Source organism: Bradyrhizobium sp. 186 (assembly GCF_023101685.1).
GTDB lineage: Bacteria > Pseudomonadota > Alphaproteobacteria > Rhizobiales > Xanthobacteraceae > Bradyrhizobium.
The window spans coordinates 2227360-2285030 of record NZ_CP082164.1 but is presented as its reverse complement, the minus strand read 5'-3'; the positions used below and the strand labels follow the sequence as shown (position 1 = coordinate 2285030).

At 64.5% G+C, this 57671-nt stretch carries 49 protein-coding genes, 1 other RNA gene and 4 pseudogenes (1 of these 54 running past the window's edge); 13 read left to right on the top strand and 41 right to left on the bottom strand.

Annotated features, from left to right (window positions below):
• Nucleotides 1–120: 120 nt before the first annotated feature.
• From IVB18_RS10660 to IVB18_RS10615, 10 genes are all read right to left on the bottom strand, one after another.
• The gene (locus IVB18_RS10660) at nucleotides 121–1116 is read right to left on the bottom strand and encodes a tripartite tricarboxylate transporter substrate-binding protein (RefSeq protein WP_247989123.1); all 996 of its coding nucleotides are present in this window, start codon (nucleotides 1114–1116) and stop codon (nucleotides 121–123) included.
• Between the two features lie 156 nt (nucleotides 1117–1272).
• On the bottom strand, nucleotides 1273–3612 hold the full coding sequence (locus tag IVB18_RS10655) for a mechanosensitive ion channel domain-containing protein (RefSeq protein WP_247989122.1): 2340 nt from the start codon (nucleotides 3610–3612) through the stop codon (nucleotides 1273–1275).
• Between the two features lie 714 nt (nucleotides 3613–4326).
• Entirely contained in the window at nucleotides 4327–5250 is a 924-nt protein-coding gene (locus IVB18_RS10650) for a polyphosphate kinase 2 family protein (RefSeq protein WP_247989121.1), read from the bottom strand.
• Complete coding sequence (locus IVB18_RS10645; protein WP_247989120.1) at nucleotides 5210–6229, bottom strand: branched-chain amino acid ABC transporter permease; 1020 nt, start codon at nucleotides 6227–6229, stop codon at nucleotides 5210–5212. Before IVB18_RS10645 ends, IVB18_RS10650 begins: the two co-directional genes overlap by 41 nt.
• Nucleotides 6226–7107: a branched-chain amino acid ABC transporter permease gene (locus tag IVB18_RS10640; protein ID WP_247989119.1), complete on the bottom strand. Its 882-nt coding sequence runs from the start codon at nucleotides 7105–7107 to the stop codon at nucleotides 6226–6228. Before IVB18_RS10640 ends, IVB18_RS10645 begins: the two co-directional genes overlap by 4 nt.
• Before the next feature lie 16 nt (nucleotides 7108–7123).
• Nucleotides 7124–7828 carry an ABC transporter ATP-binding protein gene (locus IVB18_RS10635; RefSeq protein WP_247989118.1) on the bottom strand — a complete coding sequence of 235 codons (705 nt, stop codon included), beginning with the start codon at nucleotides 7826–7828 and terminating at the stop codon, nucleotides 7124–7126.
• 3 nt (nucleotides 7829–7831) lie between these two features.
• A complete protein-coding gene (locus IVB18_RS10630) occupies nucleotides 7832–8599 on the bottom strand; it encodes an ABC transporter ATP-binding protein (protein ID WP_247989117.1) in 768 nt (255 codons plus the stop codon).
• A 15-nt stretch (nucleotides 8600–8614) separates the two neighbouring features.
• Nucleotides 8615–9925 (bottom strand): ABC transporter substrate-binding protein, encoded by a 1311-nt coding sequence (locus IVB18_RS10625; RefSeq protein ID WP_247989116.1) that lies wholly within the window; start codon nucleotides 9923–9925, stop codon nucleotides 8615–8617.
• 95 nt (nucleotides 9926–10020) lie between these two features.
• A complete protein-coding gene (locus tag IVB18_RS10620) occupies nucleotides 10021–10725 on the bottom strand; it encodes an NUDIX hydrolase (protein ID WP_247989115.1) in 705 nt (234 codons plus the stop codon).
• 28 nt (nucleotides 10726–10753) lie between these two features.
• Nucleotides 10754–11782 carry an ABC transporter substrate-binding protein gene (locus IVB18_RS10615; RefSeq protein ID WP_247989114.1) on the bottom strand — a complete coding sequence of 343 codons (1029 nt, stop codon included), beginning with the start codon at nucleotides 11780–11782 and terminating at the stop codon, nucleotides 10754–10756.
• Nucleotides 11783–11920: 138 nt separating this feature from the next.
• Between IVB18_RS10615 and IVB18_RS10610 the strand changes: the two genes are divergently transcribed.
• On the top strand, nucleotides 11921–12370 hold the full coding sequence (locus IVB18_RS10610) for a cupin domain-containing protein (protein WP_247989113.1): 450 nt from the start codon (nucleotides 11921–11923) through the stop codon (nucleotides 12368–12370).
• Nucleotides 12371–12410: 40 nt separating this feature from the next.
• Here IVB18_RS10610 and IVB18_RS10605 read toward each other — a convergent pair whose 3' ends face one another.
• The gene (locus IVB18_RS10605; RefSeq protein WP_247989112.1) at nucleotides 12411–13196 is read right to left on the bottom strand and encodes an ABC transporter permease; all 786 of its coding nucleotides are present in this window, start codon (nucleotides 13194–13196) and stop codon (nucleotides 12411–12413) included.
• Nucleotides 13196–14014 carry an ABC transporter ATP-binding protein gene (locus IVB18_RS10600; RefSeq protein ID WP_247989111.1) on the bottom strand — a complete coding sequence of 273 codons (819 nt, stop codon included), beginning with the start codon at nucleotides 14012–14014 and terminating at the stop codon, nucleotides 13196–13198. Before IVB18_RS10600 ends, IVB18_RS10605 begins: the two co-directional genes overlap by 1 nt.
• Nucleotides 14015–14148: 134 nt before the next feature.
• Between IVB18_RS10600 and IVB18_RS10595 the strand changes: the two genes are divergently transcribed.
• On the top strand, nucleotides 14149–14931 hold the full coding sequence (locus tag IVB18_RS10595) for an ABC transporter ATP-binding protein (RefSeq protein ID WP_247989110.1): 783 nt from the start codon (nucleotides 14149–14151) through the stop codon (nucleotides 14929–14931).
• Complete coding sequence (locus IVB18_RS10590) at nucleotides 14928–16487, top strand: ABC transporter permease/substrate-binding protein (protein WP_247989109.1); 1560 nt, start codon at nucleotides 14928–14930, stop codon at nucleotides 16485–16487. Before IVB18_RS10595 ends, IVB18_RS10590 begins: the two co-directional genes overlap by 4 nt.
• Nucleotides 16488–16515: 28 nt before the next feature.
• Here the strand turns inward: IVB18_RS10590 and IVB18_RS10585 are convergent, their stop codons facing one another.
• Together IVB18_RS10585 and IVB18_RS10580 are read right to left on the bottom strand one after the other, a co-directional pair.
• Nucleotides 16516–18228: a sulfatase-like hydrolase/transferase gene (locus IVB18_RS10585; protein ID WP_247989108.1), complete on the bottom strand. Its 1713-nt coding sequence runs from the start codon at nucleotides 18226–18228 to the stop codon at nucleotides 16516–16518.
• Nucleotides 18229–18503: 275 nt separating this feature from the next.
• The gene (locus IVB18_RS10580) at nucleotides 18504–19022 is read right to left on the bottom strand and encodes a TetR-like C-terminal domain-containing protein (protein WP_247989107.1); all 519 of its coding nucleotides are present in this window, start codon (nucleotides 19020–19022) and stop codon (nucleotides 18504–18506) included.
• Nucleotides 19023–19276: 254 nt separating this feature from the next.
• On the opposite strand from IVB18_RS10580, the gene IVB18_RS10575 reads away from it, so the two are divergent.
• Nucleotides 19277–19897, top strand: a complete 621-nt coding sequence (locus IVB18_RS10575) for a hypothetical protein (protein ID WP_247989106.1) — start codon at nucleotides 19277–19279, stop codon at nucleotides 19895–19897.
• 9 nt (nucleotides 19898–19906) lie between these two features.
• On the opposite strand, the gene IVB18_RS10570 is transcribed toward IVB18_RS10575, so the two are convergent.
• The 11 genes and pseudogenes from IVB18_RS10570 to miaA all read right to left on the bottom strand — a co-directional run bounded on the left by IVB18_RS10570 (nucleotide 19907) and on the right by miaA (nucleotide 34189).
• Entirely contained in the window at nucleotides 19907–20758 is an 852-nt protein-coding gene (locus IVB18_RS10570; protein WP_247989105.1) for an SDR family oxidoreductase, read from the bottom strand.
• Between the two features lie 446 nt (nucleotides 20759–21204).
• Complete coding sequence (locus IVB18_RS10565; protein WP_247989104.1) at nucleotides 21205–22305, bottom strand: DUF2336 domain-containing protein; 1101 nt, start codon at nucleotides 22303–22305, stop codon at nucleotides 21205–21207.
• Between the two features lie 51 nt (nucleotides 22306–22356).
• Entirely contained in the window at nucleotides 22357–25698 is a 3342-nt protein-coding gene (locus tag IVB18_RS10560) for a PAS-domain containing protein (RefSeq protein ID WP_247989103.1), read from the bottom strand.
• A 314-nt stretch (nucleotides 25699–26012) separates the two neighbouring features.
• Nucleotides 26013–27032 carry a ketol-acid reductoisomerase gene (ilvC, locus tag IVB18_RS10555; protein ID WP_247989102.1) on the bottom strand — a complete coding sequence of 340 codons (1020 nt, stop codon included), beginning with the start codon at nucleotides 27030–27032 and terminating at the stop codon, nucleotides 26013–26015.
• Nucleotides 27033–27165: 133 nt separating this feature from the next.
• Entirely contained in the window at nucleotides 27166–27765 is a 600-nt protein-coding gene (locus tag IVB18_RS10550; RefSeq protein WP_247989101.1) for a LysE family translocator, read from the bottom strand.
• A gap of 7 nt (nucleotides 27766–27772) precedes the next feature.
• Nucleotides 27773–28649, bottom strand: a pseudogene (locus tag IVB18_RS10545) (EamA family transporter).
• 49 nt (nucleotides 28650–28698) lie between these two features.
• Entirely contained in the window at nucleotides 28699–29394 is a 696-nt protein-coding gene (locus tag IVB18_RS10540; RefSeq protein ID WP_247989100.1) for a class I SAM-dependent methyltransferase, read from the bottom strand.
• Between the two features lie 3 nt (nucleotides 29395–29397).
• Complete coding sequence (ilvN, locus tag IVB18_RS10535; RefSeq protein WP_014493064.1) at nucleotides 29398–29940, bottom strand: acetolactate synthase small subunit; 543 nt, start codon at nucleotides 29938–29940, stop codon at nucleotides 29398–29400.
• Nucleotides 29941–29962: 22 nt separating this feature from the next.
• Nucleotides 29963–30946: a threonine dehydratase gene (locus IVB18_RS10530; protein ID WP_247989099.1), complete on the bottom strand. Its 984-nt coding sequence runs from the start codon at nucleotides 30944–30946 to the stop codon at nucleotides 29963–29965.
• Nucleotides 30947–31145: 199 nt separating this feature from the next.
• On the bottom strand, nucleotides 31146–32921 hold the full coding sequence (locus IVB18_RS10525) for an acetolactate synthase 3 large subunit (RefSeq protein WP_247989098.1): 1776 nt from the start codon (nucleotides 32919–32921) through the stop codon (nucleotides 31146–31148).
• Nucleotides 32922–33247: 326 nt separating this feature from the next.
• Nucleotides 33248–34189 carry a tRNA (adenosine(37)-N6)-dimethylallyltransferase MiaA gene (miaA, locus tag IVB18_RS10520; RefSeq protein WP_247989097.1) on the bottom strand — a complete coding sequence of 314 codons (942 nt, stop codon included), beginning with the start codon at nucleotides 34187–34189 and terminating at the stop codon, nucleotides 33248–33250.
• An 11-nt stretch (nucleotides 34190–34200) separates the two neighbouring features.
• Here miaA and serB point away from each other — a divergent pair, with 11 nt between their 5' ends.
• Entirely contained in the window at nucleotides 34201–35106 is a 906-nt protein-coding gene (serB, locus tag IVB18_RS10515) for a phosphoserine phosphatase SerB (RefSeq protein ID WP_247989096.1), read from the top strand.
• Between the two features lie 100 nt (nucleotides 35107–35206).
• On the opposite strand, the gene IVB18_RS10510 is transcribed toward serB, so the two are convergent.
• From IVB18_RS10510 to IVB18_RS10455, 12 genes and pseudogenes are all read right to left on the bottom strand, one after another.
• On the bottom strand, nucleotides 35207–36718 hold the full coding sequence (locus tag IVB18_RS10510) for a Do family serine endopeptidase (protein WP_247989095.1): 1512 nt from the start codon (nucleotides 36716–36718) through the stop codon (nucleotides 35207–35209).
• A 145-nt stretch (nucleotides 36719–36863) separates the two neighbouring features.
• Entirely contained in the window at nucleotides 36864–37070 is a 207-nt protein-coding gene (locus IVB18_RS10505) for a DUF2065 domain-containing protein (protein ID WP_247989094.1), read from the bottom strand.
• Nucleotides 37071–37141: 71 nt separating this feature from the next.
• On the bottom strand, nucleotides 37142–38038 hold the full coding sequence (locus IVB18_RS10500) for a protease modulator HflC (RefSeq protein ID WP_247989093.1): 897 nt from the start codon (nucleotides 38036–38038) through the stop codon (nucleotides 37142–37144).
• Nucleotides 38035–39174 (bottom strand): FtsH protease activity modulator HflK, encoded by a 1140-nt coding sequence (hflK, locus tag IVB18_RS10495; RefSeq protein WP_247989092.1) that lies wholly within the window; start codon nucleotides 39172–39174, stop codon nucleotides 38035–38037. The genes IVB18_RS10500 and hflK overlap by 4 nt, the downstream gene beginning before the upstream one ends.
• Before the next feature lie 159 nt (nucleotides 39175–39333).
• Entirely contained in the window at nucleotides 39334–39843 is a 510-nt protein-coding gene (locus tag IVB18_RS10490; protein ID WP_247989091.1) for a dihydrofolate reductase, read from the bottom strand.
• Nucleotides 39843–40328, bottom strand: coding sequence for a GNAT family N-acetyltransferase (locus IVB18_RS10485; RefSeq protein WP_247989090.1), 486 nt, complete (start codon nucleotides 40326–40328; stop codon nucleotides 39843–39845). Before IVB18_RS10485 ends, IVB18_RS10490 begins: the two co-directional genes overlap by 1 nt.
• Before the next feature lie 5 nt (nucleotides 40329–40333).
• Nucleotides 40334–41128 (bottom strand): thymidylate synthase, encoded by a 795-nt coding sequence (locus IVB18_RS10480; protein ID WP_247989089.1) that lies wholly within the window; start codon nucleotides 41126–41128, stop codon nucleotides 40334–40336.
• Nucleotides 41129–41317: 189 nt separating this feature from the next.
• Nucleotides 41318–41679 (bottom strand): annotated as a pseudogene (locus IVB18_RS10475) (tripartite tricarboxylate transporter substrate-binding protein); the annotation flags it as partial.
• Between the two features lie 150 nt (nucleotides 41680–41829).
• A complete protein-coding gene (locus IVB18_RS10470; protein ID WP_247989088.1) occupies nucleotides 41830–43395 on the bottom strand; it encodes a tripartite tricarboxylate transporter permease in 1566 nt (521 codons plus the stop codon).
• Between the two features lie 7 nt (nucleotides 43396–43402).
• Nucleotides 43403–44164 carry a tripartite tricarboxylate transporter TctB family protein gene (locus IVB18_RS10465; RefSeq protein WP_247989087.1) on the bottom strand — a complete coding sequence of 254 codons (762 nt, stop codon included), beginning with the start codon at nucleotides 44162–44164 and terminating at the stop codon, nucleotides 43403–43405.
• A gap of 94 nt (nucleotides 44165–44258) precedes the next feature.
• A pseudogene (locus IVB18_RS10460) lies at nucleotides 44259–44789 on the bottom strand (chromate transporter).
• Complete coding sequence (locus tag IVB18_RS10455) at nucleotides 44786–45403, bottom strand: chromate transporter (protein WP_247989086.1); 618 nt, start codon at nucleotides 45401–45403, stop codon at nucleotides 44786–44788. The pseudogene IVB18_RS10460 and the gene IVB18_RS10455 overlap by 4 nt, the downstream one beginning before the upstream one ends.
• Nucleotides 45404–45485: 82 nt before the next feature.
• On the opposite strand from IVB18_RS10455, the gene ssrA reads away from it, so the two are divergent.
• The 8 genes and pseudogenes from ssrA to IVB18_RS10415 form a co-directional block, all read left to right on the top strand.
• Nucleotides 45486–45861, top strand: a transfer-messenger RNA (tmRNA) gene (gene ssrA / locus IVB18_RS10450).
• A 114-nt stretch (nucleotides 45862–45975) separates the two neighbouring features.
• Nucleotides 45976–46494, top strand: a complete 519-nt coding sequence (locus tag IVB18_RS10445) for a ClpXP protease specificity-enhancing factor SspB (RefSeq protein ID WP_247989085.1) — start codon at nucleotides 45976–45978, stop codon at nucleotides 46492–46494.
• A gap of 89 nt (nucleotides 46495–46583) precedes the next feature.
• Nucleotides 46584–48014, top strand: a complete 1431-nt coding sequence (fumC, locus tag IVB18_RS10440; RefSeq protein ID WP_247989084.1) for a class II fumarate hydratase — start codon at nucleotides 46584–46586, stop codon at nucleotides 48012–48014.
• A 274-nt stretch (nucleotides 48015–48288) separates the two neighbouring features.
• On the top strand, nucleotides 48289–48477 hold the full coding sequence (locus tag IVB18_RS10435; protein WP_247989083.1) for a DUF4169 family protein: 189 nt from the start codon (nucleotides 48289–48291) through the stop codon (nucleotides 48475–48477).
• Nucleotides 48474–48728, top strand: coding sequence for a ribbon-helix-helix domain-containing protein (locus IVB18_RS10430; protein ID WP_247989082.1), 255 nt, complete (start codon nucleotides 48474–48476; stop codon nucleotides 48726–48728). The genes IVB18_RS10435 and IVB18_RS10430 overlap by 4 nt, the downstream gene beginning before the upstream one ends.
• A 117-nt stretch (nucleotides 48729–48845) precedes the next feature.
• Entirely contained in the window at nucleotides 48846–49121 is a 276-nt protein-coding gene (locus tag IVB18_RS10425) for a FeoA family protein (protein ID WP_247989081.1), read from the top strand.
• A 34-nt stretch (nucleotides 49122–49155) separates the two neighbouring features.
• A complete protein-coding gene (locus IVB18_RS10420) occupies nucleotides 49156–51027 on the top strand; it encodes a ferrous iron transporter B (protein WP_247989080.1) in 1872 nt (623 codons plus the stop codon).
• A gap of 330 nt (nucleotides 51028–51357) precedes the next feature.
• Nucleotides 51358–51546: pseudogene (locus tag IVB18_RS10415) on the top strand (GNAT family N-acetyltransferase); the annotation flags it as partial.
• A gap of 56 nt (nucleotides 51547–51602) precedes the next feature.
• Here the strand turns inward: IVB18_RS10415 and IVB18_RS10410 are convergent.
• The 4 genes from IVB18_RS10410 to IVB18_RS10395 all read right to left on the bottom strand — a co-directional run.
• A complete protein-coding gene (locus IVB18_RS10410) occupies nucleotides 51603–51842 on the bottom strand; it encodes a hypothetical protein (RefSeq protein WP_247989079.1) in 240 nt (79 codons plus the stop codon).
• A 34-nt stretch (nucleotides 51843–51876) separates the two neighbouring features.
• On the bottom strand, nucleotides 51877–53001 hold the full coding sequence (locus IVB18_RS10405) for a DUF2336 domain-containing protein (protein ID WP_247989078.1): 1125 nt from the start codon (nucleotides 52999–53001) through the stop codon (nucleotides 51877–51879).
• 333 nt (nucleotides 53002–53334) lie between these two features.
• Nucleotides 53335–56958, bottom strand: coding sequence for an AsmA-like C-terminal region-containing protein (locus IVB18_RS10400; protein WP_247989077.1), 3624 nt, complete (start codon nucleotides 56956–56958; stop codon nucleotides 53335–53337).
• Between the two features lie 151 nt (nucleotides 56959–57109).
• Nucleotides 57110–57671: the 3' portion of a cytochrome P450 gene (locus IVB18_RS10395; protein ID WP_247989076.1), read on the bottom strand. It continues 671 nt past the right edge of the window; only the last 562 of its 1233 coding nucleotides appear in the window; its start codon lies beyond the right edge, outside the window; it ends in the stop codon at nucleotides 57110–57112.

Here is a 57671-nt window from a genome sequence, read left to right as displayed (position 1 = left end):
AAACATTGTCGGACAGCGCTCCCTGGAGATCAAGGACGTAGAAACGCATGCATCGATTGTGATATCGCACCGCAGCGAAATTTTCGAGGAATACGCGCGGCAAAAGTTAACGCCGCAAGGCTACTCCGACTTGATGTCGGCGGCCTTCACGATCGGCCACCATTTCTCGGTCTCGGCCTTCTGAAAGGCTCCGAGTGCTGCGGGCGATTGCTGCACCAGTGGCGGTATCTCCTGGCCCAACTCGCTAAAGCGCTGCCTGACGGCCGGATCGGCAAGCGCCGCGACGATGGCAGTGTTGAGCTTTGTGACGATATCGTTGGGCGTGTTCTTCGGTGCCCAGATGCCGTGCCAATAGGAGATGTAGAGACCGGACAGGCCCGCCTCGTCGACGGTCGGGATGTCGGGCGCGGATGCGAGCCGCGTCGGCGACGTCACCGCGAACGCCTTGATCGCACCGTTCTTGTATTGCGGCAGCGAGTTCGATGCCTGGTCGAACATGATGTCGATTTGGCCTGCCACGAGATCGATCATGGCCGGCCCCGCGCCGCGATAGGGCACGAACTGGAAGTCGGTACCGGTCCGGGCCTTGAAGAAGACGCCGGCGACATGCGCGCCCGTGCCGGCACCGGCGGTCCCGGCGGTGGCCTTGCCGGGGTTTTCCTTGAGCCAGGCGATCAGCTCCTTGAGATTGTCGGGTTTGAGCGTCTTCCGGCCGACGATGAGCTGCGTACCCATCGCGATCGTCGCCACCGGCGCGAAATCGGCGATCACGTCGTAGGGCAGCTTGAAGATCGCGCCGTTCAGCACATGCGTGCCCCAATGGCCGATCGTGATCGTCGTGCCGTCCGCGGCCGCGCGCGCGACGCGGGCACCGGCGATACTGCCGGAGGCCCCCGCGACGTTCTCGACCACGATCGTCGTGTGCAATTCGGCGGCGATGCGTTCGGACAGGATCCGCGCCAGTGTGTCGGTCGGGCCGCCCGCCGCGAAGGGCACCACGAGGGTGATGGGACGCGACGGGAACGGCTGGGCGCTGCTTGGTGCGGTCCACGCCGCACATCCGATCAACACGCAAACGATCACATGGCCGCGCAATCCGGCCCACAGCCCCCGCATCATTCTCTCCACCCTTTTTGTCGCCTGCTTGTCGTTAGCGGACTGGAGCCGGAGTGAACGCTGCCGGGCAAGCGGAGGCAAGTTGGAATTTTGCGAAGGTTATTGTTTGAGCATGACCTTTTCGGAAAACCGCTCCACACTTTTCCGGATCATGCTCTATCCGGCCGCCCGCCGTGGCGTCAGGTTCGTGGCCGGATCGGCCGGCGGCGCGATCTGCATCAGGATCGTCTGGACCGGAGATGCGACCTCGATGCCGTTCTGCTGGAAGCGCAGCTTCATGCGGCGGTTGAATTCGCGCTGGACCGGCCAGCGGCCCGCCTCCGTGCAACGGATCTGGCCGACAATCGACACCATCGCGCCGTCGACCTTGTCGATGCCCCAGAGCTCGAGGTCACCGCGGATCACACCGCGGAACTCCGGCTCGCGGCGCATCTCGTCGACGATGTCCTTGAGGATCTGGCCGGCGCGGTCGGTATCCTCCTTGTAGGCGACGTTGACGCTGACGGATGCGTTGCCGGCGCCGCGGCTGGCATTAGTGATGGTCGTGACCGCGCTGAACGGCACGATGTGCACGGCGCCGTCGCCCGCGCGCAGGCGGATGGTACGGATCGAGACGTTCTCTACGACCCCCGACAGCCCGGACACGCTGACGGTGTCGCCGACCTGGACCGTGTTCTCCAACAGCAGGAACAGGCCGGTGATGAGATCCTGCACCAGCTTCTGCGAGCCGAAGCCGATGGCGATGCCGACGATGCCGGCACCCGCGAGCAGCGGCGCGACGTTGACGCCGATCTCGCTCAGGGCCGTGAGGCCGACGACGGTGGCAATCAGGCACAACAGCGCCGTCCGCAGCATCGGCTGGAACGTGCGCAGCCGCGCGGCGCGGGCGTAGTGCCCGTCCCGCGACAGCACATTGACCTGGCGGTCCATCAGCGCGTTGCTGGCTTCCCAGATCGCAGCCGCGATGCCTGCGGCGAGAGCGATCGTCACCACGGCCGAGAGCAGGCGGCTGCCGATCTGGCCGCCGTAGAACCAGACGATGGCGTCGACGCCCCAGACTTCGAGCACGGCCACGAATCCGATGAAGGCAATGACGCCCGAGACGATCTTGCGCAGCAACGGCAGATAGCGGTTGGCGCGGATTTCCAGGCCCGGAAAACGCTGGAGGATTTCCGGCTTGATGCGGAAGCCGCGGTCGATCAGGCTCAGCGTCACCATGATGGCGACGCGCGTAATCAGCACCACCACGATGGTGCCGACGAAATATTGCAGCAGCAGCGAATAGCCGTTGCGGATGTTCAGCGCCCAGACCGCCCACAGAGCGATGTCGAGCACGATCGCAAGATAGTGCCAGCCGCCGGCGATGCGATTGCGCAGGCGGGCCGCAATCCCCTGCCGATCAGCCGGCGCGCGGATGGCGTCCGCGACCTGGCGGCGGCATTGCAGGATGATGACGACGATGAAGAGATGCACGACCAGCATCACCATGCGCAGCAGCGCGGCATAGCCGGCGCGATGCAGGCCGAGCAGCAGCGCCACATTGGCAAAGGCAATGCCGGATACTCCGACGCCGACGATACGACGCGCCCAGATTTCGATATAAGCCGCCGTCTCTGCGCGAACCGGAAACAGGCCGTACGGTCCCGCCAGCGCACGGACGACACAGATGAGCCCGCGCGAGAACGCATAGGCATTGACGACCGCGAGGATCACGAGGCGAACGGTGGCGGGATCACCGATCTCAGTACCCAGGAGCCCGGTGGCGATACCGACAAAGGCGAGCACGGGGAGCAGTTCCAGCACCAAGCGCCCGAGCACGAGAGGCAACCGCAACAACAACTGCCATACCCGTGCCAGGCTATGGTAGCGCTTGTGCAAATCAGGCTGGGCGGCAGCATCGGCCACCGATGAGGGTGGATCGGCGATCGGCAGCACCTGCGCCGGCAGGCGCGCCGTCTGCGGCACGCGCGCTTCAAGGAACGCGACCGGGCGCTTGATCAAGCGGAAGATCACCCACTCGGCACTGAAGGCGCAGCCGAACACCAGCGCGAGCTTCCAGGCAATCTCGATCAAGAGATTGTAGGCGGAGGGATCATTGGCGGTCCGCACGATCCAGTAATAGAAGGCGGGGAAATGGGTCAGCGTCCGCGCCATCTCGGCGACCTCGCGCGAAATCTCGCCGATCTGCTCTGACACCGTGAGCAGGAGCTGCGCGCCGAGGCCGTCGGCCGACAGCGGGATCGGCGATTTCTGCTCGGGCGCCCGGGCCGGAGGCTGCTGCTGACCTGACGCATTCGCAATCGCGCGTAGCGTGTCGATCATCTGCGCGCGCTTCTGGTCGTCTTGCAACGTTTCCAGCGCGCGCCTGGCCTCGTCCGGCGACAACGCAGCAGCGCCGCTGGTGGCCGGCGCAGGCGGCTCGGCACGGGCGCCGGACGGAGATAGGATTGCGAGGAAGATGAGACCGAGAAGCGCCGGGGCAAGCTTATGCGACACGAGGATTCCCTGGAAAAAACGGAATGGTTACCGCCGAAGCGCATGCGTCATGTCGGATGGTGCTATTCGCCCGGATCCTGTGTCGGAAGTTTGCCGATGCGGCGACATTCTCTTGGCATTTGCCGCGATGCAGAATCGGGAATTGCAGAAGTTTGCAGTCGAAAGCGTCACGGAGAGAGGAGCGCAAATTGGAATGCGCGCGCAAACACCTCTCCCGTCATTCCGGGAGTCCGCCCGGAATGACGGCGACGAGGAGAAGAGAGAAAGCGGGTGTCACAACATTCGCGTCGGTAGCCACGTCAGGGCATCCGGGACGATGCGCATATTACAAAGAACAGCGCCGGGCAGGTAGGGGCTTTGCCACACTGATGCAGCCCTCTAAACCTTGACCCGGCGTGCCGTTCGCGGTTTCTGCCGCTATGCGATAGTCCGAACGAGCTCCATCGCACTTAACGCGGCTGGATCTGCGGAGGTGGTGTCATAGACCTCCCCTTGCTCATGAGGTGGACGTTGTGCGTCGCTTTTTGCGACCGAACGAATGGTCCTCCTGTGACATAAAACTGTCAAGCGGGATCAATGGCATTGAAATCACATTTGAGAATTCCAATCCGCCTCTCGCGACAGATCGGCATTATGGTTTGGGCGGAATAAATTCCCGTTGGCAGCGTTTGTGTCGGAGAGCACATCCGGCGGGAATCACGAGCATCGTTAAACTCACCGCTTTCCGCTCCCCTTCCCCTCGCGCTCCAGCGCCTTGCGCACCTCGTCGAACTCACCCAGCGAGGCCTTGTCGGCGCGGGGAAAGCGCAGGTCGAGCCGTTCGAGCGCCGCGACAATCACCGAACCGATCACGACGCGTGCAAACCATTTGTGGTCGGCCGGCACGACATACCACGGCGCATGGGACGTGGCCGTGTGCCGGACGATATCCTGATACACCGCCTGATAGCGCGGCCACAACGCCCGCTCCTTGATATCATCCAAGGAGAACTTCCACTGCTTGGACGGATCCTCCAGCCGGTCGAGGAAGCGCTGGCGCTGCTCCCCCTTGGAGAGATTGAGGAAAAATTTCAGCACCACCGTGCCGTTGCGCGAGAGGTAGCGCTCGAAGGCGGAGATGTCCTCGAACCGCTCCGCCCAGATGTTCCTGGTCACGAGCTTCGGCGGCAGCTTCTCCTTGGCGAGGATCTCGGGATGCACGCGCGCCACCAGGCATTCCTCGTAATGGGAGCGGTTGAAGATGCCGATATGGCCGCGTTCCGGCAGCGCGATCACGTGGCGCCAGAGGAAATCATGATCGAGCTCCCTGCTGCTCGGCTGCTTGAAGGGGTGGACCTCGCAGCCCTGCGGGTTGATGCCCTCGAAGATTGCCTTGATCGCGGAGTCCTTGCCGCCCGCATCCATGCCCTGAAGCACAATCAAGACTGACCAGCGGTCCTGGGCATAGAGCTTCTCCTGGAATTCGACGAGGCGCTTCTTGTTGGCCTCGAGAATCTCCTGCGCCTTCTCCTTGTCGAGACCGCCCTTCTCGTCGGTCTTGTGCGCCTTCAGGTGAAACTTGCCGGACCCGTCATGGCGGAATGGTGTGATGTAGCGGTCAAGTTCCTGGGCGAGCGATTTCGACGGCTTCTTGCTCATGAGCGCGGGACACCTTGCGTTTCGGCTTCAATCGGTCGAGCACGCTACCAAGGATGCCCTTCGGAAGGAATATGATGAAAAGGACGAGCAGCACGCCATAGACGAGGTTGTCCCAGCCGACCGCCTTGGTGCCGAAGCCGATGCGCAGGGTCTCCGCGAGCAGGATGGTGATGACGGCGCCGACGGTCGGACCAAGCGAGACGAAGAGGCCGCCGACGATGGCCGCGAACACCATCTGAAGCGACACCGCGATGCCGCTGACCGTGTCGGGCGTGATGAACATCTGGTACTGGCAGTAGATCGCACCCGCCAGCGCCGTCATCAAAGCGCTGATCAGCGTGATCTTCAGCTTTTCTGCGGTGACGTCGACGCCGGCGGCGGCCGCGGCGTCCTCATCCTCGGAGATCGCCTCCAGCGCGTAGCGGCTCATGCTGCGGTCGATCAAGTGCCAGACAATAATGCCCGCGAGCCATACCCCAAGCGCGATCAGATACCAGGTCGTCTTGTCGTCGAATTGCAGCGCCAGCAGCTTGTTCCCCGACGCGCGGTTCGGCGTGTAGCCGAGCGAGCCGCCGGTGTAATCGCGCGTCGCCGTGATGACCTGGAGCACGATGCCGGAGAGCGCCAGCGTCACCAGCACGAAATAGTGCCCGGTGATGCGGAAGCGGAAGCAGGGATAGCCGACGATCAGCGCCAGCACACCGGCCGCGACCATGCCTATAGGGATGCCGATCCAGGGCGATACGTCCAGATGATTCCAGAGCAGCGCCGTGACATAGGCGCCAATTCCCATGAAGCCGCCATGGCCGAGCGAAACCAGGCCGAACCGTCCCATCATCGACCAGGACGTGTAGGCGAACGACCAGATCAGGATCAGCACCAGGATGTGCAGATGATAGGGATCGCGATAGACGAAGGGCAACGCGATCAACGCTGCAAGCCCGATTGCCCACGCCACAAGCCGGCCCTGCCCCATCATCGGCGCCTCGCAAGCAGGCCCGCAGGCCGGATGAACATCATGACGATGAAGAAGGCGAAGGCGAGCACATAACCCCATTCGAGGTCGGAGAACAGGCCGCCGAGCGATATGATCTCGGCGAACACGAAGGCGGCGATGAAGCCGCCGATGAAATTGCCGAGACCGCCGAGCACGCAGATCAGGAAGGTGATCGGCCCGAACGACAGACCGACGAAGGGATGCACGTCATATTGCAGAACCAGCAGGCAAGCGGCGAGCCCGGCCAGCGCGCCGCCGAGCGCGGAGGTGATGAGGTAGATGCGTCGAGTATCGACACCCATCAGCGCCATGATCTGCCGATCCTGCGAGATGGCGCGGATCGCGGTGCCAGTGAAGGTGCGCGTCATGAAGAGGTAAACTGCGACCATGCCGACCAGCGCGGCCAGAAAGGACAGCAGCCGTGCGTAGCTGAAATGCATGTCGCCGAAGGCGAGCACCGGCAGGCGGATGCCGAGATTGCGAAAGTCGATGCCGAAGGCGACGGTGGCAAAGCTCTGGAGCACGAACAGCACCCCACCCGTCGCGAGCAGCTGATTGATCGGCGGCGCGGTCAGCAGCGGCGCGATCACGAGGTAGTGCAGCGCTGCGCCGAGGATCGCGACGAGTAGAATGGTGAACGGCGCGGCGATGAAATAGCTGAGGCCGTAATACTGCACCATGAAATACATGGCGTACATGCCGATCATCACGAGCTCGGCGTAGCAGATCCAGGTCACGTCGATGACGCCGAAGATCAGGTTGAGCCCGAGCGCGAGCAGCGCCAGCACGCCGCCGAGCAGGATGCCGTTGATCACGGCCTCCAGCAGGTAGATGTCGAAAATGTCCAGGAATGCCTGCATGCCTCTCGCCCGCCCTTCACACCCCGAGATACGCTTCCTTAACCGTGTCGCTCGCCAGCATCTCCGCCGAGGTGCCCGAGGCGCGGATCGTGCCGGCCTCGATCAGATAGGCGCGGTCGACCACGCGGAGCACCTGCTGCACGTTCTGCTCGACGATCAGCACCGTCAGCCCGCTGGCGCGAATGCGCTTCACCAGTTCGAACACCTGCTGCACCACCACCGGTGCAAGCCCTGCGGATGGCTCGTCGAGCAGCAAGAGCTTTGGATTCGACATCAGCGCCCGGCCGATCGCGCACATCTGCTGCTCGCCGCCGGACATGGTGCCGGCCATCTGGTGGCGGCGCTCCTTCAGGCGCGGAAACAGCTCGAACACGACGTCCAGCCGCTCGGCGTAGTGGCCGCGCGCCTCCTTCATGAAGGCGCCCATCTTCAGATTGTCGTCGATCGAGAGCTGCGGAAACAGTCGCCGGTTCTCCGGCACATGCGCAATCCCGAGGCTGACGATCTTGTGCGGCGGCGTCGCCACGACATCGACGCCCTCCATCGTGATCGAACCGCGCGAGGGGCGGATCAGGCCGGAGATGACGCGCATCAGGGTGGTCTTGCCGGCGCCGTTCGGACCGATGACGCCGACGGCCTCGCTGGCCTTCACGTCGAGATTGACGTCGAACAAAGCCTGGAACGTGGCATAGCCAGCGTTGACGGATCGAAGCTCCAGCATCGCCTAGCCTCCGGCGCGGCGGCGCGCTTCCGCCGCCGCGGCCTGGGTGGTCTCGGCATCCGTGCCGAGATAGACCTCGATCACGCGCGGGTCGCCAGCAACCGCGCTCGGCAATCCCTCCGAGATCTTCTCGCCGTGGTCGAGCACCATGACGCGGTCGACCACGCGCATCAAGACGCCCATGATGTGCTCGACCCATATGATGGTGATGCCGAGCTCGTCGCGGATGTTGCGCAGCATGTCGGCCGCCTGATCCATCTCGGTCTCGTCGAGGCCGCCGAGGCTCTCGTCGGCGAGCAGCAGCTTTGGCGCGGTGGCGAGCGCCTTGGCGAGTTCGAGCTTCTTCAAGCTGGCCGCGCCTAGGCCATCGACGCTGGCGTGGCGATCCGTGGGCAAGCCGACCATCGCGAGCGACCGCTCGGCCGCCTCCTCGGCCTTGGCGCGGCTGTGCCGGCCCTGACCGTAGAAGCCGGCGAGCGCGACGTTCTCGAAAATCGTCAGACGGCGGAACGGCCGCGGAATCTGGAAGGTGCGGCCGATGCCGCGGTTGATGATCCGGTGCGGCGCGAGGCCCGCGATCTCGTGCCCGGCGAACAGGATCGATCCGGAAGTCGGCGCCAGCGTACCGGAGAGCATGTTGAAGATCGTGCTCTTGCCCGAGCCGTTGGGGCCGATCAGGCCGAGGATCTCGCCCTGATCGACCCGGAACGACACGTTGTTGACGGCGGTGAAGCCACCGAAGCGCTTCACCAGCCCGCTGACTTCCAGCACCGCCGCTCTCCGCCGCTACTGGTTGCTGTAGGTGGTGCCCTTCGGCAGCGGCAGCACGGCCTCGCGCTGCGCCTGGCTCTTGGGCCACACCACATGGGATTTGTCGTCGAGATACTGAATCACGACCGGGAACGAACGCTCGTTCTGGCCTGCCATCGGCGTGCCCTCGCCATAGAACTTGACGCCGAAGCCGAGCATGGTGCCGCCTTCGGGGATGTCGGTGTCAAGCGCGGCCTTGCGCAGTGCGTCGGGATCGACCCCGCCGTACTTCTTGATCGCGCGCGGCAGCACATCGGCCATGAACACGTAGGTGTTGGACGCACCGATACCGACATGGGCCGAGCGGATGGCGACGCCGGGCCTGATCTTGTCGAACTCCTCGCCGACCATCTTGATCACAGGCGGGAGTTTCGGATCCATGGTCTTCTGGTTGGCGAGCCAGATCGAGATCGGGTCGGTGTTGAAGATATAGGTGGCGTCCGCGCCCATGCCCTCCCTCAGCTTCTCATAGACGCCGTAGCCGGCGCCATGCCCCATCAGCGCGCCGAACTTCAACCCCTGCTCGCGGGCCTGCCGCAACAACAGCGTGATGTCGGGATTGTAGCCGGTATGGAAAATGACGTCGGGCTTGGCGCGCTTCAGCTTGGTCACCAGCGCCGACAGATCCGGCGCGGTTGCGGAGTAGCCCTCCTTCATGACGAGGTTGAAGCCCGCCTTTTTGGCGCCGGCCTCATTGCCCTTGGAGACGTCGACGCCATAAGCGCCGTCCTCGTGGATAATCGCGACGCGCAGGTCCTTCGGCTCCTTGTCGAACTTCTGCTTGGCATTCTGCGCGATGAAATCCATCGTCATCATGCCGAACTGGTCGCCGCTCGCCTGCGGGCGGAACACGTATTTGTAGCCCTTGTCGTTGAACACGGCCGACGAGATGCAGGTCGTCATCCACATGAACTTCTTGAGCTGCTCGACGCGGGCCGCGACCGGCACGCATTGGGCCGAGGAGAAGAAGCCGAGCACCATGTCGACCTTTTCCTGCTCGAGCAGGCGAACGGATTCGTTGATGGCGATGTCGGGCTTGCTCTGCGCATCGGCATAGACCGCCTCGATCTTGTAACCCTCGACGCCGGTCTTGGCGAAATGGTCGAGGATGATTTTCGCACCGATATAGCCGAGCTCAGACCCGCCGCCCGCGAGAGGCCCGGTCAGGTCGAACACGACGCCGATTTTGATCTTCTTCTCTTGAGCCTGGGCCGAAGCCATCAAGCCTGTCGCGGCAATCGCGATCAACATCCCACGTACCGAGCGGGCAGCCATGCGCAGGCGCATCAAAAACCTCCCTGGACGATTGTGCATTGCATTCTTTTTGCTTTTGTTTTTTGCCCATCACATGGGCTGGGCGAAGCGATGTCAAGCCTCGCGCGTCAGCGCGAAGCGAACTGCTGCTCGACGAAGGCCGTGACAAATCGCGGCATGGACGGCGTGAGATCACTCATCCCGCGCACGAGATGAATCGCCGACAATTCGGGCTCGGCCTCGCGCGCGAGATTCGCTTCGATCCGGGTGCGAACCGCCTCGCCCGGCATATCAAGGTTGAGAACCTGAATCATTGCAATCGCGTGGCCGGTGACCACGCAGTGCCAGTCCGCCTCGGCTCGGTAGTCGACCGCGGTCAGGCCGGTCTCCTCCGCGGTCTCGCGGACGACACTGCCGGGAATGTCGAGCGTCCCGTGCCTGACATCGTCGAGATCGGGCGTGCCCGACGGGAAATAGATGCGTCCCGCATTGGCGGTGTGCTGCGCCATCTCGCCCATAACGAAGACGCCGTCGGAGGCGCATAGCGCGCCCATGCCAAAGCCGTTGAACACGGCAGGATCAGGAAAGCCCCAGTCGCGCCAGGCGAGGAAGCTCGCGAAGTCGGTCTCGAAATAGGTCGCGGCGAGATGACCGTCCGTGAACACGGCATCGCGCCCGAGCAGAACGCGGCCGTTCCAGATTTTCGGCCGCTCGCGCTGCTTCTCGGCAAAATGCGCCGCGATCTCGGCGCGCCGCTCTTCTGCGAACGGCCACGCGATCGGGCGCACGGCAAGATCGAGCGTCGCGACGCGATGAATGACCGGTGACGTCATGACGCCGATTACCACGCCTTCGCGTCAGCTATTTGGCATTCACTCCTGTGGTCTTCTTGGACTGTTCGACATACCTATTGGTAAAGGTCTTGCTGACGTCGATCTTCGCGTTGGCCACGTCAGGCGAGCCGACGCTGAACACCGCGAGCACGGCGTCCGCCCCCTTCGGGTCCATCTTGCCGGTTTCGGAGAACATCGGAATCGTGTTCTTCAGCGCGGCGAGATAGAGATCCTTGTTCTTGCCGACCATCTCCTCCGGCATCTTCGCCATGATCTCCTCGGGCGAATGCGAATGGATCCAGGCGAGCGTGCCCAGGATCGCATTGGTGAGCGCCTGCACCTCCTTCTCGTGGCCGTTGACCCAGGCCGCAGTCGAGTACAGCGCGCCACCCGGATATTCGCCGCCGAACGTCTCGAGCGTATCCTTCTGGGTGCGGGTGTCGCTGAGGATGCGCAGGTCCTTGTGGCTGCCCTGGAGCACGGTAACGGAGGGATCGAGCATCACGGCCGCGTCGATCTGTCCCTGCTCCATGGCGGCGACCGCGGTGGCGCCGAGACCGACGCCGATCACGGCGGTGCCGGCCGGATCGAGGCCGTTCTTCTTCAGCATATACTTCAGGAAGAAGTCGGTAGAGGAACCCGGTGCGCTGACGCCGACCTTCTTGCCGGCGAGATCCTTGACCGACTTGATTTCGTTCGTGTGCGACGGCGAGACCACCAGCACGAGGCCGGGATAGCGGTCATAGACCACGAAGGCCTGAAGCTCCTGCTTCTTGGCGGCGAGATTGACGCAATGGTCGAAATAGCCGGAGACGACGTCGGCGCTGCCGCCGAGCACGGCCTTGAGCGCATCCGAGCCACCCTTGAGGTCGACGAGCTCGACGCTGAGGCCGGCCTTGTCGTACTCGCCAAGTTGTTTAGCCAGCACCGTCGGCAGATAGCACAGGCAGGCGCCGCCGCCGATCGCGACGGTGACCTTGCTTTGCGCCGCGGCAAGACCGGTGGTGAGCGTCAGCGCCAGCAGCGCGCCGGCGAGCCTGGCAATCGTGTTCTTCATTGGTTTCCTCCATTCGGCCGGCGGCACCATAGAGCAGCGGGACTGGCTTGAGAAGCATGGCCTAAGGCGCTGGCCATCGGCCTTTCGGCGCAATAGCATGGGCGCACAACAACAAACTTGTGATGGGGAGGATCATCCATGAATCGCCTTGCAATCGGGCTGTCGATCGCCACCGCTTTTGCCGCCGGATGCGGCGCGACCCACCTGCTGCGGCCGGCGGTGGCCGCGGAGAATATCACCCCGCAGATCATCCACACCGGCGAGATGGAAGGCGACCCACTCGGGAACGCCAACAATGTCGGCTACCGTTCCAAGATGTTCGCGAGCGCCGACGGCGCCACCATCTCGATCCAGGTCGGCAATGTGCCGAAGCACATGCATCCCAACACCAACGAGATTCAGTACATCCTGGACGGGACCGGAACCATCTGGCTCGGCGACAAGGAAGTGACGGTGAAGCCCGGCGACCTCGTCATCATTCCGAAGGGAACGCCGCATGGCGGCACCAAGCCGATCAGCGGACAGGTCAAGGCGATCGCAATCAAGACGCCGCCGCAGGCACCTGACGACACCAAGCTTTTGGACTGAGCGATCCGGGCTCGCGCCGATGCGTGGGCCCCGTTGCGGCCTAGCCGCGCCCGTCCACGGTCGGCCGCCAAACCAATAGTCTCCGCTCCACCAGCGTAACCCCATAGTCGATCAGGATGACGAAGGCCGACAGCACGAACATGCCGGCGAACACGCCGGCGACATCGAACACGCCTTCGGCCTGCTGGATCAGATAGCCGAGCCCCGCCGCCGATCCCAGATATTCGCCGACGACCGCGCCGACCACGGCAAAGCCGACCGAGGTGTGCAGCGACGAGAACATCCAGGACAGCGCCGAGGGCCAATAAACGTGCTGCATCAGCTGGCGCTCGCTCATGCCGAGCATGCGGCCATTGTCCAGGATGGTGCGGCTGACCTCCTTGACTCCCTGATAGACGTTGAAGAACACGATGAAGAAGACGAGCGTCACGCCGAGAGCAACCTTGGACCAGATGCCGAGGCCGAGCCACAGCGCGAAGATCGGCGCCAGCACGACGCGCGGCAGCGCGTTGACCATTTTCACGTAGGGATCGAATACCGCGGCGACGAGCGGCTGACGCGCGAACCAGAAGCCGACCAGCACGCCGCCGAGCGATCCGATCACGAAGGCCAGGAGCGACTCCACCAGCGTGATCCAGAGATGCTTCCAGATCACGCCCGATAAAAACCATTTGACGATCTGGCTGAACACGTCGACCGGGTTGGAGAAGAAGAACGGCGGCAGCAGGATCTTGCCGAACACGGGAACAGTCGAGAGCAATTGCCACAGCGCGATGCAGACGACGGCGACCAGGACTTGCAGCGCAAGCAGCGTCACGCGCGACATCAGACCGCCTCCGCCGCTTGCGTGGATTGCGCGTAGCCCTTCATCACCTCGTCCTTGAGCACGCTCCAGATTTCGCGATGGAGCGCATGGAACTCCTTGTCCAGCCGCACCTCGAAGATGTCGCGCGGGCGCGGCAGCGTCACGCGCCAGTCGCCGATGATGCGCGAGGACGGTCCCGCCGACATGATCACGACGCGGTCGGCGAGCGCGATCGCCTCCTCGAGGTCATGGGTCACGAACAGCACGGCCTTGCGGTCGGCATTCCAGAGGTCGAGCAGGAGGTTGCCCATCACCTGCCGGGTCTGCGCATCGAGCGGCCCGAACGGCTCGTCCATGAGCAGGATCTTGGGATCGCGGATCAGCACCTGCGCCAGCGCCACACGCTTGCGCTGGCCGCCCGAAAGCATGTGCGGATAGCGGTTGGCGAAAGCCGCGAGGCCGACGGAGGTCAGCCATTTCTGCGCGCGCGGCAGCGCCTCGGCGCGCGGCGTGCCCCTGATCTCGAGCCCGATCGCGACATTGTCGAGCGCGGTCTTCCAGGGAAACAGCGCATCGGCCTGGAACAGATAGCCGGCGTCCCGGTTCAGCCCCGCGAGCGACCGGTCGAATATCTTGACGCTGCCGGCGGCCGGCTTCAGCAGTCCGGCGGCAACGTTGAGCAGTGTCGATTTTCCGCAGCCGGTCGGGCCGACGATGGCGACGAACTCGCCCTGCGCGACCGTAAGGTGCGCCTTTTCCACCGCCGTGTAGACCCGCCCGTCTCCCAGCCGGAACGCAACCTTGGCATCTTCCAGTGCCACTGCCGTGGGCGTTGTCATGTGTTTCCTCCGAACCCGGATCGATGCCTTAGCCGCTCGCGCGGCGAAGTTCAATCGAGCCGCCAAGCGTGCTACGCATGGGTCTCGTCATCCCCGCCCTCCATGGGCTGGTCAGCGAAGTGAGCCCCCGCCCAATGCCTTCCAGGCCGATGATTGGCTATGCGCACGTCACCAAGAGCTTCGGTCGCACCGTGGCTGTGGACCATGTGTCGCTCGATATCGGCGAGGGCGAGTTTCTGGCCATCGTCGGCGGCTCGGGCTCGGGCAAGACCACACTGCTGCGGTTGACAAACCGGCTGATCGAGGCCGATCGGGGCACGATCACCGTCGAGGGCGACGACGTGCGGGCCGTCGATCCGGTCGCGCTGCGGCGACGGATCGGGTACGTCTTCCAGAGCGGCGGACTGTTTCCGCATCTGAGTGTTGCCGACAATATCGGGATCACGCCGAAGCTGCTTGGCGTGCCGGCGGCGGACATCGCCGCGCGCGTCGACGAGCTGCTGGAGCTCGTGCAGCTCGACCGTGCTGCGCATCGCGACCGGCTGCCAGAGGCGCTGTCCGGCGGCCAGCGCCAGCGCGTCGGCGTCGCGCGGGCGCTGGCGGCACAACCCCGCATCGTACTGATGGACGAGCCGTTCGGCGCGCTCGATCCCCTGACCCGCGACGCGCTCGGCGACGACTATCGCACGCTGCATCGCAGCCTCGGCCTAACCACCGTGATGATCACGCACGACATGACGGAAGCGATTCTGCTCGCCGACCGCATCGCGGTGATGCGCAGCGGAAAGCTGCTCGCGCAGGGCACACCGGCCGAGCTCTCAAAGAGCAGCGATGACTATGTGCTGGAGCTGTTACGGACGCCGCGGCGCCAGGTCGAGCGGCTAAACACGCTGCTGCCGCAGAGCGGTGCGGCATGAGCCTCTTCTCCGATCCGCGCTGGGGCGAGGCGCTGTCGCATCTGCCCGACTATCTCGGCAACCATGTGCGGGTGAGCCTGGCCGCGCTCGCGCTTGGCCTGATCGTCAGCCTGCCGCTGGCGATCCTGACGCGCGACCGTCCCACCCCGCGCGGCGTCCTGCTCGCGCTCGCCAGCATCGTGCAGACCGTGCCGGGTCTGGCGCTGCTCGCGCTATTCTACCCGCTGCTGCTGGCGTTGGCCTCTGTGACGCTGGCCTGGTTCGGCGTCTCGTTCTCGGCGTTCGGCTTCCTGCCGGCGATGCTGGCGCTCGCGCTCTATTCGATGCTGCCGGTGCTGCGCAACGGTATCACCGGCCTGAACGGCATCGACCCGGCGCTGCTCGAGGCTGCGAAGGGTGTCGGCATGACCGCGCGGCAGTCGCTCGTGATGGTCGAACTGCCGCTGGCGCTGCCGGTGATGATGGCCGGCATCCGCACCGCCGCCGTCTGGGTGATCGGCACCGCGACGCTGTCGACTCCGATCGGACAGACCAGCCTCGGCAACTATATCTTCGCGGGACTCCAGACCCAGAACTGGGTGTTCGTGCTGTTCGGCTGTTTTGCTTCCGCCCTGCTGGCGCTCGCCGTCGATCAACTGCTTGCTCTGATCGAGAACGGCCTGCGCCAACGCAGCCGCCTGCGTACTGTGTTCGGCGTCGCCGGCATCCTCGCGCTGGTGGCCGCGACGCTGGTGCCGTCGATGGCGCGATCGTCGTCGGGATACGGTGTCGGCGCCAAGACCTTTGCCGAGCAATATGTGCTGTCGGCCCTGCTCAGGGACCGCCTCCAGGCAGCCGGTCTATCCACCACCGCACGATCGGGTCTCGGTTCGAGCGTGATCTTCGAGGCGCTGAAGGCCGGCGACATCGACCTCTATGTCGATTATTCCGGCACGCTCTGGGCCAATCAGCTGCACCGCACCGACATCAAGCCGCGCGCGGAGCTGTTGGCGGAGCTGAAGGCGGCGCTCGCCAGGGACAACATCACCCTGCTCGGCGATCTCGGCTTCGAGAATGCCTATGCGCTGGTGATGCCGAAGCAGCGTGCCGAGGCGCTTCATATCCGCACCATCGCCGATCTCGCGGCGCACGCGCCGACGATGTCGATCGCCGGCGACTACGAATTCTTCTCGCGGCCCGAATGGGCGGCGCTGCAAAAGGCCTATGGCCTTCAGTTCCGCGCCCAACGCCAGATGCAGCCGGACTTCATGTATGCGGCGGTCGCCAGCGGCGAAATCGACGTGATCGCCGGCTACACCAGCGACGGGCTGATCGCGAAATACGATCTCGTGGTGCTCGACGATCCCAGACACGCAATCCCACCCTACGATGCGATCCTTCTGCTCGCGCCGAAGCGCACCGGCGATGAGCGGCTCAAGGAGGCTCTCGAGCCGCTGCTCGGCAGGATCGATATCGCCACGATGCGGGAAGCCAATTTGCGGGCCAGCGGCAACGACGCGAATTCGTCGCCGGATGCGGTGGCGCGGTGGCTGTGGGAGAAGGTGGGGAAACGGTAGGCCACGCTCGCCGCAGAGCGACAATCGTCTACAGCCCGCGGATCATCCCCGCATTGATCAGCAGCCGGTTGAGTCGCCGCGCCTCGGCGCCGTCCTTGCAGGCGTAGAACATGCCCTTGCAGCGGAGCATGATCTCCTTCTGCTCGGCGAAGGACGGATCGAGCGGAATGCCGGCAGCTTCCTGGATCACCAGGGGCAGATAGGGACCGTCGACCGTGTCCATCACCGCATCGCTCTTGACCGGTTCGAAATTGACGGCGTCGATCGCGTAATAGGTCCCGTAGAGACGCGGATCATAGCCGTCGAGCTTCTTGCCGATGGCGCCTTCATCGAGCCCCGGCTCGAGGATCTGCGGTGCGAACTCCGGCTGATGGTCGCCATAGCGCACGATCAGGAACGGCTCGCCTGGAAAGGACTTCTTCAAGCCGGCGATGAAGGCCTTGTACTGCTCGGCGCTCATCGCCTGCCGGCGCAGATATTCGTCGATGGAGGGCGTATTGCCAGGTGCGCGCCAGTTCGGCATCAGGTCGGGGCGGAAGCGCGTCTCCCAAGGGAAATGATTGGCGCCGAGATAGATGAAGGTGAACAGCGGCTTGTTCGGCGTCCGCGCCCCCATCAGCTGGAGCGCCTTGTCGTAGAAGAAGCCGTCCGGCTCGACATCCTTCGCACCGAGATCCTTTGCGTCGTAGAAGCGCTCGATGCCGGTGGTGAGCTGAAAACTGCGCGCGCTCATGAAGGCGCCGTAGGCGGGATAGAGCGACATGGTGTCGTAGCCGCAGCGGCGTAGCGCCAGCGGCAGGCCGCGCTCGACGCGGCCCGTCGCAATGCGCGTCACGAAATAGGCGAACCGGCCAAACGAGCGCGAGGAGAGGCCGGCCAATACGTTGTATTCGGTGAACCAGCTCGGCCCACCATTGCTCTCGGCCAGAAACGTGCGCTGCCTGCCGTCATGGGACTTGAAATGGCTGCCATAGCCCGGCGGCACCTTGATGCCCTGCGCGGCGCGAATGTCGAAGCTCGATTCATCATGGACCATGATGATGTTCGGCCGGCGACCCGCGGGATGGCAGGCGTCGACCAGCGGCATGTTGAGCCGTTCATTGGTCGAGGCCGCCGACTCCATGAAACCGTATTGCGCGAAGTCGGAGACCGCGCTGACGCCGGAGCGGAAGAATTTCGAGAGATAGCCGTCGTCGTAATAGCCGCGCCAGGCCTCGTCCGGATGATAGAGCGAATAGCCGACGAGTGCGGCGACACAGGCGAGCATGGAGGCAAGCGCCGGCAAGCGGCGGATGCGGAACGGGTCGAGCCACCACAGCGCATACATCAGCGGCAGCGTGACGAGGCCGGCCAGGATCACCGACCAGCGCAGGTTCGGGAAGATCGTGAACAGGAAGGCGACGGTGTCGCGGTCGATCATCATCAGGTCGATGAAGTTCACCGTCATCTGCACGACGTCGTGCTTGAGCCGCGACAGCAGCACCAGCACCACGACCATGGTCAGCGACAGCGCGCCCGAGAGTGCGGGCCGCCGCAGCAGCGTGATCCAGAAGAAGTTGAGGATGCCCCAGGCCAGCACGAAAGACAGCCGCGCGCCGAAATCGGTCTCGGTCTCGTACATCAGCGCCAGGGCTGCGAAATGGGGCGCGGCCACCGCCAGCAGGCGCCAGATGCCGAGCGCGGCAACGCTCGCCAACACAGCGGTCGTGGCGGAAGGACCTGGATTGGGCGCGGACGCCATCGACGACACGCAACAGCTGGTCCGGCGCGGTAATGCCGAGCCGGCTGACCGGGCCTGCGGCGTTCGGCGCAGCCGGAAGGCCTGCACCGTGTCATAAAACTGTAATTGAATGGTCACGGACAAGCAACGTGTGCCGCGGTCCGACCTTCGCTTAATGTTAGCGGGCGGCGAAGGGGCGGGTGCCTCGCGCGCCCCACATCCAATTCCATCCCCTCACTGAGGAGCCTGCACCAGCAGGCATCTCGAAGGGCGAGGCCGAGCAGATCAGGCCCGCGCTAGGGCTTCGAGATCCCTGCGATGAACAGGTCGATCATCCCTTCCGCCATCCGCTCGATCTCGCCCTGCTCCACTCCCCAACGCGGAAAGTGGCCATCGAGATTCATCCGGGCAAAACCGTAGACCAAGGCGCGGCCCGCGATCTGGATGCGCTTGAGGTCCGTCGACCGCAACAAGCCCTGCTCCGCCGCATCAGTCAGCATCTGCTCCGTCAGCGCGATCAGCTCCGCATTGTCCCGCGAGAGCTCAGCGGAACCGCCATGGGCAAAGTAGCGCCCCGTCGAGATGATCTCGAAATGCGCGGGATTGCGTATCGCCCAGCGCAAATAGGCAAGGCCGAAGGCGCGGAAACGGGCGAGCGGGTCGGCGGACGGCATCTGGCCCAGCGCCGCCTCGATCTCGACACGAAAGCGCCGCTGCGCCTCCTCTGCCGCCGCGGCCATCAAGGCATCGCGGTTGGGAAAGTGCCGGAACGGCGCCCCCGGCGACACGGCGGCGCGGCGCGCGGCCTCGCGCACGGAGACCTCGGCGCCCTCGGCCGCGAGTTGCAGCGCAGCGTCTATCAGGACCCGGCGGAGGTCGCCGTGGTGATAGGGCCGGGCTTCAGCTGCGCGGCGGCGGGGCGGGGGCGGGGCGGAGCTTAGATGTGGGGCTGGTGGGCATAGAGCCTTCTAGCATCACCCAAACGTGAATGTAATCATCGATTACACCATTGACGGCCGGGTCACCTCGAAATGTAATCGATGATTACATAACGAAGGAGATCGCTGCCATGTCACGACGTCAAAGCTGGTTCGAAGGCTGGCGGCTGCTTGCCGTCCTCAGCGTGAGCTTGGTCGTGCTGAGCGTATGGATCGCCTCGATGCGACAGTTCGAGGTCGAGGGCGTGCGCATGGTGATCCGCTTCACGGCGCGCAGCTCTCTGCTCCTTTTCTGCCTCGCCTTCGGAGCCGCCGCGCTGGCGCGGCTCTGGCCCAACGCGTGGACGCGCTGGCAGCGCCGCAACCGGCGCTATCTGGGCCTGAGCTTCGCGGCCTCGCACGCCATCCACGCAGTTGCGATCGTCATATTCGCCCAAATGGATCCTACCGGTTTTGCGGAGGCGACTTCGGCCGCCTCCTACATCTTCGGCAGCATCGGATATGCGTTCATCATCGCCATGAGCGCGACCTCGTTCGACCGCACCGCCGCGCTGATCGGGCCGCGCGCCTGGCGCGCGCTGCACCTCACGGGCGGCTACTATCTCTGGTTCCAGTTCATGGTGTCATTCGGCAAGCGCGTGCCGGCAATGCCGCTCTATGCTGCGTTCCTCGTTCCGCTCCTCGCAGTGATCGCACTGCGGCTGATCGCGATGGCCGCCCTTCCGCGCGGACGGACGGCCGAGGCAAGCTGAGCAGCGGGCTCAGCCCTGCGGCAGCAACCCGAGGCGCTTGGCGATGATGCGGTCGAGCGTCCGTTTCGGCAGCACGGCCCCGATCAGATGGCGCAGCCGGTCCGGCGTGATCTGGTAGCGCACCTTGGGGCTTGCGGCAGTCAGCGCCTCGAACACGATTTCGGCGATGCGCTCGGCGTGCAGGCCCTTCGCGCCAAGCTCCATCATGAACGCCATGACCTTGTTCAGCGCCGGAAGATAGGGCGAGTTCTGGTACACGGAGAGATCAATCTGTTCGGCCTTGCTCCAGATCGGCGTCTTCACCGCGCCGGGGGCAACGATGATGACGTCGATGCCGAACAGCATCAGCTCGCGGCGCAGGCTCTCCGAGAGGCCCTCGATGGCGTGCTTGGAGGTACAGTAAGGCGCCGACAGCGGGTTGCCGTTCTTGCCCGCGACCGAGCTGATCATCACGATCCGGCCCTTCGGCCCCTTCAGCGACGGATCGGCGCCGAGCAGCGGCCCGAAGGCTTGCGTGGCGATCACCGGACCGATGACATTGATGTCCATCTGGCGGCGGAAATCATCGGCCGATAATTCGAGCACGGGACCGGCGACCGCGATGCCGGCATTGTTGACGAGGCCGGCCAGCGTCTCGCCATTCAGCGCCTCGCGCACCTGGCGCGCGGCGGCCAGCACTGCGGCTTCATCGGTGACATCGAACAGCAATGGCGTGAAGCTGGCGCCGAATTCGCCCGAGAGCCGGTCGGCGTCGGCCTGCTTTCGGACGCTGCCGAAGACGCGATAGCCGCGCCCGATCAGGAATTTTGCAGTGGCCCAGCCAATGCCGGTGGACGCGCCGGTGACGACGACAGATCGCATGTGTTTCCCCCTCTGGTTCCCCCAATCATGCAAGAGGACAGCAGGGCTGCGCAATGCTGCCGGGTTCTCAGGGCGCGCACCGATGACGGTTTTTGCACGCGCGACGCACCATAAGAAGGTGCAGCCGGTGTCAATTCTTAGGATGAAGCGGCACGCGAACGTCGCGCTGCACGGATCATTGCACGATCAGAATACGGATGAATAGCCGAATCTTTGACCCTGAAGACGCTAGGGTTTTGCGGGTCGGACGCGAAAGAAGGGATTGAGGAACGACGCGAGACCAAGAATGTGCTTTAAGCGTCAGTTCTTCGTCTTGAGCGCGGGCTTCAAACATCGAAGAGTTTAAATGAAGCAACAAAGCTTGAGAGGAGATGCGAGCGGCGAGGCGTCCACCTCATCTCGGATCGAATATACCGGATGAGCACTTAATTTTTGGTTTGCCTCCGCTAGTGAACAGGATCCTGGCCGGCACGCTCGCGAAGCCGGTAGAATTGGAGCGCGGCCTTCGCGGTATTTGGATTCAACCGGAGGAAGCTCGCAAAGCACTGCTCCAATCCCTCTCGCGCCTCGTGGGCCGAACCGGGCTGAAACGTCAAGATCGCCTTCGTCGTGTCCCAGGATAGACCGATTGCTTTCGCGAGGATGAGAATCTGCTCGGTCTGAGAGCGGACCAGCGCACGCTCGATCGCTCCGATTGGCAGGTCGCTCATGAGCGACAGCGCGACGGCGGTCTTGTCGAAGCTTCGCTCCCCGATGAAGCCGAGCACTCGTGCCTCGTCCAGTTGCCCGCCCGAATGCAGGGACCTCACCTCGGCCAACGCCCGGGCGTGCTCGCTGGAGCCTGCGCGCGCCATCGTTTGCAGTTCATCGGAGCCCTCCGCAATTGCACTCCGGATCACGGCTGCCTGGCGGGGATCGGCTGCCTCCAGCTTGCATCTCACCATCTCGGATGCATGGACGAACAACTTCAGCAGGGTCTCGCGCGGAATATCGGGTCGGGCCCAGATGCACATGGCGAGCGCACCATTGTCCCGCGCCCGCCCGACGAGCTTGGAAATTCCCTGAGTCGAGAATCTGGCGCCAACATTGCCGGCGACCCGTGCGGCAACATCGTTGCTGCCGCGTTCGACGAGGACATCGGTGACGGGTTCCGTCAACTGGCTGCGTCCGGCGATTGCCAGCAGGTGGTCCTCGCTCTTGGTCCGCGCATTCGCCGCCAAGGTCGCCTCGTCGAGGCGCGGCGAGTGCTCGAGGACCGGCGCGGCCACTTCGGGCGCGTCATCAAACGCCAGCAAGCGAATCGTCCGACGGGGCGCGTCGGACAATCTGGAAAGCCGGCTTCCGAAGGCCGCGCGGGCGGCGCGTTCGATATTCTGAAGCAGCGAGCTCATCACCTCGTCGAACAGATCGATCTGCTGATCCGTGAACTTGCCCGAGCCGAACTCGAAGAGATCGGCAACGTGTCGCAGGAGCTCGGCGCGCTTCGACAGCTCCCGGCTCGCCAGCGCCGTCTCGAGTTGATCGATCAGGCCGTTCTCCAAGTTCATCTTTTGTGTCCTGGACGCGGAGCCAGCCGTGTTCCAACGGGGCTCATGAGACTACGCGACATTCTGCGCCGGCAACGGCGATTCGAAACTGATTTCGGAATTCGGCACGGGCCGCCCGATCAGATAGCCCTGCACGTAGTCCACTCCTGCCGCAAGCAGGGCCTCGAACTGCGCACGGTTCTCGACCCCCTTGGCCACCGTGACGACATCGAGACCGCGCGCCAATGCGACGGCAGCGGCGACAACCGCGGCGCAATCCCTTCGCGTCGTGCAGCCCTGCACGATCGCCCGGTCGATCTTGAACTTGGTGAACGGGAAGCTCTGGAGGTAGCTGGCCGCGGAATAGCCCACACCGCAATTGTCGAGGACAACGCCAACGCCAAGGTTCTTCAGTTGTCGGACCAGGAGCAAGTGAGCCGCCGGATTCCCGTCCAGGAGCGCAGCGTCCGGTATTTCGAGTTCGAGGCGTTCGGGCGATAACCCCGACTCGACCAGCGCGCACAGGACAATGTCGAGCACGTTGCTCCGGTGGAACTGGACGGCGCTCATGTTGACGGCGACCTTGATGTGGGCCGGCCAGGCAGCCGCATCCAGGCAGGCCTGTCGCAAGATCCATTCACCGAGCGGCAGCATCAATCCGGCGTGCTCGGCGGCATCAAGGAACTGCGAAGGCGCCAGCAAGCCCTTCGAAGGGTGATGCCAGCGCACGAAGCATTCCAGGCTAGTCATCGCGCGCGTCCTGGCGTCGGTTACCGGCTGGTAGTGCAGCTCGAACTCATTGCGAGTCATCGCCTCCCGCAGTTCACCTTCCATCAACTTCTGTGTGTCGGCAGCTTCCGTCATTTCCGGCTGGAAGATGCGGAAATCGTTTCGGCCGCCGGATTTCGTCGCATAAAGCGCGACATCCGCCTTCTGTAGCAATGTCTCGGCGTCGGCGCCGTGCTGCGGCGCGAAGGCAATTCCAATGCTGGTACCAACGCTGACACGGTTGCTGCCAAGATCGAGGGGTTGGTCGATCAGGCCGATGATCCTCAGGGCGAGAGCAATCGCGCCCTCGTTCTGATTTTTTTCGTTCTCCTGGATGATGGCGAACTCGTCGCCGCCGAGGCGCGCCAGCACGTCCGTATCCCGCAGCGATGAACTCAGTCGCCGTGCCACCTCGACCAGCAACTGGTCGCCCGCAGCGTGACCAAGCGTATCGTTCACAATCTTGAACCTGTCGAGATCGAGCATCAGAACGGTAAATGTCGTGCCATGACGCTGCAATCGCTTTGCAGCTTCGTCGAGCTTCTCCGAAAAGACGGCGCGGTTCGCCAGACCAGTGAGCAGATCGTGCTGCGCCAGATACGCGATGCGCTTCTCGTTTCTCGCCCGATCGGTAATGTCCTCGTGGGTCGTGAGCCAGCCGCCATCCTGCATCATGTGGCGCGCAATCGCGACCACGCGCCCGTCCGCGATTTCCCGGATCTCGCTGAGCTGTTTCACGTTCTGGCGGAGATAGACGTCCGGCGCGACGCCGACGAAATGCGTGCCGTTCTCGCGACGATATTCGAGAATTTGCGCCAGCGTGGTTCCGGGTTTTATCTGGTCGCGGCCAATATGGTAGATTGCGCCATAGCGCGCGTTCGATACCACGACCCTCTGGTCCGCATCGAACATGCAAAGTCCCTGGGACATGTTGTTGAGGGCGGCGTCGAAGCGAAGATTGATGGCCTCCAGTTCCGCGGCTTTTTCGGCCAGCATTTGCTCGCCGCGCTTCTGTTCGGTGACGTCTTCATGCGTTGCGACCCAGCCACCGTCCGGCAACGGCTTGCGCTGAATCAGGACCTGTCGGTTGCTTTTCAGTTGATAGTCCTGCTGCCGCTGGGTCGGCATCTTCCGGAGATGCTGATCCACCGTCATTTTCTGGTCAGCTTCGCCGCGATCTGCGTAGTGCCGCAATATCCGTTGCAGCGGCGTGCCGGGCCTGACGAGCTCGTCCGGCAAATCATACATCTGCTGATAGCGGCTGTTTGAGATGACGAGATTCTTTTCCGCATCAAACAGACAGAGGCCCTGCGACATGTTGCTGATGGCAACGTCGAACCGGGTATTGGTGCGTTTCAGCTCGGCCGCGTGTTCAGCCAGCAGCGTCTCGTCGTGCCGCTTCTCCGTGATATCCTGATGGGTCGCAACCCAGCCGCCGTTCTGCATCGGCGTGCGCAGGATCGAGATGGTGCGACCATCGGCGAGCGTGATGATCCGGGGTGTCCGTTGCTTTACGCCCTCGAGAAATTCATCCAGATCGAGATCGCCTCCCGCCGGCTTGTAGCAGCGAACGATGCTGCTGAGCCGCGTGCCTGGCTCCACCTGTGCTTCCGTGAGCTCATACATCTCGCGGTAACGACCGTTCGCAATCAGAAGCTTCTCGTCCGCATCGAACATGCTGAGCCCATGCGGCATATTGCTCAATGCGGCGTCGAAAAGTGCATTCATCTCCGCAAGCGCATTGGTCTGCCGCCGCAGCAGCCATGTGCCAACCAGGATGACGATGACGATCGCAGCAGCCAGCGGGCCGAAGATATAGAGATGCCGGTACCACGGCTGCAACACGTGGCTGCGGGCGTAGGTCACGATCATGACCAGCGGCAGTCCGCTGACTGCCTTGTAACCAGCGATGCGGGCAACGCCATCAACCGGACTTGTCAATTCATAGGAGCCCGCATCGGATGCCGGCAGATACCGGGTAAAGAGCGGGCCGCCTGCGAGCGACATCCCGAGGACGTTCTTCTGCTCCGGCACCCGCGCCAGAATCCGTCCAGTGCGGTGAAACAGGACGACGGAGCCATCACCGCCGAGATCGATCTTGCGGTAGATCTTGAGTAGAAAGGACAGATCCAGCGGGGCCGTGACGATTCCGGCAAAGCTTCCGTCAGGATTGTTTAACCGACGCGACGCCGCGCTGAACCACTGGTCGCTGACGGCCGATCGATAGGGAGGCGCAACAAAAAGACCGCGGCTTGCATCGTCGCCATGAATGACGAAGTGCGACATATCCGAGATGTTGCTGCGCGGCGGCGCGTGGTCGTAGGAATGAGCAATGACTTCCCCGGAGGCATTGGTCCAGCCCACCGCAACGAGGATAGAGGAGCTCTTGACCAGCTGACGCAACGCAACATTGCCCTCATCGGGCGCAGCGTATTTTCCGGACAGAGAGCCTTTTCGGATCGCCTCGGTTTCGAGCAGGACGCGATCGATGTCTTCGAACGTCACCGCGGCGTGCTCGGCCAAGATGGCGGCGAGGTTGAGAGCGTCGGTTTGCGCAGATGCGATAGCCTCGCGATAGCGGGCACCGAGATCAACGAGAAACGATGCCACGATGGCTGCCGAAAACAGCAGGCCTAGGATCGTCACGGACGATCCCGGCGAACGAGCCAATCTTCGCCAAGCTTTGAGCATTGTGCATTTTCGTGATGACCGGACGGATCACCGTCGCTCGGCAGTGCTAAGATTCCGTTCTCTTGGAATTCCGACCGGCCACCGTAGATTCGCGGTATCACGCAGGGCTGCCGCCGTTTTGCGGTATCTAAATACTGATCCGTGCGCCCAGAACTATCCTGCTTACTAAGCGCATAACGAAGGAGGCGCACCGCATCAGCGGTGCGCCTCAAGGTTGGTCCCGTTTCCGGCGAGCGACCGGACCCGCAGCGCGTCCGGAAAGGCAGGCGTCAGTTCTTGCTCTTGTCGACCAACGCGCCCTTCTTGATCCAGGGCATCATGTCGCGCAGCTTGGCGCCGACGTCCTCGATCGGATGCGCGGCGAGCTTGGCGCGGGTCGCCTTGAACGAGGTCTGGTTGACCTTGTTCTCCAGCATCCAGTCGCGGGCGAACTTGCCGGACTGGATGTCATTGAGCACCCGCTTCATCTCGGCCTTGGTTTCCGACGTGACGATGCGCGGACCGGTGACATACTCGCCGTACTCGGCGGTGTTGGAGATCGAGTAGTTCATGTTGGCGATGCCGCCTTCATAGATCAGGTCGACGATCAGCTTCACCTCGTGCAGGCACTCGAAATACGCCATCTCGGGCGCGTAGCCGGCTTCCACCAGCGTCTCGAAGCCGCCCTTGATCAGCTCGACCAGACCGCCGCAGAGCACCACCTGCTCGCCGAACAGATCGGTCTCGCACTCTTCCTTGAACGAGGTCTCGATGATACCGGCGCGGCCGCCACCGATGGCGGAAGCGTAGGAGAGGCCGAGGTCATGGGCGTTGCCGGATACGTCCTTGGCGATCGCGATCAGGCAGGGCACGCCGCCGCCGCGCTGGTATTCGGAGCGGACGGTGTGGCCGGGGCCCTTCGGCGCGATCATCAGCACGTCGAGGTCGGCGCGCGGATCGAGCAGGTTGAAGTGGACGTTGAGGCCGTGCGCGAAGACGAGCGCGGCGCCCTTCTTCATGTTGTCGTGCAGGTGCTCGCGATAGATGTCGCCCTGGAGTTCGTCCGGGGTCAGCATCATGACGAGGTCGGCCCATTTGGCGGCTTCGGCGACTTCCATCACCTTGAAGCCGGCGGCTTCCGCCTTCTTGGCCGAAGCCGAGCCCTTGCGCAGCGCAATCGCCACGTCCTTGACGCCGGAGTCCTTGAGGTTGAGCGCATGGGCGTGGCCCTGGCTGCCATAGCCGACGATGACGACCTTCTTGCCCTTGATCAGGTTCAGGTCGGCGTCGCGATCGTAATAAACACGCATGGTCGTTTCCTCATTCAGGGGCCGGAATCGGCCGTTGGTCAGGTCTCGGAAGGTGGAATTTGCGGATTTCGGGGGCTGTCTAGAGCATTTTCGGCCCCCTGGGAAACCCGTTTCTGCATGGAAAACTGCGGCATCATGCATCCATGAAGACGGGGTAAAGCGAGGCCAGCAGCAGGATCGCCATCAGGATATTGAAGGCGCGCACCAGCCGCTCGGAGGTCAGGACCGGCCGCAGTGCGGTGCCAAAGAAGGCCCAGACCACGGTCGAGACCGTGCCCACGAGCAGGCTGATTAGGGTCTGGATCGCGATGTTGAGCGGGAATTGGGCGATGGCCGCATAGGCGGTAATGGTGCCGATCACGATCACCCAGCCCTTGGCATTGATCCACTGGAACATCGCCGCGCCCCAGAAGGTCATCGGCCCGCGGCTCGCCTCGCCCGGTTTGGCCGGGCCGGAGAAGGCGATTACGGCGGCCAGGTAAATCAGGTAGGCGGCGCCGGCATATTTCAAAATGCTCTGGAGGATCGGATAGGCCAGGAACACGGTGCCAAGCCCCAAGCCGACGGCGCCGACCATGAAGGCGAAGCCGATGGTGATGCCGGCGATGTGCGGGATGGTGCGGCGGAAGCCGTAAGTGAGCCCCGAAGACAGCAGCATGATGTTGTTCGGCCCGGGCGTGAAGAACATCACGAGGGCGAAGATGATGAAGGCGTATAGCAGCGACTGGGACATGCTCACCTCACGCGGTCTTCGGCAGCGGCTGCGGGCGCCTCGCCAGCACCATTCACTGCGATGCCGCCGATCACCGTCAGCATCCCGGCCAGTCGCAGCGGGCCGAACTTCTCGCCGAATACGATGCTGGAGGCGGCCGAGCCGACGAACGGCACCAGCAGCGCGAACGGCACCACCTGCGCGGCGGGATAGTCGCGCAGCAGTCGGCCCCACAGCCAATAGGCGATGCTGGTCGAGATGGCGCCGATCACCAGCAGGCAGACGAGCCCGGTGATTGACATATGGATCAGCGCCTGCCAGGTCGGCGCCGGCCCGTTGACGACCAACGCCAAGGCAAACAGCGGCACCGCAGCGGTGAGACATAGCCACGCGAACAAGTCGAACATCGACACGCCACGTGCGCCGCGCAGCAGGATATTGCCGATGGCAAAGCTGACCGGCGCGATCATCAGCACCGCAAAGGCACCGACGCTGAAATCATAACCGACGGTGCCGCAGATCATGAGAAGGCCGACTGCTGCGATGACGACGCCCAGCGTCTGCGCCGGTGTCGGGCGCTCGCCGAATACGATCGCGGCAAATCCAATGGTGAACAGCGCCTGGCTCTGCACGACGACGCTGGTGAGCCCCACCGGCACGCCATGCGCGATGCCATAGGCCTGACTCAGGAACTGGCCGAGGAACAGCGTGAAGCTGATCGCGATCAGTAGCGACCAGGCGATCTTCGGCTTGCGAACGAACAGGCACGGCACCGCGGCAATCGTGAAGCGCATCGCCGTCATCAGCTCCGGCGAAAACTCGTCGAGCGCGATCCGGCTCGCCACAAAGGCAAGCCCCCAGATGATCGCCACCAGAATGGCGATGAGGATGTCGGCGGGCTTCATTGTTGTTCCCGGTTCTGCGCTGTCGTGCAGCCCTGATTATTGTTCTCGTCTAGCCTTGCTCGCCGGCTTTCGGTTTGCGCAGAAGATACGTGCCGTGCATCGGCGCGTGGTAGTCGGCCGAGACCAGCATGAAGCCGACATCGGTCAGCATCCGCTCCATCACCCAGCCGAAGGTGGAATATTCGTCGCGCATATGCGTCACCACGCTTTCACGCGAGAAATCGTGGTTGTTGATCTGGTACTCGGCCCATTGCTCGACGTCGCGCTCGGAAGCGTCCGGCATCGAGACGTAGACAACGTCGCGCAGGTAGAAATTCGCGCCCGGCTTCAGCGCGCGGTAGATCCGCGACATCGCCACCGCCTTCCAGAAATCCGGCAAATGATGCAGCGTGAACTCGCTGACGATCAGGTCGTAGGATGCCGGCCGGAACGAGAAGCTCAGCAGGCCAGCGGATTGCGTCGCAACCCTCGCCTTGCGGTCCCGCGCATAGATCTCGGCGAGCGCCAGCATCGCCGGCGAGATGTCGACGGCGTCGACCTCGGCGCCCATCAGCGCCGCCTCGGTCGCGAGCACGCCGTTGCCGCAGCCGATATCGGCGATGCGCCAGCCGCGCTGCACGCCCAGCATTTTCAACGCGGCGCGCGCGCGCAAATCGGCATCGTCGTGGCTGTCATAGATCGACGCCACCGCGGGCCCGATGCCCATCCGGTTCCGCTCGTTGTAGTACCAGTCGCGCGCCAGCATGGTTCACATCCCTTCAGGCCCGCGGCCGATCGCGGCGACGCCGGTGCGCGACACCTCGACAAGGCCGAGCGGGCGCATCAGGTCGATAAACTGGTTGATCTTGTCCGTATTGCCTGTGATCTCGAACACAAAGCTCTCGGTGGTGGCGTCGATCACCCGGGCGCGGAATGCATCGGCGAGGCGCAGCGCCTCGACGCGGTGCTCGCCCTGCCCGCGCACCTTCACCATCGCAAGTTCGCGCTCGATCGAGCGCTTGGTCAGTGTCATGTCGACGACGCGGTAGACCGGGATCATACGATCGAGCTGATGCTTGATCTGCTCGATCACCATGGGCGTCCCCGTGGTGACGATGGTGATGCGCGAGAGATGTTTCTGGCTCTCCGTTTCGGAGACGGTGAGGCTCTCGATGTTGTAACCGCGCCCAGAGAACAGGCCGATGACGCGTGCGAGCACGCCGGGCTCGTTCTGCACGAGCACCGAGAGCGTGTGGGTCTCGTTGGGATCGTGACGGTCCTCGATGAAGTAGGCGGATGCGGGCTGGTTCATTGTCGTCCCCTCTATTCTCTCGTCATGCCGTCGCCCGCTGGGCGATGGCGGCGTCCGTCCCAACCCAATTGAGGAACAGATCGAAATCGATATTGCCGCCGGAAAGCACGAGACCAACGCGCTTGCCCGGCAGCTTGGTCTTTTCCTGGAGCGCCGCGGCAAGCGCGGCGGCGCCGGCGCCTTCGGCGAGATTATGCGTGTCGGTCCAATAGGCGCGGATCGCGGCGGCGACCTCGTCGTCGGTGACCTGAACGATGCGCGAGGCGCCCTGCCGGATCAGCGCGAACGCATCCGCATCAGGGATGCGCGTCGCCATGCCGTCGGCGAGGGTGTTGCTGGTCTCGGTGGTCACGATCTTGCCCGCCGCGAACGACAGCGCGTAGGACGGTGCTTCGGTCGACTGCACGCCGACGATTTCGGTCTTCAGGCCGAGCAGGTCGCGCGCCATGATGCAGCCGCAGATGCCGGAGCCCTGCCCGATCGGCACATAGAGGATGTTGAGATCGGACGCGGACCTGAACAGTTCGAGTGCATAGGTGGCAACGCCCAGCACCAGATCGGCGTGGAACGACGGCACCATGTGGAGCCCGGCGAACTGCGCGTGGCGTCCCGCTTCCTCGCGAGCCGCCTGAAAGTCCTCGCCGTGCTCGACCAGTTCGGCGCCAAAAGCCTTCATCGCGCGGTTCTTCTCGACCGAGTTGCCGCGCGGCACGTAGATCACGGCGGGCACGCTGTGGCGGCTCGCCGCAAAGGCGAGGCTCTGGCCGTGATTGCCGCGCGTCGCCGAGATGATGCCCGGAATGTTCGGCCGCTCGCGCTTCAGCCGCTCGAGATAGACGAGGCCGCCGCGCACCTTGAAGGCGCCGGTCGGCGTGTGGTTCTCGTGCTTGACCACGACCTGCGTACCAAGCCGCTGGCTCAGCAGCGGCCAGGCGTGCGCCGGCGTTGCCGGCACCGCCTGCCCCACGATCGCATGTGCGCGCTCGAGCTCCGTCAGGTTGAACATGGCAACCCCGCATGCGATCTGCTCCCTCGCCCCGCTTGCGGGGAGAGGGTCGGGGTGAGGGGGAGCCTCCGCAGGGACGGTGAGAACTGGATTCGCGGAGACTCCCCCTCACCCGGATTGCGCTCACGCGCAATCCGACCTCTCCCCGCAAGCGGGGCGAGGTGAAGCGAGACCGTCCGTCGCTGCTGCGGCATTGCTCTCACACCAGCGCCTTGCCGCCGGCAAACGCCTTCGCCGTCGCCTCGTCATTGGCCTGCTCCGGCAACAGCATCTCGTTGTGCGCCTTGCCGGAGGGGATCATCGGGAAGCAGTTTTCGAGCGCCGCGACGCGGCAGTCGAACAGCACCGGGCGCTTGACCGAGATCATCTCCTGGATGGCGCCGTCGAGATCGGCAGGCTTGTGCACCTGGATGCCGACGCCGCCATAGGCTTCCGCGAGCTTGACGAAATCCGGCAGCGCCTCCGAGTAGGAATGCGACAGCCGGTTGCCGTGGAGCAGCTGCTGCCACTGCCGCACCATGCCCATGTACTGGTTGTTCAGGATGAATATCTTGATCGGCAGCTCGTACTGGACCGCCGTTGACATCTCCTGCATCGTCATCTGCACCGAGGCGTCGCCCGCGATGTCGATGACGAGGCTGTCGGGATGGGCGACCTGCACGCCGACCGCGGCCGGCAGGCCGTAGCCCATGGTGCCGAGACCGCCCGACGTCATCCAGCGATGCGGTTCCTCGAAGCCGAAGAACTGCGCGGCCCACATCTGGTGCTGGCCGACCTCGGTGGTGATGTAGGTATCCTTGCCGCGCGTCGCCTCGAACAGGCTCTGGATCGCGTGCTGCGGCAGGATGACATCGTTGCTCTTCCTGTAGTAGAGCGAGTTGCGGGCGCGCCACTGCGCGATCTGCTGCCACCACGCCTTGACGTCGGGCTTCTTCGCCTCCGCCTTGAACACCTGGAGGATGTCGCCGAGGATGTTGCCGCAGTCGCCGATGATCGGCACGTCGACCCGGATGTTCTTGTTGATCGAGGACGGGTCGATGTCGATGTGGATCTTCTTCGAGCCCGGCGAGAACGCATCGACGCGGCCGGTGATGCGGTCGTCGAAGCGCGCACCGACGCACAACATGACATCGCAATCATGCATGGTCATGTTGGCTTCGTAGGTGCCGTGCATGCCGAGCATGCCGAGCCAGTTCTTGCCCGACGCCGGATAGGCACCCAGACCCATCAGCGTCGAGGTGATCGGGAAGCCGGTGACCTCGACCAGCTCGCGCAGCAGCTTGGTTGCTTCGGGACCGGAATTGATGACGCCGCCGCCGCTGTAGATCACGGGGCGCTTGGCGTTGGCGAGCAGCGTCACCGCTTTGCGGATCTGCGTCGCATCGCCTTTCACGCGCGGCGCATAGGACCGGTGCACGTCGGACTTGCGCGGCGGATGATAGGTGCCGGTCGCGAACTGCACGTCCTTCGGCACATCGACCAGCACCGGGCCCGGACGGCCCGAGGTCGCGACGTAGAAGGCCTCGTGCAGCACCTTTGCGAGATCGTTGACGTCACGCACCAGCCAGTTGTGCTTGGTGCAGGGGCGCGTGATGCCGACGGTGTCGCACTCCTGGAACGCGTCATTGCCAATCAGGTGCGTCGGCACTTGGCCGGAGATGCAGACCAGCGGGATCGAATCCATCAGCGCGTCGGTCAGCGGCGTCACCATGTTGGTGGCGCCGGGACCGGAGGTCACCAGCGCAACGCCCGGTTTTCCGGTCGAGCGCGCATAGCCCTCGGCGGCATGGCCCGCGCCCTGCTCATGGCGGACCAGGATGTGCTGGACCTCGCTCTGCTGGAAGATCTCGTCATAGATCGGAAGCACCGCGCCGCCGGGATAGCCGAAAATGTCGGTCACGCCATGATCGATGAGCGCGCGGACGATCATCGCGGCGCCGGTCATCTGGTTCGGATCGTGGCTCTTGTCGCTCATTGGCTTGCTCCGGATGCGCTGTTGTCAGCGGCTTTCGTGTCTGGTTCGGGAAATAAAAAAGGCCCCGAAGAGGGCCCGTGCACACCGCCTGTCATGTGGATGGCAGCTAGCCACCCCCGGCGGTGTGCCTGGGTACGACGACGATAAGGAGTTTGGTAATAATGTTACGCATAGCTAGCGCCCGGCTTCCCAAAGGTTGCGCGAAACATAGCGGCCAAAGCCCGGATGTCAAGGCAATGCGGCCGTTCCCGCGCGATTTCGGCAGTGTAGCGGCGTTCCCGGGGTTCGGCGAGAGGTAAATGCGGCACGCCCGGCACAAAAGCGTGTCAATCGGGGTCCCGCGCCGCATTCACGATGGCTGCAAGCCACCCCCTCGCCTCCTCCGGCTTCACCCATTCGAACTCAGGTAACTGATGCCGGAACCAGGTGAACTGGCGCTTGGCGTAGTGGCGCGTATCGGCGCGGCCGATCGTGGCGGCTTCCTCCAGACCGAGTTCGCCACGCAAATGCCGGATCAGCGCCGGTACGCCGTGCGCCTTCATCGCCGGTAGAAGCGGATCGAGCTGCCGGGCGGCGAGCCGCTCGACCTCCTTCAGGGCGCCCGCCCCTAGCATCGCATCGTAACGAGCGTCGATACGGGCGTAGAGTTCGTCGCGTTCGGGCGCGAGAAACACCGCGCGAAAACTGTCCTTCGGCAACAGCGGCGGCTCGCCCTCGCGGTGCCAATCGAGCAGCGAACGCCCGGTCGCCTCGACCACTTCGAGCGCACGCGCGATGCGGGTGCGATCGCGCGGGTTCAATCGCTCGGCCGCGCGCGGATCGCGGCGTGCGAGTTCCGCGTGCAGCGCCTCGACGCCGTTGCGCTCCAGCCGCGCGCGCACGTCCTCGCGCACTTCGGCAGGCGTCGGCGGCACCACGGAAAGCCCAGCGGTGAGCGCCTTGAAATAGAGCCCGGTGCCGCCGATCAGGATCGGCAGGCGGCCCTCAGCCTGAGCCTCTTCGAGCGCCTTCGCCGCGTCGCTCACCCAGGCGCCGGCCGAAAAATTCACGGCTGCGTTGACATGGCCGTAGAGGCGGTGTGGCACCCGCGCCTCGTCGCCGCGTGTGGGGCGCGCCGTGATGATGCGGAGGTCGCGGTAGACCTGCATGGAATCGGCATTGATGACGACGCCACGCGTGGCCAGCGCAAGCTCGAGTGCCAGCGCCGACTTGCCGCTGGCGGTCGGGCCTGCGATAAGCACGGCCTTGCTCGGATGCCCCTCGCTCACGAAAACCTCAAATGTCGCTCGTCGCCACGCTGATCTGCAATCCCAATAATCCCGCGCTCGACTCCACCATCGTCGACGGCGCCCGCGCCGTGCTGCCCCAGGCGGCACCTGCGCATTGGCTGTTCGACGGGGTTGCGGTCGACATCCCCTTCGGTGCCGACAGCAACCTCGAAGGCGACCGTCACGCCATCGAACAGCGGTTGCGCGAGCTTCGCGGCGACCTCCCCATCGACATCGTCGTGCAGCCGACCGGCTTCCGGCGCAAGAAGCTTTTTCTCGCCGACATGGATTCCACCATGATCGGCCAGGAATGCATCGATGAACTCGCCGATTTTGTCGGGTTGAAGGCGCATGTGGCAGGGATCACCGAGCGCGCGATGCGCGGCGAGATCGAGTTCGAGCCGGCGCTGCGCGAGCGCGTCGCGCTCCTGAAGGACCTGCCCGCCGCCGTGGTCGACGAAGTCCTGGCGAAACGCATCACGCCGACACCGGGCGGCAGCGCACTGGTCGCGACCATGCGCGCGCACGGCGCCTATGCCTGCCTCGTCTCCGGCGGCTTCACGCTGTTCACGCGCGCGGTCGCCGCAAAAATCGGCTTCCAGGAAAACCGCGCCAACGAGCTTGTCGTGCGTGACGGCAAGTTCACCGGCGAGGTGAAGGAGCCGATTTTGGGCCGCGCGGCAAAGCTCGCGACACTGGTGGATTTGATGGAATCGTTCGATCTCGACGACGTCGACTCGCTGGTGGTCGGCGACGGCGCGAACGATCTTGCGATGATCCAGGCGGCGGGGCTGGGCGTGGCGTACCACGCCAAGCCGGCCGTGGCGGCCACTGCGGCGGCGCGGATCGATCATGGCGATCTCACCGCGCTGCTCTATGCGCAGGGGTATCAGCGCGAGGAGTTTGTGGAAAGCTGACACGCTCGTCGTTCCGGGATGGTGCGATGCGAAGCACCAGACCCGGAACCTCGAGATTCCGGGTTCGATGCTTCGCATCGCCCCGGAATGACCGATAAAGCTACTGCACGCTCAGCGCCACAAACCGCAGCTCGCCGTCCCCATTTGAGACCAGCAGCAGCACCGACTTCTTGCCGTCCTTCTTGAGCTGGTCGATCCGCTTCTGGATGTCGGCGCCGCTCGATACGGCCTCCTGCGCGACTTCGACGATGACGTCGCCGGCGGAGAGCCGCTTCTCGGCGGCATCCGAATTGGCGTCGACATTGGTCACGACCACGCCCTTGACGCTGTCCTTGATCTTGTAGCGCGTGCGCAAATCCTTGCTCAGAACCGCGAGATCGAGGCCGAGCGCCTTTTGCGTCACAGTCTTTTCTGGCGCGGGCTCGTCGGTCTTCACCGCGGCCTGCACCTTGTCGGCATCCTGGAGGCGGCCGAGCGTGACCTTCTTGGTCTCCTCCTGGCCCTTGCGGATGATGAGTACGTCGACCTCCTTGCCGACCGCGGTGTCGGCGACGACGCGGGAGAGGTCCTTCGGGTCCTTGACGTCCTTGCCGTCGAACTTGACGACGACGTCGCCGGGCTCGATGCCGGCGGGCTTGGCCGGGCCCTTGTCGTCGACGCCGGCGACCAGCGCGCCGCGCGGCGGCTTGATGTTGAGGCTTTCGGCGATCTCGTCGGTGACGCTCTGGATGCGTACGCCCAACCAGCCGCGGCGCAGCTCGCCGAACTGGCGGAGCTGATCGACCACGCCCGCGACCGTCTTCGACGGCACGGCGAAGCCGATGCCGATCGAGCCGCCGGAGGGCGAAATGATCAGCGTGTTGACGCCGATGACGTCGCCATCGAGGTTGAACAGCGGGCCGCCGGAATTGCCGCGGTTGATGGAGGCGTCGGTCTGGATATAGCTGTCATAGGGTCCCGACGAGATGTCGCGGTTCTTGGCCGAGACGATGCCGGCCGTGACCGTGCCGCCGAGACTGAAGGGGTTGCCGATCGCGACCACCCAGTCGCCGAGGCGCAGCTTGTCGGAGTCGCCGAACTTCACCGCGACCAGCGGCTTCGTCGGCTTGAACTTCAACACCGCCAGATCAGTCTTCTTGTCGACGCCGACAAGCTCGGCCTTGATCTTGGTGCCGTCGTTGAGAATGACGTTGATCTCGTCGGCATCGGCGATGACATGGTTGTTGGTCACGACGACGCCCGAGGTGTCGATGATGAAGCCGGAGCCAAGCGAATTGGTCTTGCGCGGCGGGCCATTGTCGCCGCCCTTGCTGCCGCCGCCGGGGCCGCGGCGGTTCTTGAAGAAGTCGTCGAAGAACTCCTCGAAGGGCGAGCCGGGCGGCAGCTGCGGCATGGCGTTGCTGCCGCCGCCGCTGCCCTTGGCTTCGACCGTCTGCGAGGTCGAGATGTTGACGACCGCGTCGATCACCTTCTCGGCGACGTCAGCGATGCCATCCGGTCCACGCGCATAGGCCGGCGAGCCGAACGCGCTGACAGCGCCGATGACGAGCGCAGCCAGCCCAAGTCGCACGCCATGGCGCACGCGGGTCGGGGCAATGGTGGCAGCGGTCATTGTGATCTCCAGAGAGAATAAGGATTCGGCATCAGACTGCGCTCGAACCGGTGGACGGCGCAAGCACGGAGGTTAACGGGCCTCAAGACGCGGATAATACGGCGAAAAATTGCCCGTCGCCTTCACTTTGGCGTTGGCGTGGCCGCTAAATGGGCCGCCGCATAACCCAGATCAGGATCAGGCCGATGACGGCCGAAGCGATCCCCACCGCCCGCAGGACATGGTCAGGCGTGGTAAGCGCGCTCTTCATCGCCTTGCGCATCCAGCTCGGACTTGCCGCGAACATCAAGCCTTCCAGCACGAACAGGATGCCCAAGCCGATGAGGAAGTCGGCGAACGCAATGGACCTCATCGGATTGGAACCTCCCCTTGTGCTGTTCTTGTCTGGACGAAGGGCGGCACAAGTGCCGCCCTTGATCTAGCTCACGGCTTGGCCGATGTCTCGGTCGCCGTCTTGCCGCTCGGATTACTGAAATACCGGAAGAAATCCGAGTCGGGGCGCAACAGGAAGCGGGTGTCGCTCGAACGCAGCCCGTTCTCATAGGCCGTCATCGACCGGTAGAAGGCGAAGAAGTCTGCGTCCTTGCCGTACGCCTCCGCGAACAGGCGGTTGCGCTCGGCGTCACCCACGCCGCGCGTCTGCTCGGCGGTCGAGTTTGCTTCGGCAATGATCACCGTCGCCTCGCGATCGGCCTTGGAGCGGATCTCCTGCGCCTTCTGACCGCCCTGCGCGCGGAACTCGGCGGCTTCGCGCTGACGTTCGGTCTGCATGCGCTGGTAGACAGCCTGGCTGTTCTGCTCCGGCAGATCGGCGCGGCGGATGCGGACGTCGACGACCTCGATGCCGTAGCCGTCGGCCTCGTGGTCGAGCTGCTCGCGGATGCGCCCCATCAGCTTCTCACGCTCGTCACGCACCACGATGATGAAGTTGACCTCGCCGAGAACACGGCGCAGCGCCGCGTTCAGCAGCGACGTGAGCTGGAGGTTGGCGGCCTGGATCGAGCCGACACTCTGATAGAAACGCAACGCGTCCTTGATCCGGTAACGCGCGAAAGCGTCGACCACGAGGCGCTTCTGGTCGGAGGCGATGACCTCCTGCGAGGGATTCTCCAAGTCGAGGATCCGCTTGTCGATGTTGATCACGGAGTTCCAGGGCGCCTTGAAGTGCAGCCCGGGGTCTCTGACGACATCCACCGGCTTACCGAACTGCAGCACGATGGTCTGCTCGGTCTGTTGCACCGTGAACAGCGACATGTAGGCGACGATCAGGACCAGGAGAAGTCCGAGAAGCGCGACGATACCTGTGACCGGAGACCTCATCGGCTGCCTCCGCTCGGCTGCTGGCCGGCCGTGGTCGACGGACGCTTGGGCGTCAATTCGCTCAGCGGGAGGTAGGGCACGACGCCCTGGCCCGAGGAGCTTCCGTCATAGATCAGCTTTTCCGAGCCGCCGAGCACGCGCTCCATGGTCTCCAGATAAATCCGTTCACGCGTCACGTCGGGCGCCTTCTTGTATTCCTCGTACACCTTCAGGAAGCGCGAGCTTTGGCCCTTGGCCTCGGCAACCGCCTGCTCCTTGTAGCCTTCCGCCGCCTGCATGATCTGCGCCGCGCGGCCGCGCGCTTCCGGCACGACCTTGTTGGCGTAGGTCTGCGCTTCATTCTGCAACTGCTCGAGGTTGGCGCGGGCCGCCTGCACGTCGCGGAACGCATCGATAACCTGTGCGGGCGGATCGACCTTCTGCATCTGCACCTGGGCGATCTGGATGCCGGCGCCGTAGCTGTCGAGCGTCTTCTGCATCAAGTCCTGCACGGTGGTTTCAGTCTGCGTCCGCGCCCCGGTCAGGATCGGCTGGATGTTGGAGCGGCCAATCACCTCGCGCATCGCGCTCTCGGCGACTGCCTTCACGGTGCCTTCGGGGTTCTGGATATTGAACAGGAAGTTGCCGACGCCGTTCGGCTTGATGCGCCAGAGCACGGTGAAGTCGACGTCCACGATGTTCTCGTCGCCGGTCAGCATCAGGCTTTCTTCCGGCACGTCGCGGATGGAGCGGCCGCGCCGGGCCGGATCATCGATCAGCGTCATTCCGATGGAAATGGTGGAGACGCGCAGCGCCTTCGGTAGCAGCACGGTCTCGATCGGATAGGGCAGGTGATAGTTCAGGCCCGGGTCCACGGTGCGCACATGCTTGCCGAAGCGCAGCACGACGCCTTGTTCCTCAGACTGCACCCGGAAGAAGCCCGACAACAGCCAGAGCGCGACGATGATGAGCAGGATCAGCGTGATGCCGATGCCGGAGAAATAGCCCCCCGGCATGATCTGCTGGAGGCGGTCCTGACCGCGCCGCAGAAGGTCTTCCAGATCCGGTGGCCTCGGCCCGACCGGTTGCGGCCCCGAGCCCCATGGTCCTTTCGGACCCGAGCCCCACGGGCCACCGCCCTGATTCTTCCACGGCATTCGACAGTCTCCTCGGCAGACCAGGACTAGAACTTACCCGGCCCGCATTGTCCGGTCCGGCTTTATAGGGGACCGGCAGGTCCCTTACAACGCAGCCTTGATCGACTTCCGAGCTATGCTCGGGCGCGAAAAAGTCAATGTAAACATTGGCGAATGCGGTTAATGGCGCGGCCGCCGACGATATGTCACATAGGAGAAGTCGGCGCTGTCGTCCGGTCCGGCGGGATGGCGGACGCGGCTGGTTTCCTGCCACTGCGCCTTATCGATGTCGAAATGGGTGTCGCCTTCGGGCCGCGTGTGCACTTCGGTGATCTCGAGGCGATCGGCGCGATCGATCCACTGGCGATAGATCTCGGCGCCGCCGATCACCGCGATCTCGGCGGCCGAACGCCGCAGGGCATCGCCGCGCGCAACCGCGCCTGCATCCTCCGCCGAGGTCGTGACGACGGCACCGGCGGCGCGATAAGCCGCATCGCGCGTGACGACGATGTTGGTGCGGCCGGGAAGCGGACGGCGCAGCGATTCAAAGGTCTTGCGGCCCATGATCACGGGCTTGCCGATCGTGAGCGCCTTGAAGCGTTGCATGTCGGATTTCAATCGCCACGGAATCGCGCCGCCGGCGCCGATGACGCCGTTCTCCGCGATGGCAACGACGAAGACGATCTCCATCAGGCACCGTTCCCGGCAAGCCGTGTCAGTGCAGGCCCGGTGACGCGGCACAGCGTCCAATCGTCCATCATGACGGCGCCGAGCGATTTGTAGAACGCGATCGACGGCGCGTTCCAGTCGAGCACCGCCCATTGCAGGCGCGACCAGCCGTTCTCGACGCATTCCTTCGCAAGGTGCACGAGCAGCGCCTTGCCGAGGCCTCTGCCCCGATGCGACGGCCGCACATACAAATCTTCGAGATAGAGGCCGTGCCGGCCGCTGAAGGTAGAAAAATTAACGAACCAGACCGCGAAGCCGACGGGTTCGCCGTTCCACTCGGCGATCGCGCAATAAAGCCGCGGATCGCCGCCGAACAGCGCATCGGCGATCATCGCCTCGGTCGCCTCGACCTCGTGCGAGAGCTTTTCGTAGGCGGCGAGCTCGCGGATGAAAGCGAGAACGAGCCCGGCTTCGCCGGGGCGCGCGCGGCGGACGTTGAGCGACATCTGAGCTAGACCGCGACTTCCGCCTTGATGTGCGGATGCGGATCGTAGCCGACGAGCTCAAAGTCCTCGTAGCGGAAGGAGAAGATGTCCTTCACGTCAGGATTGATCCTCATTATCGGCAGCGCGCGCGGCGCGCGCGTGAGCTGGAGCCGCGCCTGCTCCAGATGATTGGAATACAGATGGGTGTCGCCGAACGAATGCACGAAGTCGCCGGGCTTCAGGCCAGTGACCTGCGCGACCATCAGCGTAAGCAGCGCGTAGGAGGCGATGTTGAAGGGCACGCCGAGGAACACGTCGGCCGAGCGCTGATAGAGCTGGCACGACAGCTTGCCGTTCGCGACGTAGAACTGGAACAGGCAGTGGCACGGCGGCAGTGCCATCTTGTCCACTTCGGCCGGGTTCCACGCCGAGACGATCAGGCGGCGCGAGTCCGGGTTGCGCTTGATCATGTCAACGACGTTCGCGATCTGGTCGATGCTGCGGCCGTCGGGCGCGGGCCAGGAGCGCCATTGATGGCCGTACACCGGGCCGAGATCGCCGTTGGCGTCCGCCCACTCGTCCCAGATGGTGACGCCGTTATCGCGCAGATATTTGACGTTGGTATCGCCCTTCAGGAACCACAGGAGCTCATGCACGATCGCCTTCAGCGGCAACCGCTTGGTGGTCAGCATCGGGAAGCCGGCGGACAGGTTGAAGCGCATCTGATGGCCGAATACCGACAGCGTGCCGGTGCCGGTCCGATCGGTCTTCTCGGCGCCGTCTGAAAGAATCCGCTCGAGCAGGTCCTGATACTGGTGCATGTGCCAAAAACCTTTAGGAAGACGGCAGCCTTTGGGAGGACGGCGAACTTAACGGCCACCCCCGCGCCACGACAGCGTCGATTCGCCGCCTGCGCGGATTATACCCGGAAAAAGTGAGTGCTCTTGGCCCAAACGACAAGGGGCGGAACTCGTGTCCCGCCCCCTCGCCTATCGGCTTGATCCTGCTGGTTAACTTGCCGGCTTGAGCACCGGACTCCACTTCACGATCTCGCCTTTTGCGAGGGCAGCGAGGGCTTCCGGTGTCCGCTGCGCGGGCGCCGGGATGACACTGCCGAGCTCAAGGAGGCGCTTGCGCACGGCTTCGTCGTCGAGCGCCTTGACCGCGGCGGCGTTCAGGCTTGCCACAATCGCGGGCGAGGTCCCTTTGGCGCGAACATGCGGTTCCAGGCCTGGGCCTGGAATGCCGGCAGGCCCGCTTCCGCCGTCGTCGGCACGTTCGGCAGCGACGGATTGCGCTCCGCCGTTGCGATCGCATAGGCCTTGATGGTGCCGGCATTGATCTGCGGCACGGCATTGACGATCTGGTCGCACGAGCGCCGCCGCAGATGCGCCCGCGAGCGCGCGAATGAATCCCCAAACAAAAAATGCCGGCCATACGGCCGGCATTTTCATTTCACGAAGCTGTCACACGAGCCGATTCGACTTCCGAATGCCGCGCGCCGACGCAGGACGCGTCGCGATCAGCTCTCGGATTCGGTGAACACCTCGTCGCGCTTGGCGCGCAACGCGGGCAGCACCGTGAGCACCAGAAGGAAGGCCGCGATCGCCAGCAGCACGGCCGACAACGGACGCGTCAGGAACACGCTCCAGTCGCCGCGCGAGATCAGAAGCGCACGGCGCAGGTTCTCTTCCATCAGCGGTCCGAGCACCATGCCGAGCAGCAGCGGCGCCGGCTCGAAATCGTGCTTGATCAGCCAGTAGCCGACCAGGCCGAACACGCCTGCGAGGATCACATCGACCGGTGCGTTGTTCACCGAGTAGATGCCGATCGCGCAGAAGATCACGATCGAGGGGAACATCAGCCGGTAAGGCACGCGCAGCAGCCGCACCCAGATTCCGACCAGCGGCAGGTTGATGATGATCAGCATCAGATTGCCGATCCACATCGAGGCGATCATGCCCCAGACGAGATCCGGCTGCTTCTGCATCACCTGCGGACCCGGCACGATGCCGTGAATGGTCATCGCGCCTACCATCAGCGCCATCACCGCGTTCGGCGGGATGCCGAGCGTGAGCAGCGGGATGAACGAGGTCTGCGCCGCCGCATTATTGGCGCTTTCCGGCGCCGCCACGCCCTCGATCGCGCCACGGCCGAACCGCGACGGGTTCCTGGCGATCTTCTTCTCGAGCGTATAGGACGCAAAGGACGCGATGACCGCGCCGCCGCCCGGCAGGATGCCGAGGATCGAGCCGAGCACGGTGCCGCGCAGGATCGCAGGCGTCGAATCGATCAGGTCCTTCCTGGTCGGCATCAGGCCGGTGATCTTCTGCTGCACGAGGTCGCGGTTCATCTCGGCGCCAGCGTCGAGATTGCGGATGATCTCGGCGAAACCGAACACGCCCATGGCCACCGTCGCGAAGCCTAGGCCGTCGGCGAGCTCCGGAATGTTGAAAGCCATGCGCGAGGCACCGGTCTCGATGTCGGAGCCGACCATCGACAGCAACAGGCCGAACACGATCATCGCGATCGCTTTCAGCACCGAGCCCTTGGCCAGCACCACCGCGAAGATCAGGCCGAGCACCATGAGCGAGAAATATTCGGCCGGGCCGAACGCCAGCGCGAGCTTGGTCAGGGGTGCGCCGAGAACGGCGATCAGGACGGTCGCGACGCAGCCGGCAAAGAACGAGCCGATCGCCGCGATCGCCAGCGCCGGGCCGGCGCGGCCCTGCTTCGCCATCTGGTGGCCGTCGATGGCGGTGACCACCGATGTCGCCTCGCCGGGAATGTTGACCAGGATCGAGGTGGTCGAGCCGCCGTACTGAGCACCGTAATAGATGCCGGCGAGCATGATCAGCGCGCCGACCGGCGGCAATCCGAACGTGATCGGCAGGAGCATCGCCACGGTTGCGACGGTGCCGATGCCCGGCAGCACGCCGACAAGCGTGCCGACCAATGCGCCAATCAGGCACATGAGAATATTGATCGAGATCGGGAGCGATAGGCCGTAGAGCCACCAGGGTGACCACCAGGAGATCTGAAACACCACACCGAAACCGAGGCTCAGATTGTGGAAGAGATCGAACATCACACCCTCACTGAGCCAGGAAACGCGGGAACATCGGCATCGGCAGCCCGAGCACGTAGGGGAACAGAAGAGCGCAGCCGAGCGTCAGGCAGGCGCCGACGATGATCGCTTCGATCCAGCGCGTCTCATGCGTGCCCATCGCCGCGATCAGGAAGCTCGCGAACGCCGTAACCACCACCCCAAGCGGACGAATCGCCAGGGCGAAGAAGACGATCGAGACCATCACGAAGAGCGGACCGCGCCATGCATAATGCGCCATCGCCGGCCCATCGGTCAGCAGTCCCGTCAGGGCGATGCCGGCGCCAAGTGCGACGAGCAGCCCGCCAAACATCCGCGGCGCCGTGCCTGCGCCAAACGAGAAGCCGCGCATCCCCTGCAAATCGCTGGAGGCCCACAGCGCAAACAATGCCAGCGCCATCAGAACGATCCCGCCGATATAGTCCTGTGCCGACCTGATCGTCATGAAGATCGTGAGGATCGCCACCGCAAACAGCGGATAGGAATAGATCAGCGCCAGCAGCACGTCGGATGACGCCTTCTTGGTGTCACCACCGACCGCTCCGAGCAACGCACTGGGCGCGCCCGCGAGCAGCGCCGTTGCATGGCTGATCAAGACCGTGGCCGGACCGCGGCCGGCGCCCCAGCCAAAGATCGTCCCGATCGACCAGATGAATTCGAAGAGCTGCGGCGCCACGGCCAGCAGACAGAAGCCGATCGCCACCGACGTGTTTCGGGTGGCTGTCGCCGAGTGGCCCATCGTGTCGGCCATGCATGTCTCCTCCGTGACTCATAAGTCACGAGCACTGTTGTTCTAATTGGCTGGAAATGGATCCCCCGCCCGGATCACTGCCTAGCGATTTTCATCACACAATGCCAGCAAAACCCAACAGGCCTCCGGCGAGCAGCAGCCACAGCGGATTGACGCGCGATAGGGTCGCGACGATCGCAACCGCCGCGGTTATTAGCAAAGCAGTAACGGTACGATCGGTCGACTGGGCCAGGATCAGAGCGCTCGCCGCCATCAATCCGATCGAGAGCGGAACCAGTGCAGCCTGAATCAGGCTGGGCCAGCGCGATTGGCTCGGCCGGTTCAGGAGCCGGCTGACATACTAGGCAAGCAGGGCGGTCGGCAGGCACATCGCCAGCGTCGCCGCCAGCGCTCCGGGAATGCCGGCAACGGCATAGCCGATCAGCGTGACGATCAGGACGTTGGGACCGGGCGAGAGTTGCGCGATCGCATAGGCATCGGCGAACTGCTTGTCGGTCATCCAGTGATGCACGTCGACCGCGATGCGGTGCATCTCGGGCACTGCGGCTGCGGCGCCGCCGACCGCGAACAGCGACATCAGGCCAAAGGTCGAGATCAGCGCCCAGATCGGGCTCTCGCTGGTCATACTGCTACCTTCCGTCGCAGGAGGAAAGTCACGGCGACGCTGAGGGGAATCGCGACCAGCAGCACCGCCTGGAGCGGCAGGCGAAGCACACCGATGGCGGCGAACACGGCGAGCATCAAGATGAGTCCGACGGCGTCCATCCGTTTCAACAGCGGCGTCATCATGCGGAAGACCACCGCGATCAAAAGGCCGACCGCGGCGCAGGAGATGCCCGCGAGGCTGCGGCGCAGCACGTCCACATCGCCGAAACGGGCGTAGATGATCCCGAGCACGGTCATGATCAGCGTCGGCGGCAGCAACAGCCCGGCAAAGGCGGCCACCCCGCCCGCGATCCCGCGCAGCCGCGCCCCGAACACCATCGACAAATTGACGATATTGGGCCCGGGCAGGAAATGGCAGAGCGCGAAGGTCTCGTTGAACTCGTCCGCGGTCATCCAGCGGTGCTGCTCGACGATGGCGCGCCGGGCAAACACCAAAACCCCGCCGAAGCCGGCCAGCGACATCCGGGCAAAGGCCAGGAACAGCGCCACCAGGCTGGGCGGCAGGCCGCTCGCTGTGGAAGGATCCGGCTCTCGATCCGACTCTTGGGCGGCCGGTGCTGAATCCGTGGACATGTCAGGAGCTTAGAACGAGCGCCGCGGTGCGGCCAAGGCTGTCCGGAACCTATCCAAAGGAACCTCGCCACGGCCCGCCAAACCCCTGTCATTTGAAAGCTTTGCCCCCTATATTGGGGGTGCCGGTTCGCCGGCTATGGAAATAAACGATCGTCGCAATAAACCATTCGGACCCGGGGGCGGTACCCGGCGCCTCCACCAAAGCTCATCGTTTGGCGAGCTTGGCCCGCTGACAAGTGAGCTTCGGCGGGGGCGAAATAGGATCGACGAGGGCGTAAAGGGCGTATTTTTTCCCGGTATTGTTCCGCCGTTATCGGGCTACTGCAATAGTTGCCAACGACAACTTTGCTCCGGTTGCTCAGGCTGCGTAACGCAGTTTGAAAGACCATTCTGAAGTCCTAACGGGTTAAGCTCCGTTAGGCGGGGTTCGGAGGCACCTGGCAACAGAAGCCTCCACTTACCTCTTATTTCCTTCCCGGCGGGGACTCCTGCTGACCCGTCAGGCGCGGTACTATCGCGGCTTGGCGAGTCGGGCCGGCGGGGCCCGCCTGCTGGAATGCAACAGGACCACCATGGCGACCGATCATATCCGATACGATGTGCTGGCCCGCGACGCGTTGCGCGGCGTGCTGCGCAAGGTGCTGACCGATGCCGCGTCCCATGGACTGCCCGGCGAGCATCATTTCTTCATCACCTTCGTATCGAAGGCCGAGGGCGTGAAGATCTCGCCGCGGCTGCTCGCGCAATATCCGGAAGAGATGACGGTCATCCTTCAGCACCAGTTCTGGGATCTGACCGTACTCGAGGACCGTTTCGAGGTCGGCCTGTCATTCGGCGGCATTCCGGAGCGGCTGATCGTGCCGTTCAGCGCGATCAAGAGCTTCCTCGACCCATCCGTGAAATTCGGCCTCCAGTTCGACACCTCCGACGTCGCCGAGGTGGCGTCCGAGACGTTGCCTGCAGCTCCTGCCCCAACCGCCGTAGCGGTGCCTGCCCCCGCCGCCGAGACGGTGGAAGGCACGGAGGAGCCGGCGGTCCCGAGCCAGGGCGGCGCCGAAGTCGTGCGGCTCGATCGCTTCCGCAAGAAATGATCTAGGTTGGGCCCGAGACCGTCGCCCGCGGCCAAACTGCCTATATAGATGAGCATAACAAGAGGCCGCGCGGCGTTTCGTGCGGCAGAATGGATGTGCTCATGGCCAAGACGATCCGCCCCTCGCGCCGTCCCGCCACCCGCATCGAGACCGACAGCTTCGGTCCCATCGAGGTCCCCTCCGATCGCTATTGGGGGGCGCAGACCGAGCGCTCGCGCCAGAATTTTCGCATCGGCATCGACCGCATGCCGGTTGCGCTCGTGCATGCGCTGGGCATCGTCAAGCTCGCCGCCGCACAGTCCAATCGCGAGCTCGGGCTGCTGGACCAGCGCCGGGCCAACGCCATCATCCGCGCCGCGCGCGAGGTGATCGAGGGCGAGCTCGACGACCATTTTCCGCTGGTGGTGTGGCAGACGGGCTCGGGCACCCAATCCAACATGAACCTCAACGAGGTGATCGCCAACCGCGCCAATGAGATGCTCGGCGGCGAGCTCGGCGCCAAGAAGCCGGTGCATCCCAACGATCACGTCAACATGAGCCAGTCATCGAACGACTCGTTCCCGACCGCCATGCACATCGCGGCCGCAAGCCGCATCACCGCCGATCTCGTCCCTGCGCTCGGCGAACTGCTCCGCGCGCTGCGCAAGAAGGAGAAGGAGTTCGCCAAGATCGTCAAGATCGGCCGCACCCACACCCAGGATGCCACGCCGCTGACGCTCGGCCAGGAATTTTCCGGCTATGCCGCGCAGGTCGAAAGCGGCATCGCCCGGCTCAAGGTCGCGGTGAAGGAGCTCTATCCGTTGGCGCAGGGCGGCACCGCCGTCGGCACCGGTCTCAACTCGAAGCCGCGCTTTGCAAAACTGTTCGCCAAGCACGTGGCCGGGATCACAAAACTGCCCTTCACCAGCGCCGCCAACAAATTCGAGGCGCTGGCTTCCAACGACGCCTATGTGCTGGCGCACGGCGCCATCAATTCGGTGGCGACGGGCCTGTTCAAGATCGCCAACGACATCCGCCTGCTCGGATCAGGCCCGCGCTCGGGCCTGGGCGAACTGATCCTGCCGGAGAACGAGCCGGGCTCCTCGATCATGCCGGGCAAGGTCAATCCGACGCAATGCGAGGCGATGACGATGGTGTGCTGCCAGGTGTTCGGCAATCACACCGCCATCACGGTCGCCGGCAGCCAGGGCCATTTCGAGCTCAACGTCTACAAGCCCGTGCTCGCCTACAACATGCTGCATTCGATCCGCCTGATGGCCGACGCCGCGCGCTCCTTTACCGAACATTGCGTCAGCGGCATCCGCGCCGACGAAAAGCGCATCAGCGAGCTGATGCAGCGCTCGCTGATGCTGGTGACGGCGCTCGCGCCGAAAATCGGCTACGACAACGCGGCCAAGGTGGCCAAGACCGCGCATGCCAACGGCACCACGCTGAAGGAAGAGGCGCTCCGCCTGGGCTTCGTCTCGGCCGACGAGTTCGACCGCCTGGTGCAGCCGGAGAAGATGACGAGGCCCGGATGATTTCCGATCCGATAGCCATCCGTAATGATACGGAGCCAAAACCGCATATTTATAGAGGCTTAAAGGAGAGGATTTGATTACCGTCAATGTCTCGGGGAGGATGCGTGCTACGCCGCTCTCTCCCCTTCCCGGGACCAGATTCATCGTTTGATGGTCACAAGGGCCGATTGACGAGGACAAGCGAATGGCAATCAAATCCTGTGGGGCGCAACGCAGCGCCTTGTTTCGGAATGTTTCATCCCGCTCGCAGAGGATCGGGTGATGGAGACGCGGCATGGGGAACGTCATCAACCTGAACCGTTTCAGGAAGCGCGCCGAGCGGGAAACCTCGGCGAAGCAGGCGGACGCCAACCGAACGAAGTTCGGCCGCACGAAGGCGGAGCGGTCGGCGGAGCAGACGCGCGCGGACCAGGCCAAGGAACATCTGGACCAGCACCGGATCGATCGCGAGGAGCAGCCATGAAGTCGCCCGTCGTGAAGCGATCGATCGTTGTCGCCGGCCACAAGACCAGCGTCAGCCTGGAAGAGGCGTTCTGGAACGGCATGAAGGAGATCTCGGGCCTGCGCAACATGACGCTGTCCGAGCTCGTCGGGGAGATCGACAGCAACCGCCAGCAGGGCAATCTGTCCTCGGCGATCCGCCTGTTCGTCCTGGACTACTTCAAGAGCCGCGCCATGGCCGTCCCGCCGGAGCAGAAGATCCCGGCGGAGTAACTGCCGAGACCACTTTTTCCCAACCGGCGCGGCGCCCGCACTTTAAAATCACTCTAAGGTGCAGCTTCGGCGAGCGAGCGCGCTTGACCTCAATGCCCCGCGTTGAAAATACAGGGCATGACCGATATCCATGATACGCGCTCGCGGATGCCGCTGGGTCTGGCCCAGCGCGGCTATACCGGCGTCATTCAACACCTTTCCGCCAAGGACGCGGGCTCGGCGCTCTCGGACATCGAGCTCGAGAGCCGCCTGATCGAGCTCGGCTTCGTCGAGGGCGCCCGGGTCGAGGTCCTGCACGAGGGGCTGGTCGGGCGCGACCCGATCGCCGTGCGTGTCGACAACATCACCATCGCGGTGCGCCGTCGCGAAGCCATGGCCATCATCGTCGCCTGAGGCGACCGGACCCCTGATCCAGGCCTTTAATTCCATGGAAGCACCCATGCTGCATCTCGCCCTGGTCGGCACGCCAAACAGCGGCAAGACCTCGCTGTTCAATGCGCTGACCGGCAGCCGGCAGAAGGTCGCGAACTACCCGGGCGTCACCGTCGAGCGCAAGGAGGGCTTTTTCGTCACCCCGCAGGGACGTCAGGTCTCGGTCGTCGACCTGCCCGGCACCTATTCGCTGCGCGGTCGCAGCCCGGACGAGGAGATCACCCGCGACTTCGTACTCGGCAAGGCCTCCGGCGAGAGCATGCCCGACCTCGTGCTTTGCGTCGCCGATTCGACCAATCTGCGGCTGACCATCCGCCTCCTGCTCGAGCTCAAGCGCACCGGCCGGCCGATGGTGCTGGTGCTCAACATGTTCGACATCGCGACCCGCCGCGGCATCACGGTGGACGTGGAGCGGCTCGCCAAGGAGCTCGGCGTGCCCGTAGTCACCTCGATCGCGGTGCGCAAGGGCGGCACCGCCGACCTCTTGACGCTGACCGACGAGATCTCGGCAAAGCTTGCAGCCGAGCCTCAGGAGAACAACTGGCGCGCTCTCGGCGTGGCCGAATTGCGCGCCACCCAGCGCGAGGCCGACCACATCATCGCCGACTGCGTCAGCCTGCCGAGCCGGCCCGACACCTGGACCGCGCGGATCGACGCCGTGGTGCTGCACCCCGTCGGCGGGCTCCTGGTGCTGGCGCTGATCCTGTTCGTGATGTTCCAGGCGGTGTTCGCCTGGGCGCAGCCGCTGATGGAGCTGTTGAACTCCGGCTTCGATGCGCTGGGCCAGTTCGTGCACGCCACCCTGCCCTCCGGCCTGCTGCAAAGCTTCCTGCAAAACGGCGTGATCTCCGGCGTCGGCAGCGTCATCGTGTTCCTGCCGCAGATCATCATCATCTTCCTGTTCATCCTGCTGCTGGAAGATTTCGGCTACATGGCGCGCGCCGCGTTCCTGATGGACCGCATCATGGGCGGCGCCGGACTGCACGGCCGCGCCTTCATTCCGCTGCTCTCGAGCTTCGCCTGCGCCATTCCCGGCATCATGGCGACGCGCGTGATCGACAACAAGCGCGACCGGCTGACCACGATCCTGATCGCGCCGCTGATGACCTGCTCGGCGCGGATCCCGGTCTACACCCTGATCATCTCCGCCTTCATTCCGGCCAGGGACGTCTGGGGCTTCATCAACCTCCAGGGCCTCGTCATGTTCGGCCTCTACGCCGCCGGCATCATCAGCGCGCTCTGCGTCTCGTTCCTGATAAAGTTCTTCATGCTGCGCGACTACGCGCCGGCGCCGTTCATGCTGGAGCTGCCGGACTACAAGATGCCGCGGCTGAAATCGATCGCGATCGGCGTCTTCACGCGGGCCAAGATGTTCCTCCACCGCGCCGGCACCACGATCTTCTCGATGATGGTGCTGATCTGGTTCTTGGCCTCGTTCCCGCAGCCGCCCGCTGGCGCGACCGAGCCGGCCATCAACTTCAGCCTGGCCGCGATCATCGGCAAGGCGCTCGAACCGCTGCTCGCCCCCGTCGGCTTCAACTGGCAGATCGCAGTCGCGCTGATCCCGGGCATGGCCGCACGCGAGGTCGCAGTCGCCGCGCTCGGCACCGTCTATGCGATCGAAGGCGGCAAGGAAGCCGCCGAGCAGATCGGCCAGGTGCTGGCGACGAAATGGTCGCTCGCGACCGCGCTGTCGATGCTGGCCTGGTACATCTTCGCGCCGCAATGTGCCTCGACGCTCGCGGTGATCCGGCGCGAGACCGGAAGCTGGGGATGGATGGCGGCGACCTTCGCCTACATGCTGGTGCTCGCTTACGCCGCGAGCCTTTTGACGTACAACGTCGCCGTCGCGCTCGGCGCGGGGTAGGCCATCGCGCTCGCTCCAGTAAAAAAGTCGAAAACAACCCCATGCAAAGTAGAAGAGGGTTGCCGGGGTGATGACCGGTGGCTTCAGCGAAGCCGTTGCCCCATCGCGCAAATCGATCGTAGCCCGGATGGAGCCAACGGGTCGGCGCGAAGCGCCTCCCGATGGCGCAATCCGGGACTCTCGACACGCGGATTGATTCCCGGATTGCGCTGCGCTCCATCCGGGCTACGGGATGCGAGCCCGTTGACCCGTCGGGCAAAACAGGGGCACGATGCCATCATCGGCCCTCACCGGCATAGTGACCGACTCGGAATGCGGCCATCTGGTTCTATGGATCACTTCAGCACCAGCAGGTTGACCGCCGAGAGACTGCGCGAAGATCACCTCGCGGACTTGGCCGCGCTGCATCTCGATCCCGAAGTTTCCCGCTATCTCGGCGGCGTGCGCTCGCCCGAGGCCACGAAGGCCTATCTCACCGTCAACATGGCCCATTGGGATCGGCACGGCTTTGGGCTCTGGGCGCGACAGTGAAAGACGCACGGCAATCGCGTCAGCAGCGGACTTCGTTCGCCCGCTTACCTGAAATACCCCAGCACGAGATCAATATCCGAGCTTCCCGCCACCGTGCCGTTCAGCTCGGCGTCGATGACGCGGCGGCAGGCATCGATCGCGGCGTGATCGCCGAGATCGTTGGCGGCTTCCAGCACGAGCCATGCGGCGTCGACCGAGGCCTTGTCCGGAGCCGACCCGCCGGTATCGGTGTTGAGATTCTTGTTCGGATTCTTGCGAACCGCGGTGCCGAATTGAGGCAACATTGCAAATACTCCCCTGCCAATTCCCGGATGATGCTCAGTGCACCTGGAGCTCGCCCTGACGACCCGTGACGGGATCGACGCCGGCGCTGTTCTTGCGCGACTGGTAGAACTTCAGAACGCTGCGCGAGGTCTCGACCTTGAGCCGGCCGAAATCGCGCTCATTGTCGTGGAGCTCACGCGCCGTGATCAGGTGATCCTTGGCGCCGAGGAACAACAGCGACATGGTCGTGTCCCATGAAAAGTCGAGCGCCTTGCACAGCACCAGCAATATCTCGCGGTTGCGGTCCATCATCGCGCGCTCGATCACGTCGACCGGCAGCGCCGACAGCAGCGACAGGCCGATCTGCACCTCGTCGAGGCGGTGTTGGCGTGCATAGTTCGAGATCGAGTCCTGGTTGAGGTTGCCCTGCCGGTGCTGCGTCGTCACCACGCGCTTGGCGACGAAATAGCTGCGCGACGAGGGACCGAACTTGGACTGCAAATCGCCGGTGACTTCGGTCACCGAGCTCTGGATCTGCGCCATCATCTCGGGGCGCTCGTGCTCGAGCCGGCGGCGGACGTCTTCCGACGCTTTCGAGATGAGCTGCTGGAAAACGTGGCGCGGAACGTCCTTGCGCAGGCCGAGCTGCTCGGCGAGGATCGAGTCGCCCTCGGCGCGCCTGACCATGTGGAGCAGGCCCGAGCCGGAGAAACGCGCGCCCTCGTTCCTGGCGACGGAGGTCACGACCTCCTGGTCGCCGCGCTTGACCAGTACGTCGGTCACGGCCTCGCCGATGGATTTGCGCTGGGCGATCGCGAGCAGATGCGACTGGCCCTTGGTCATGGCGTTCTCGAGCAGCACCTTCTCGTCGAGCCTGGTGGACTCGCGCAGCACGGGACCGGCAACGTCGATCTCGTCGTCGAAGGCGAGTTGCTTGATGACGTTGAGCGGAGCGTGATCGCAGGCCGCCATCAATTCCGAGAGCTGCGTGCGCGCGGCGACCTCGATCTCGTCGGCAAGCCGCCCGATGACCTCGCCGAACATGCTGATCTCGTCATCGCTGTAGCGGCCGGTGATCAGAATGTCGGTCGCATGCCACAGCGCCTTCGTCCGGCTCTCGTCGGTGCCGCGCGCGATGGCGTCGTCCAGATCCTGTAGAAGCGTTTTCGCCCCGTTCATCTCGATCACCCCAGTTCTTGGCGAGCCGTCCTGCCTCTATCGGCAGGACGCCGGATTCCTCTGGAACCGACCCTAGGGATCAAACGCGAGAATTCGGTAAAATCGGCAAATCAGTTTTGCCGGGCAAAATTCGTTAAAATGCGAGGGAATATGTTTGCCGGTATGCGAAGGCTTGCGTTGCCGTGAGCTTGAGGCGCGGGAGCTTGCCCCACGTCGTGGCCGGGCTTGTCCCGGCCATCCACGCCTCGCCGCACGGTGAGAAGAACGTGGATGCCCGGGACAAGCCCGGGCATGACGAGCTCCCGCGAGGCCTCGATTCCACTCAAGTTCGCCTTACGGATTCGACGGCGTTAAAACCAGCGGTGGCTTCGGCCTCGGCTTTGCCGGCGGCGGGCCTGGCGCCGGCCTCACCTCGATTGGCGGCGGCAGCGGCGCGACCTGCTGGCTTGCGAGCGGCGGGCTCGGCGCGGCGGGAGCGGCCTGCGGGGCCTTCGGCGTCGGTGCGGCCTTTGGCTTCGCTGGCGGCGCGCGGCGCGGATCGCGGCCGGGCATCGGCACGTCGGTCAAAGACGGCTCCGGCGCCTGGTCGGGCGAGACCAGCGTCGGCAGCGCAGCGGTGGCCGGCGGCGGCTCGCCGCGCTCGATGGCATCGAGCCGGCGCGTCTCGCGATCGATCGTGCGCACCGCAAGCCATGAGGACAGCGGCGCGAGATCGACGGTGCGGTTCAGCCTGTCGGGCGGGCCGGCAGCGAACAGCTGGATTTCCGGCGGCGCGCCGGACAGCCCGGTCATGATCGGGGTCAGGCTGGCGCGGATATCGGCCTGGTCGGCGGGAATATCGTAGCCACCGGAAACGATGGCGCGGGCGTTTTTTGCCTCCAGTGGTGTCGCACCGACGCGCAGGCGGCCGTCGCGGATCGTGAACGGTATCTGCGCCGAGGCGACCGCGATCGGTCCGGTCGACAGCGCGGGCTCGACGAGCTGCCGCAGCCGGTTGTCGTCGGCGACCTGGCCGCCGTCGCTGGCGCGAATGGCGAGCTCGAAGGCGCGCGGATTGAGGCCGGCGATCTCAGCCGAGTCCAGCGTCACCGTGCCGTTTCCGGCGAGCGCGCCGGTCAATGCCGCGACGCTGCGGCCCTGGCTCGTCAGCGCCATCTGCACCGAGGCGCGTCCCTTCGGCAGAGCGAGATCGCGGTAGCGCAGCGTCGTCGCATCGACATTGCTGAGTTCGATGCGCGCATTCAGCGCGAGGCCGTTGGCGCCAGTTCTCGCATCGAGGCTTGCCGACATCTCGCCGCCGCCGACGCCGCCCTTGAGGGCATCGAGCGCAAGCGACTGGCCGTCGCTCCTGATGGTGCCGCCGACGGGGCGCACCTCGATGCCGCCCGGCAGGCTCCCGCGCAACGCCTGGAAGGCGATCCGGCCGCGCCAGCCGCTGATGAGCCCCGCGCTCAGCGGCTCGCCGGCATCATGTCCGGCGGCACCGATCGCCATCGCGAGCGCCGGCATGAGATCGAGCGTGTCCAGCCCCACTTCGCCCTCGACGCTCTTCTCCTGATCAAGCGTCATGGCGAGATGGCCGCGCAGGTGCGAGCCTGAAGCGGTGCTGTCGAGATCGTCGAAGGTCAGGCGATTGCCGGACAGGCCGATGCGGGAGGACAGGCTGACGTTCTGCGCCGACTTGTCGGCCGGGCCGGTGCCGAACAGCGGCGCCAGATTGGCGTTGCGCACGCGCAGATTGATGCTGGCCTTCGGCCCCGGTGCTGACAATTCGACGCTGCCTTGCGCATCCGCGTCCAGCCCGCCGCCGCTGAGCTTTGCGTTCAATTGCAACGGCCGTCGCCACGCGCCGCTCACCTTGCCTTCGAACTGCGACGCCCCCCCGCCCGCCGCGACCGCGCGGTCGAGGCCAAGCAGCGCCAGCAGTGCGCCCGCCTGTGGCATCGATACCTTCGTGTCCAGCGTGAAGTCGCTGTTGCGTAAGCGGTCGATGTCGATGCCGTTGACCGCCGCGACCTGCATCTGCGCGGCCAGCGTCGCGCTGGCCTTGAGCTGCGGCGCATCGAGGTCGAGCACGGCGCGCGCGTCGCTGCGATCGGCATGTTCGGCGTTCTTGTCGAGACTGAGATCGAGCTTCAAGCGCGTCGCGCCGGGCAACGATGGGATGGCATCGAACCGGGCGCGGACCGAAGGCGCAAACGGCTCGATCAGCGCGGTGAGCTCGCGCAGCGTATTGGCCGACGATTTCAGCGCGAGCCGGCCGGTGACCTTGGCGCGGTCGAAGCTGCCGCTCGCCTCCGTGGTCACGCCGCTCGCCTGGCCGAACCGCAACTGCTCCAGCGCCAGCGTCGCCGGGCCATAGCCGAGCTTCGCCGTGAACGGCCGCAACTCTTGTCCGGCCGAGATCGCACGACCGACATCGAGCGAAAGCCGCGCTTCCTCCGGCCATTCGCCTTGCGGCCCCGCGAGCGCGCGCACAAAACTCGCGGCGGCGTCGAGATCGAGACGATCGGCCTTCAACTCGGCGTCGATCCGCGAGCCCTTGCTCGCGCCGGTCTGCGCAAAGTCGATCCGTCCCTCGACGGCGCCGCCTTCGATCTCGGCCTTCAGCTTCTCGATTGCGAAATGATTTGCTGCGATCGTCACGTCAGCTGCCAGGCTCAACGGCCTGGTGCTGCGGCGGTTGACCTCGCTGCGGCCCTGGAGCCAGGCCACCAGCGTATCCGGGTCGGAGGATTCGGCGCTGAGACGGCCGCTGAAACTGTTGGAGCCGGGAGCTGCGCCGTTGAGCGAAACCTGCGTCATGCCGGGCGCGCGCAGGTCGAGCCGCTGGAAGGTCCAGGACTTGCCGTCGGTCTTGAGCTCCGCGGTGATGTTCTGGAGCGGCCGGCCGCCCAGCATGATCTGGTCGGAGTTGAACTCGATCTGCGCCGGGATGGGCGCCTGCGGGATCGCCGCAAGACCCGCGCGCAGCGCCGGCAGGATCCGCAGCGGCTCGGTGTCGTTCTTTCCGGCCAGCTTGTCGGCATCGACCTGGCGCGCCGATAGCACCGCGCGGAGCAGCGGCGAGGCGCCAAATCTGACATCGCCGACACCGCCGAGCTTCAGCGCGCCGTCTTCAGCGCCGAAGCTTGCATCGATCTGGTCGAATTTTGCTCCGGCCGGATCGGCCTTGAGCTTGGCGGTGAGCTTCCACGGCGTCGGCCCGGCCTCGCCCGGCTTCTTGAGCTGGGGTATGGCCAGGATCAGCGCGCCGTCGAATTTCGGCAGGCGGTTGTCGAAGGCGAGCACGCCTTCGAGATCGGCCAGGATGGCGCGCTCGCCCGGATCGATATTGAGGTGGAGACGGGTTGCGCTGCCGTCGGCGCTCGGGCCGGAGGAGACGCGGAACGGATAGCGCGTGCCGGCGGCGGTGAAATTGCCGTCGCCCCGGACCGAGCCGGCGAGCGAGCGCACGTCGCCGGAGAAGGCAATGTCGTTCAATTCCAGCGTCGAGCGGCTGGCGGCATCATGCAGCGCGATCCGTCCGGTGAGGTTCAGCCGCTCGATGGCAAGCGAAGCGAGATTGAAGGTGCCGCTCGCGACGGACGGCAGGTCGACCCGTCCCTTGGCGTCGAGGCCGAGATCCACCAACATGCCGTTGACCGTGAGCTCGGTCGCGCGCCATTCGCCGCGCATCAGCGAACTCAGGCTGAACTCGACGTCGAGCTTGTCGGCACGCAGGCGGCCGAGATCGTTGTTGCCGCCGAAGGTGAGCGAACGCAGCCGCAGCGTCGGCGCCGGCAACAGCCGCGCGTCGAGCTCGCCCGCCACCCGCACCGGAACGCCAATGACCCGGGTCGCCTCCGCCTCGAACTGGGGCCTGAACTGGTTCCAGTCGATGAAGTAAGGCCCGATCAGCGCGGCCAGCAGCGCTAAGATGAAGGCAATCGCCAATCCGAGCAGCGTCGTCTGCACGGGTCTCCCCTCGGCCAAGCCGGCACCCGGGCCAAACCTTGACCCCCAACCCTGGCCGGAGAGGCTTCAGGCGCGCCGGAACAGCCTCTTATATAGAGGGAAGTGTGGCGAAGTCACAGCGACTGTTGCGCGCGGAGGTTAACGCCAGGCCTCACCAGCTCGCCGGCAGCTGCTTCAGCCCGCGTAGCACGAAAGTCGGCCGCCATTCCGGGTTCTCGACGTCGTCGATGCGCAAATCCGGCAGCCGCCGCAGCAGCGTGGCGATGGCGATCTCGGCCTCGATGCGCGCCAATTGGGCCCCCAGGCAAAAATGAATGCCGCCACCGAACGACAGCGGCCTGACATTGGGCCGGGTGATGTCGAGGCGATCGGGCTGTTCCGGGTAGACCGCCGGGTCACGATTGGCCGAGCCGAGCAGGCACAGCACGGTCTCGCCCTTGGGGATCCTGACGCCGGCAAAATCGTCGATGTCCTCCAGCGCGACACGCCCAGTCATCTGCACCGACGAATCGTAGCGCAAAAATTCCTCGATCGCATTCGTGATCAACTCGGGCCGCGCCTTCAGCAGCGCGAGCTGGTCCGGATTGCGATGCAGGGCCAACAGGCCGTTGCCGATCAAATTGACGGTGGTCTCGTGGCCGGCGCCGAACAGCAGGATGATGTTGGCGGTCAACTCCTCGTTGGTGAGCATGTTGCCGTCTTCCTCGGCCTGC

Coding starts and splice junctions, on each gene's coding strand:
- IVB18_RS10660 (WP_247989123.1), bottom strand. CDS start 1,116: ATGCGGGGGCTGTGGGCCGGATTGCGCGGCCATGTGATCGTTTGCGTG.
- IVB18_RS10650 (WP_247989121.1), bottom strand. CDS start 5,250: ATGAGCAAGAAGCCGTCGAAATCGCTCGCCCAGGAACTTGACCGCTAC.
- IVB18_RS10645 (WP_247989120.1), bottom strand. CDS start 6,229: ATGATGGGGCAGGGCCGGCTTGTGGCGTGGGCAATCGGGCTTGCAGCG.
- IVB18_RS10640 (WP_247989119.1), bottom strand. CDS start 7,107: ATGCAGGCATTCCTGGACATTTTCGACATCTACCTGCTGGAGGCCGTG.
- IVB18_RS10635 (WP_247989118.1), bottom strand. CDS start 7,828: ATGCTGGAGCTTCGATCCGTCAACGCTGGCTATGCCACGTTCCAGGCT.
- IVB18_RS10625 (WP_247989116.1), bottom strand. CDS start 9,925: ATGCGCCTGCGCATGGCTGCCCGCTCGGTACGTGGGATGTTGATCGCG.
- IVB18_RS10620 (WP_247989115.1), bottom strand. CDS start 10,725: ATGACGTCACCGGTCATTCATCGCGTCGCGACGCTCGATCTTGCCGTG.
- IVB18_RS10615 (WP_247989114.1), bottom strand. CDS start 11,782: ATGAAGAACACGATTGCCAGGCTCGCCGGCGCGCTGCTGGCGCTGACG.
- IVB18_RS10610 (WP_247989113.1), top strand. CDS start 11,921: ATGAATCGCCTTGCAATCGGGCTGTCGATCGCCACCGCTTTTGCCGCC.
- IVB18_RS10605 (WP_247989112.1), bottom strand. CDS start 13,196: ATGTCGCGCGTGACGCTGCTTGCGCTGCAAGTCCTGGTCGCCGTCGTC.
- IVB18_RS10600 (WP_247989111.1), bottom strand. CDS start 14,014: ATGACAACGCCCACGGCAGTGGCACTGGAAGATGCCAAGGTTGCGTTC.
- IVB18_RS10595 (WP_247989110.1), top strand. CDS start 14,149: ATGCCTTCCAGGCCGATGATTGGCTATGCGCACGTCACCAAGAGCTTC.
- IVB18_RS10590 (WP_247989109.1), top strand. CDS start 14,928: ATGAGCCTCTTCTCCGATCCGCGCTGGGGCGAGGCGCTGTCGCATCTG.
- IVB18_RS10585 (WP_247989108.1), bottom strand. CDS start 18,228: ATGGCGTCCGCGCCCAATCCAGGTCCTTCCGCCACGACCGCTGTGTTG.
- IVB18_RS10575 (WP_247989106.1), top strand. CDS start 19,277: ATGTCACGACGTCAAAGCTGGTTCGAAGGCTGGCGGCTGCTTGCCGTC.
- IVB18_RS10570 (WP_247989105.1), bottom strand. CDS start 20,758: ATGCGATCTGTCGTCGTCACCGGCGCGTCCACCGGCATTGGCTGGGCC.
- IVB18_RS10565 (WP_247989104.1), bottom strand. CDS start 22,305: ATGAACTTGGAGAACGGCCTGATCGATCAACTCGAGACGGCGCTGGCG.
- ilvC (WP_247989102.1), bottom strand. CDS start 27,032: ATGCGTGTTTATTACGATCGCGACGCCGACCTGAACCTGATCAAGGGC.
- IVB18_RS10550 (WP_247989101.1), bottom strand. CDS start 27,765: ATGTCCCAGTCGCTGCTATACGCCTTCATCATCTTCGCCCTCGTGATG.
- IVB18_RS10540 (WP_247989100.1), bottom strand. CDS start 29,394: ATGCTGGCGCGCGACTGGTACTACAACGAGCGGAACCGGATGGGCATC.
- ilvN (WP_014493064.1), bottom strand. CDS start 29,940: ATGAACCAGCCCGCATCCGCCTACTTCATCGAGGACCGTCACGATCCC.
- IVB18_RS10530 (WP_247989099.1), bottom strand. CDS start 30,946: ATGTTCAACCTGACGGAGCTCGAGCGCGCACATGCGATCGTGGGGCAG.
- IVB18_RS10525 (WP_247989098.1), bottom strand. CDS start 32,921: ATGAGCGACAAGAGCCACGATCCGAACCAGATGACCGGCGCCGCGATG.
- serB (WP_247989096.1), top strand. CDS start 34,201: ATGTCGCTCGTCGCCACGCTGATCTGCAATCCCAATAATCCCGCGCTC.
- IVB18_RS10510 (WP_247989095.1), bottom strand. CDS start 36,718: ATGACCGCTGCCACCATTGCCCCGACCCGCGTGCGCCATGGCGTGCGA.
- IVB18_RS10505 (WP_247989094.1), bottom strand. CDS start 37,070: ATGAGGTCCATTGCGTTCGCCGACTTCCTCATCGGCTTGGGCATCCTG.
- IVB18_RS10500 (WP_247989093.1), bottom strand. CDS start 38,038: ATGAGGTCTCCGGTCACAGGTATCGTCGCGCTTCTCGGACTTCTCCTG.
- hflK (WP_247989092.1), bottom strand. CDS start 39,174: ATGCCGTGGAAGAATCAGGGCGGTGGCCCGTGGGGCTCGGGTCCGAAA.
- IVB18_RS10490 (WP_247989091.1), bottom strand. CDS start 39,843: ATGGAGATCGTCTTCGTCGTTGCCATCGCGGAGAACGGCGTCATCGGC.
- IVB18_RS10485 (WP_247989090.1), bottom strand. CDS start 40,328: ATGTCGCTCAACGTCCGCCGCGCGCGCCCCGGCGAAGCCGGGCTCGTT.
- IVB18_RS10480 (WP_247989089.1), bottom strand. CDS start 41,128: ATGCACCAGTATCAGGACCTGCTCGAGCGGATTCTTTCAGACGGCGCC.
- IVB18_RS10470 (WP_247989088.1), bottom strand. CDS start 43,395: ATGTTCGATCTCTTCCACAATCTGAGCCTCGGTTTCGGTGTGGTGTTT.
- IVB18_RS10465 (WP_247989087.1), bottom strand. CDS start 44,164: ATGGCCGACACGATGGGCCACTCGGCGACAGCCACCCGAAACACGTCG.
- IVB18_RS10455 (WP_247989086.1), bottom strand. CDS start 45,403: ATGTCCACGGATTCAGCACCGGCCGCCCAAGAGTCGGATCGAGAGCCG.
- IVB18_RS10445 (WP_247989085.1), top strand. CDS start 45,976: ATGGCGACCGATCATATCCGATACGATGTGCTGGCCCGCGACGCGTTG.
- fumC (WP_247989084.1), top strand. CDS start 46,584: ATGGATGTGCTCATGGCCAAGACGATCCGCCCCTCGCGCCGTCCCGCC.
- IVB18_RS10435 (WP_247989083.1), top strand. CDS start 48,289: ATGGGGAACGTCATCAACCTGAACCGTTTCAGGAAGCGCGCCGAGCGG.
- IVB18_RS10430 (WP_247989082.1), top strand. CDS start 48,474: ATGAAGTCGCCCGTCGTGAAGCGATCGATCGTTGTCGCCGGCCACAAG.
- IVB18_RS10425 (WP_247989081.1), top strand. CDS start 48,846: ATGACCGATATCCATGATACGCGCTCGCGGATGCCGCTGGGTCTGGCC.
- IVB18_RS10420 (WP_247989080.1), top strand. CDS start 49,156: ATGGAAGCACCCATGCTGCATCTCGCCCTGGTCGGCACGCCAAACAGC.
- IVB18_RS10410 (WP_247989079.1), bottom strand. CDS start 51,842: ATGTTGCCTCAATTCGGCACCGCGGTTCGCAAGAATCCGAACAAGAAT.
- IVB18_RS10405 (WP_247989078.1), bottom strand. CDS start 53,001: ATGAACGGGGCGAAAACGCTTCTACAGGATCTGGACGACGCCATCGCG.